The sequence below is a fragment of the Streptomyces sp. NPDC087440 genome (assembly GCF_044744005.1).
GTDB lineage: Bacteria > Actinomycetota > Actinomycetes > Streptomycetales > Streptomycetaceae > Streptomyces.
Genome location: NZ_JBIUXN010000033.1, coordinates 1 through 57,671, shown reverse-complemented (window position 1 = coordinate 57,671; position 57,671 = coordinate 1). Strand labels below are relative to the sequence as shown.

General features: G+C 69.3%; 48 protein-coding genes, 1 pseudogene and 1 CRISPR repeat array. Of the genes and pseudogenes, 25 read left to right on the top strand and 24 right to left on the bottom strand.

Annotated elements, in window-relative coordinates:
* Positions 1-1,492: 1,492 nt before the first annotated feature.
* Positions 1,493-2,248: a hypothetical protein gene (locus ACIO3O_RS40100; RefSeq protein WP_401755059.1), complete on the bottom strand. Its 756-nt coding sequence runs from the start codon at positions 2,246-2,248 to the stop codon at positions 1,493-1,495.
* A 486-nt stretch (positions 2,249-2,734) separates the two neighbouring features.
* Here ACIO3O_RS40100 and ACIO3O_RS40095 point away from each other — a divergent pair, with 486 nt between their 5' ends.
* The 3 genes from ACIO3O_RS40095 to ACIO3O_RS40085 all read left to right on the top strand — a co-directional run bounded on the left by ACIO3O_RS40095 (position 2,735) and on the right by ACIO3O_RS40085 (position 4,698).
* A complete protein-coding gene (locus ACIO3O_RS40095) occupies positions 2,735-3,685 on the top strand; it encodes a hypothetical protein (protein ID WP_401755056.1) in 951 nt (316 codons plus the stop codon).
* A 453-nt stretch (positions 3,686-4,138) separates the two neighbouring features.
* Complete coding sequence (locus ACIO3O_RS40090) at positions 4,139-4,435, top strand: hypothetical protein (RefSeq protein WP_401755054.1); 297 nt, start codon at positions 4,139-4,141, stop codon at positions 4,433-4,435.
* Positions 4,432-4,698, top strand: a complete 267-nt coding sequence (locus ACIO3O_RS40085; RefSeq protein WP_401755051.1) for a hypothetical protein — start codon at positions 4,432-4,434, stop codon at positions 4,696-4,698. Before ACIO3O_RS40090 ends, ACIO3O_RS40085 begins: the two co-directional genes overlap by 4 nt.
* A 3-nt stretch (positions 4,699-4,701) precedes the next feature.
* On the opposite strand, the gene ACIO3O_RS40080 is transcribed toward ACIO3O_RS40085, so the two are convergent.
* Complete coding sequence (locus ACIO3O_RS40080) at positions 4,702-5,241, bottom strand: hypothetical protein (RefSeq protein ID WP_401755048.1); 540 nt, start codon at positions 5,239-5,241, stop codon at positions 4,702-4,704.
* An 8-nt stretch (positions 5,242-5,249) separates the two neighbouring features.
* Positions 5,250-5,780: a hypothetical protein gene (locus ACIO3O_RS40075; RefSeq protein ID WP_401755045.1), complete on the bottom strand. Its 531-nt coding sequence runs from the start codon at positions 5,778-5,780 to the stop codon at positions 5,250-5,252.
* A 180-nt stretch (positions 5,781-5,960) separates the two neighbouring features.
* Here ACIO3O_RS40075 and ACIO3O_RS40070 point away from each other — a divergent pair, with 180 nt between their 5' ends.
* The 4 genes from ACIO3O_RS40070 to ACIO3O_RS40055 all read left to right on the top strand — a co-directional run bounded on the left by ACIO3O_RS40070 (position 5,961) and on the right by ACIO3O_RS40055 (position 8,326).
* Positions 5,961-6,635 (top strand): hypothetical protein, encoded by a 675-nt coding sequence (locus ACIO3O_RS40070; protein WP_401755042.1) that lies wholly within the window; start codon positions 5,961-5,963, stop codon positions 6,633-6,635.
* Complete coding sequence (locus ACIO3O_RS40065) at positions 6,632-6,841, top strand: hypothetical protein (protein WP_401755039.1); 210 nt, start codon at positions 6,632-6,634, stop codon at positions 6,839-6,841. Before ACIO3O_RS40070 ends, ACIO3O_RS40065 begins: the two co-directional genes overlap by 4 nt.
* 370 nt (positions 6,842-7,211) lie before the next feature.
* Positions 7,212-7,916, top strand: a complete 705-nt coding sequence (locus ACIO3O_RS40060) for a hypothetical protein (RefSeq protein WP_401755037.1) — start codon at positions 7,212-7,214, stop codon at positions 7,914-7,916.
* Positions 7,917-8,053: 137 nt separating this feature from the next.
* Positions 8,054-8,326, top strand: a complete 273-nt coding sequence (locus tag ACIO3O_RS40055) for a hypothetical protein (RefSeq protein WP_401755034.1) — start codon at positions 8,054-8,056, stop codon at positions 8,324-8,326.
* Positions 8,327-8,715: 389 nt separating this feature from the next.
* Here the strand turns inward: ACIO3O_RS40055 and ACIO3O_RS40050 are convergent, their stop codons facing one another.
* From ACIO3O_RS40050 to lexA, 3 genes are all read right to left on the bottom strand, one after another.
* Positions 8,716-8,901: a hypothetical protein gene (locus ACIO3O_RS40050; RefSeq protein WP_401755031.1), complete on the bottom strand. Its 186-nt coding sequence runs from the start codon at positions 8,899-8,901 to the stop codon at positions 8,716-8,718.
* A gap of 570 nt (positions 8,902-9,471) precedes the next feature.
* Complete coding sequence (locus ACIO3O_RS40045; protein ID WP_401755029.1) at positions 9,472-10,065, bottom strand: hypothetical protein; 594 nt, start codon at positions 10,063-10,065, stop codon at positions 9,472-9,474.
* Between the two features lie 306 nt (positions 10,066-10,371).
* Positions 10,372-11,055 (bottom strand): transcriptional repressor LexA, encoded by a 684-nt coding sequence (gene lexA, locus ACIO3O_RS40040; RefSeq protein WP_401755026.1) that lies wholly within the window; start codon positions 11,053-11,055, stop codon positions 10,372-10,374.
* A 233-nt stretch (positions 11,056-11,288) separates the two neighbouring features.
* Between lexA and ACIO3O_RS40035 the strand changes: the two genes are divergently transcribed.
* The 7 genes and pseudogenes from ACIO3O_RS40035 to ACIO3O_RS40005 form a co-directional block, all read left to right on the top strand.
* Positions 11,289-14,738 (top strand): DNA polymerase III subunit alpha, encoded by a 3,450-nt coding sequence (locus ACIO3O_RS40035; protein WP_401755023.1) that lies wholly within the window; start codon positions 11,289-11,291, stop codon positions 14,736-14,738.
* A complete protein-coding gene (locus ACIO3O_RS40030) occupies positions 14,735-15,364 on the top strand; it encodes a DNA polymerase thumb domain-containing protein (RefSeq protein ID WP_401755021.1) in 630 nt (209 codons plus the stop codon). The genes ACIO3O_RS40035 and ACIO3O_RS40030 overlap by 4 nt, the downstream gene beginning before the upstream one ends.
* 22 nt (positions 15,365-15,386) lie before the next feature.
* Entirely contained in the window at positions 15,387-16,775 is a 1,389-nt protein-coding gene (locus ACIO3O_RS40025; RefSeq protein ID WP_401755018.1) for a site-specific integrase, read from the top strand.
* A 56-nt stretch (positions 16,776-16,831) separates the two neighbouring features.
* A complete protein-coding gene (locus ACIO3O_RS40020) occupies positions 16,832-18,667 on the top strand; it encodes a hypothetical protein (RefSeq protein ID WP_401755015.1) in 1,836 nt (611 codons plus the stop codon).
* A 95-nt stretch (positions 18,668-18,762) separates the two neighbouring features.
* Positions 18,763-20,826 carry a hypothetical protein gene (locus ACIO3O_RS40015; protein ID WP_401755013.1) on the top strand — a complete coding sequence of 688 codons (2,064 nt, stop codon included), beginning with the start codon at positions 18,763-18,765 and terminating at the stop codon, positions 20,824-20,826.
* Positions 20,823-21,254: a hypothetical protein gene (locus ACIO3O_RS40010; RefSeq protein ID WP_401755010.1), complete on the top strand. Its 432-nt coding sequence runs from the start codon at positions 20,823-20,825 to the stop codon at positions 21,252-21,254. Before ACIO3O_RS40015 ends, ACIO3O_RS40010 begins: the two co-directional genes overlap by 4 nt.
* An 848-nt stretch (positions 21,255-22,102) precedes the next feature.
* Positions 22,103-22,629: pseudogene (locus tag ACIO3O_RS40005) on the top strand (ISKra4 family transposase); the annotation flags it as partial.
* Positions 22,630-23,112: 483 nt separating this feature from the next.
* Here ACIO3O_RS40005 and ACIO3O_RS40000 read toward each other — a convergent pair.
* The 4 genes from ACIO3O_RS40000 to ACIO3O_RS39985 all read right to left on the bottom strand — a co-directional run bounded on the left by ACIO3O_RS40000 (position 23,113) and on the right by ACIO3O_RS39985 (position 26,476).
* Positions 23,113-23,517: an acyl-CoA thioesterase gene (locus tag ACIO3O_RS40000; protein ID WP_401755007.1), complete on the bottom strand. Its 405-nt coding sequence runs from the start codon at positions 23,515-23,517 to the stop codon at positions 23,113-23,115.
* Between the two features lie 132 nt (positions 23,518-23,649).
* A complete protein-coding gene (locus ACIO3O_RS39995; RefSeq protein WP_401755004.1) occupies positions 23,650-24,879 on the bottom strand; it encodes a beta-ketoacyl-[acyl-carrier-protein] synthase family protein in 1,230 nt (409 codons plus the stop codon).
* A 138-nt stretch (positions 24,880-25,017) separates the two neighbouring features.
* Positions 25,018-25,293, bottom strand: a complete 276-nt coding sequence (locus tag ACIO3O_RS39990) for an acyl carrier protein (protein ID WP_401755001.1) — start codon at positions 25,291-25,293, stop codon at positions 25,018-25,020.
* A gap of 220 nt (positions 25,294-25,513) precedes the next feature.
* Entirely contained in the window at positions 25,514-26,476 is a 963-nt protein-coding gene (locus tag ACIO3O_RS39985) for an acyl-ACP desaturase (protein ID WP_401754998.1), read from the bottom strand.
* Positions 26,477-26,747: 271 nt separating this feature from the next.
* On the opposite strand from ACIO3O_RS39985, the gene ACIO3O_RS39980 reads away from it, so the two are divergent.
* The gene (locus ACIO3O_RS39980; RefSeq protein WP_401754995.1) at positions 26,748-27,857 is read left to right on the top strand and encodes an SDR family oxidoreductase; all 1,110 of its coding nucleotides are present in this window, start codon (positions 26,748-26,750) and stop codon (positions 27,855-27,857) included.
* Between the two features lie 244 nt (positions 27,858-28,101).
* On the opposite strand, the gene ACIO3O_RS39975 is transcribed toward ACIO3O_RS39980, so the two are convergent.
* Positions 28,102-29,076 (bottom strand): LnmK family bifunctional acyltransferase/decarboxylase, encoded by a 975-nt coding sequence (locus ACIO3O_RS39975; protein WP_401754992.1) that lies wholly within the window; start codon positions 29,074-29,076, stop codon positions 28,102-28,104.
* Positions 29,077-29,892: 816 nt separating this feature from the next.
* Here ACIO3O_RS39975 and ACIO3O_RS39970 point away from each other — a divergent pair.
* A complete protein-coding gene (locus tag ACIO3O_RS39970) occupies positions 29,893-30,651 on the top strand; it encodes a hypothetical protein (RefSeq protein ID WP_401754990.1) in 759 nt (252 codons plus the stop codon).
* A 74-nt stretch (positions 30,652-30,725) separates the two neighbouring features.
* Here the strand turns inward: ACIO3O_RS39970 and ACIO3O_RS39965 are convergent, their stop codons facing one another.
* The 3 genes from ACIO3O_RS39965 to ACIO3O_RS39955 form a co-directional block, all read right to left on the bottom strand.
* Positions 30,726-30,941: a hypothetical protein gene (locus ACIO3O_RS39965; protein WP_401754987.1), complete on the bottom strand. Its 216-nt coding sequence runs from the start codon at positions 30,939-30,941 to the stop codon at positions 30,726-30,728.
* Between the two features lie 303 nt (positions 30,942-31,244).
* Entirely contained in the window at positions 31,245-31,832 is a 588-nt protein-coding gene (locus ACIO3O_RS39960) for a hypothetical protein (RefSeq protein ID WP_401754985.1), read from the bottom strand.
* Between the two features lie 428 nt (positions 31,833-32,260).
* Positions 32,261-33,142 carry a hypothetical protein gene (locus ACIO3O_RS39955; protein ID WP_401754982.1) on the bottom strand — a complete coding sequence of 294 codons (882 nt, stop codon included), beginning with the start codon at positions 33,140-33,142 and terminating at the stop codon, positions 32,261-32,263.
* A gap of 449 nt (positions 33,143-33,591) precedes the next feature.
* Between ACIO3O_RS39955 and ACIO3O_RS39950 the strand changes: the two genes are divergently transcribed.
* The 5 genes from ACIO3O_RS39950 (at position 33,592) to ACIO3O_RS39930 (ending at position 38,448) form a co-directional block, all read left to right on the top strand.
* A complete protein-coding gene (locus tag ACIO3O_RS39950; RefSeq protein ID WP_401754979.1) occupies positions 33,592-34,206 on the top strand; it encodes a hypothetical protein in 615 nt (204 codons plus the stop codon).
* Complete coding sequence (locus ACIO3O_RS39945; RefSeq protein ID WP_401754976.1) at positions 34,203-34,424, top strand: hypothetical protein; 222 nt, start codon at positions 34,203-34,205, stop codon at positions 34,422-34,424. Before ACIO3O_RS39950 ends, ACIO3O_RS39945 begins: the two co-directional genes overlap by 4 nt.
* The gene (locus ACIO3O_RS39940; protein WP_401754973.1) at positions 34,421-34,624 is read left to right on the top strand and encodes a hypothetical protein; all 204 of its coding nucleotides are present in this window, start codon (positions 34,421-34,423) and stop codon (positions 34,622-34,624) included. The genes ACIO3O_RS39945 and ACIO3O_RS39940 overlap by 4 nt, the downstream gene beginning before the upstream one ends.
* Positions 34,625-35,142: 518 nt before the next feature.
* Positions 35,143-38,103 carry a GDSL-type esterase/lipase family protein gene (locus ACIO3O_RS39935; protein ID WP_401754970.1) on the top strand — a complete coding sequence of 987 codons (2,961 nt, stop codon included), beginning with the start codon at positions 35,143-35,145 and terminating at the stop codon, positions 38,101-38,103.
* A gap of 219 nt (positions 38,104-38,322) precedes the next feature.
* Positions 38,323-38,448, top strand: a complete 126-nt coding sequence (locus ACIO3O_RS39930) for a hypothetical protein (RefSeq protein ID WP_401754967.1) — start codon at positions 38,323-38,325, stop codon at positions 38,446-38,448.
* A gap of 10 nt (positions 38,449-38,458) precedes the next feature.
* On the opposite strand, the gene ACIO3O_RS39925 is transcribed toward ACIO3O_RS39930, so the two are convergent.
* Positions 38,459-38,761, bottom strand: coding sequence for a hypothetical protein (locus tag ACIO3O_RS39925; RefSeq protein ID WP_401755147.1), 303 nt, complete (start codon positions 38,759-38,761; stop codon positions 38,459-38,461).
* Between the two features lie 198 nt (positions 38,762-38,959).
* Between ACIO3O_RS39925 and ACIO3O_RS39920 the strand changes: the two genes are divergently transcribed.
* Together ACIO3O_RS39920 and ACIO3O_RS39915 are read left to right on the top strand one after the other, a co-directional pair.
* A complete protein-coding gene (locus ACIO3O_RS39920) occupies positions 38,960-39,583 on the top strand; it encodes a hypothetical protein (RefSeq protein ID WP_401754964.1) in 624 nt (207 codons plus the stop codon).
* 106 nt (positions 39,584-39,689) lie between these two features.
* A complete protein-coding gene (locus ACIO3O_RS39915; protein ID WP_401754961.1) occupies positions 39,690-40,616 on the top strand; it encodes a Ku protein in 927 nt (308 codons plus the stop codon).
* Positions 40,617-40,628: 12 nt separating this feature from the next.
* On the opposite strand, the gene ACIO3O_RS39910 is transcribed toward ACIO3O_RS39915, so the two are convergent.
* The 9 genes from ACIO3O_RS39910 to ACIO3O_RS39870 form a co-directional block, all read right to left on the bottom strand.
* Entirely contained in the window at positions 40,629-41,501 is an 873-nt protein-coding gene (locus ACIO3O_RS39910) for a hypothetical protein (RefSeq protein WP_401754959.1), read from the bottom strand.
* 184 nt (positions 41,502-41,685) lie between these two features.
* Entirely contained in the window at positions 41,686-44,418 is a 2,733-nt protein-coding gene (gene cas3, locus ACIO3O_RS39905) for a CRISPR-associated helicase Cas3' (RefSeq protein WP_401755145.1), read from the bottom strand.
* Between the two features lie 929 nt (positions 44,419-45,347).
* Positions 45,348-47,357: a CRISPR direct-repeat array (repeat unit 29 nt; unit sequence CGTCGTACTCCCGCGTGGGCGGGCTGGAC).
* Positions 47,358-47,441: 84 nt separating this feature from the next.
* Positions 47,442-48,128 carry a type I-E CRISPR-associated protein Cas6/Cse3/CasE gene (cas6e, locus tag ACIO3O_RS39900; RefSeq protein ID WP_401754956.1) on the bottom strand — a complete coding sequence of 229 codons (687 nt, stop codon included), beginning with the start codon at positions 48,126-48,128 and terminating at the stop codon, positions 47,442-47,444.
* 40 nt (positions 48,129-48,168) lie between these two features.
* Entirely contained in the window at positions 48,169-48,894 is a 726-nt protein-coding gene (cas5e, locus tag ACIO3O_RS39895; protein ID WP_401754954.1) for a type I-E CRISPR-associated protein Cas5/CasD, read from the bottom strand.
* A complete protein-coding gene (cas7e, locus tag ACIO3O_RS39890; protein WP_401754951.1) occupies positions 48,891-50,099 on the bottom strand; it encodes a type I-E CRISPR-associated protein Cas7/Cse4/CasC in 1,209 nt (402 codons plus the stop codon). Before cas7e ends, cas5e begins: the two co-directional genes overlap by 4 nt.
* Positions 50,096-50,716, bottom strand: coding sequence for a type I-E CRISPR-associated protein Cse2/CasB (casB, locus tag ACIO3O_RS39885; protein WP_401754948.1), 621 nt, complete (start codon positions 50,714-50,716; stop codon positions 50,096-50,098). The genes cas7e and casB overlap by 4 nt, the downstream gene beginning before the upstream one ends.
* Positions 50,717-50,754: 38 nt before the next feature.
* Positions 50,755-52,320, bottom strand: a complete 1,566-nt coding sequence (gene casA, locus ACIO3O_RS39880; protein WP_401754944.1) for a type I-E CRISPR-associated protein Cse1/CasA — start codon at positions 52,318-52,320, stop codon at positions 50,755-50,757.
* 1,434 nt (positions 52,321-53,754) lie between these two features.
* Complete coding sequence (locus ACIO3O_RS39875) at positions 53,755-54,159, bottom strand: DUF6009 family protein (protein WP_401754941.1); 405 nt, start codon at positions 54,157-54,159, stop codon at positions 53,755-53,757.
* A complete protein-coding gene (locus tag ACIO3O_RS39870) occupies positions 54,156-55,595 on the bottom strand; it encodes a phage/plasmid primase, P4 family (RefSeq protein WP_401755142.1) in 1,440 nt (479 codons plus the stop codon). Before ACIO3O_RS39870 ends, ACIO3O_RS39875 begins: the two co-directional genes overlap by 4 nt.
* 1,369 nt (positions 55,596-56,964) lie before the next feature.
* On the opposite strand from ACIO3O_RS39870, the gene ACIO3O_RS39865 reads away from it, so the two are divergent.
* Positions 56,965-57,195 carry a hypothetical protein gene (locus ACIO3O_RS39865; protein WP_401754939.1) on the top strand — a complete coding sequence of 77 codons (231 nt, stop codon included), beginning with the start codon at positions 56,965-56,967 and terminating at the stop codon, positions 57,193-57,195.
* Positions 57,192-57,617 (top strand): hypothetical protein, encoded by a 426-nt coding sequence (locus tag ACIO3O_RS39860; RefSeq protein ID WP_401754936.1) that lies wholly within the window; start codon positions 57,192-57,194, stop codon positions 57,615-57,617. Before ACIO3O_RS39865 ends, ACIO3O_RS39860 begins: the two co-directional genes overlap by 4 nt.
* Positions 57,618-57,671 lie beyond the last annotated feature (54 nt).

Below are 57,671 nucleotides of genomic sequence, written 5' to 3'. Positions count from 1 at the left end.
AGGCGGCGGGTGACGGCTACGGGGCCTGTGCATGGGTCTTGCCCGACATGGGTGGGTGGGGTCCGGGTGCGGGTGGCGGCTGGCGGTACGGAGCACGGCGTGCTGGTCCTGCGGATGTCCCCGGGCGGTGTGGACTGGGCGGTGTGGACTGGGCCTGTGGCTGGTGGCTCGGGCTGTCTGTGCGCCGGGTTGGCCGTTGGCGGCAGTGCGGGCTCTTGCCGCGGGCCGACGAGTCCTTCTCGGGTGGAGCCTGGCCAGGAACCGCACGATGGCGAAGAGCACAGCCGGGGACGGGCCGTGGCTCTGCAGACGGGGTGCTGCCAGATAGACCAGCACGAGGAGCCCGACGGCGACCAGCAGGCAATACCGGGTGGGTGGCAGACGGGTCGGGAGCACAGGACCTTCCTTCTCCATGGGCTGGGTGAGGACGGACGGGACTTCGTCCGCAAGGTGGGCTTGGTGCCTGGGTGTGCTGAAGGGGAAGCGGGAGCCGGTGCAGGGGCGGCCAGGTGTCGCGTTCTCGCGAAGATCGCCCGGCCTGGGCGCGCTCGGCGCTGAAGACCTGGCGGCTGCGCGACTTCACAGGGCTTGACGGACGACAGGACGTACACGGCGAAGGCACCGACAGGCGCGGCCTCGCCGGTTCTGGGGGACGAGGTGACTGTGCAGGAGGCGGGTGCAAGGCGCGCAAGTCCTGGGTGGCCAGGGGAGATGGGCGGCGGTATTCCCGCTGCGAGCTGGGGCATGACGCTGCCCCGCACGTACGGCGGTGCGGGGCAGCGGAGACTGGAACGCCTCGCTCCCCGGCGGCGGGGGCGAGGCGTCAAGGAAGAGGTGTGTGAGCGTGGGGGAGTGATGTGCGGAAGAGCGTGGTGTCTGGGTGCGAGGAGGACTGTACGCGGAGAGGCGGAAAGCGGCACGCCCGCTCCGGCCCTTCGTGCTCCGTCCTGGGCATAGAGCAGCTCAGACCGACTGAAATACAGTCAAAACCCCTCTCTGTGCACCGAGTTGCAGAAGTTGTGGGGCGGTCCGCGGTGCCGGTAAAGCCTCGCGCTGCACGGACAGCGGGCCCTAGGATCTTGATGTTGCCGCCGATCCGGGCGGCGCTAGGGGAGGGAGCTCATCATGGGCAAGGACACCAACTGGGACGTAGCCGACATCAAGTGGCGTCGCCAGCGCGCGGACATCGACTGGGGCTACGCAGACCCCAACTGGAAGTAGCGCGCGCCGGGGCGCGGGACACCGCGCGCCTGCAACGAAGCCGGTGCCACCCCGTGGCACCGGCTTCGCCGTTCGCCGTGTCTGCACACCGCGACAACGGGGAGGTTCGACGGTCCACCGAGCGCCAGCGGCTGTGACTGAGCGCCGTAGTTGGCCCCGATGGACAACTAGAACGCTAAAGCACGGACACCGTTGACCTGCGGAAATGCCACAGAGGGGTGATACGGGCGGCCCGTGCTCAGGAAGGCGACGACGGAGGCGCCGCCACCGGTCAGGGCGTCGGGGAGGCCTCCGTGAGTGACATCCAGTCTCGGACCGTCTCCTGGTGCGAACCGTTCACCGTGCTCGCGGCCACTGCCTCGGCTTGCTCGGTGGAGCATGGCGCTCCTGCGCGGGTGAGCAGGACCAATGGCCAGCCGGGTCCCGTGCTGACTGGCTCGCCATCGAAGGGCGTCCACTCCCAGGGGCCTTCGAACCGCCATGCCCGGCCAGTGGCGTCGGCGACCTCGTCACCCAGGTCGAGGTGGGCGTACGGCCGCATCAACAGTTCAAAGCCGAAGGGGATCCCGTCGTCGGGATGAATGGTGTATCCCGAGCCGTCGAGATGGCTCCCATCCGGAAACTCGCGGTAAGACACGCCGCGGCGCAGCACCGCCACCGTCTGTCGCGGGCGGGGCAACCAGCCCGTCTCAAGGGGCGGGTCATGGTGATCGACGGCCGTCACGTGGACCACGGTCGGTGGCACTCCAACCCGACAGATGTCTCCTGCCTTCAGATGTTGGGGCGGCGGTTCGGTACGGAACAGTTCCGCCTGCATGTCAGGTGCGACGTACTCGCCAGAGTGCACGCCCAGGGCAACGACGCCGTTCCAGTGGATGAAGTCGCTGTCGCTGTCGATTTCCCACCAGGGCCAGCGCACAGACATGGTGCCCCAGGTCACGCCCTGCTCGACCCTGGCCGGCGTGAAGGGACAGGCGATCGACAACACGTCGCCGACCCGGAAGTCACGCGCATCAGCATCCATCATCGGGCCAGGGTAGAGGGGGCCTCTTCGCGTCCCGGCGGGGCCTACCCGCCGGGAGACCCGGGCGTGGGGCCAAGCACGATGCGCACCGGGGCCAACAAGAACGCTCAGGGGCCAACCACAGCGCTAAGTCACAGCGGCCCGGCCCCGCCCCCGCAGGCAGCTTCACCGCATCGATCCAGACGCAAAAACGCCTGAGCGGCCCGCTGGAGGCCTTTCGTAGCCCGTCAGGACCGATCACCCCGGGGGTGACGAGAACGGGTGCAGGAGGCCCCATTCTGGGGGCCGGATTTTCTTCGGATTCACGAAATTTGGTTCACCTGGGCCGTTTTGGGCAGTTGCACGCGCCCCGCTCTCCACCAACTGCGACAGTGAGGTGCGGTTGGGGCGGCGTGTCGGTGGCCAGGTTCCAGACGACCGTTCCGCACAGGACGCCCAGCGCCGAGCGCAAGGCACGAGCAAGCCACCGAGCCGCAGGAGACCTGAATCGTGTACGACCCGCAGGATGCCGAGAGCCCTGTACTGGACCCCGATCTCGACAAGAAGACGCGGACCTTGCTGCTGAGGTCCTGGGAGCGTCCCTTTCTCTACGGGGGAGGGACGCTCCGGCCGGCAGCCGTCATGTTCCAGGGAGCAGGACCGACTGCCTGTGCCACGGCGGGCGCCGGGGCGCTGTCCGTCTACCTGGACGGCACTGCCGCAACCCTCAACTCGCATACGGCCAACGGGTTCCTCCTCGGCAAGCTCGCCGAAGTGGCCCCCATCCTGCAAACGGGCGCGCTCATGGGCGTGGCTTACATCGGGCTCCTCGGCTACTTCCAGTGGCACTCAGCCCGCCGGTACAACGTGGAGCGGGACGCCGAACGAGCCGCCCGGGAGCACATGGTGATCCCCTCGGAACTCACGGCCGAGGCGCAGGTGCTGCTGACGCGGGCCCGCACCGCACTGACCGCCGTGCTCACCTCCACCGTCCACCATCAGAACCTGCTGGACCGCCAGCGCAACGACCTGTTGCTCCCGGCGCACCTGTGGGAGATCGCCGAGGGTCTGCGGGACTACAGCCGTCTCGCCGCCCAGGAACCGGATCAGCCGGAAGGCGAGCGCGTTCGCCGTCTGCTGGCGGGCCGCCGCCAGGCTCTCGCCCAGAGCCTGGCCGGGGCCGAGCACCGGGTAACGGCCCTGGAGGCGTACGCCGCCGAAGCCGCACGCGCCGACTCCCGGTACACCGAACTTCACCAGATCCAGCACCTCACCGACACCCATTCCAACGTGTTGGACCTGCTCGCGCGGACTGCCCGCGATGACCTCGCAGCAACCGAACTGGACGGTATGACGGGCGAGGCGTCCCTGGCCGTCCACGCCTTCGCCCAGGCACTCGATGCCGCACAGCAGGCGGCGGACTCCGTCCCCGCGCCGTATGCGGTAGCCAAGTCGGCCTGACCAACACCCCTTCCCCTACAGGTGCCTGAAGCTGACCGCGGCCGCTTAGCCGCCGCAGAACTCGAACGTGATGGCCGCCAGGACCAGCAGCGACCGGTCGGCGCGGCCCTGGCCCTGTTCCAGCTCCTGACCACTACCCGGAGGGTCCTCGCGCGGGCGGCGAGGGTTTGTTCGCGGAGCAGGACCAGACCTGGACGTGGCCGGGCTGACTGCGCTGGAAGAGGTTGCCCCGCGCCGTCGTGATGAACGCGGGACGGGTGTAGTGACGCTTGTGCCCGAGGACATGGACTTGGCCGAGGTCGTCATGCGGGCCGCGCTCACGAACCGGTACGCGACGGTGCCCGTTCCTTGCGCTCCATCTACGGCTGCGGCGAACGCCCGTTGATGCAGTGGAGTACGTGCGGAGCGGGCCGTGCCCCGAGTAGCGTCGAAGACGACGACCAGGAGGCGACCGTGACCGCACAACCCGACCACCACGCACCCATCCCGGCCCCGCCCATGACCACCGTCCGCGAGCTCCGGCTGGCCCTGCGCACGTACGGCACATCCACCGAGGTGGACGAGTTCGAGGAGAAGCTGGCCGACACCGATCTCGACGACCTCACGCAGGCCCGCCGCTTGATCCAGACGTACCGGCACCGGGTGCTGCTGCGGCTCGACCCCGAGGGCGCCGCCGCCCTGGCCCGCACGGACGAGGACGTCGCCGATGAACTCCGCCGCAAGCTCGACACGAAGGCCAATGGCCGGTGACCCACGCGTTCTACTCCGACGCCGCCGAGAAGGCACGCGCCGATCTCAGCCCACGTGAACGGGCCGCCGTCGAGGACATCCGGATCTCCCTCGAATCCGACCCCGGACGGGGCGAGGAGGTCCCCGACTCCGGGCCGGGATCGTCGTCGTACGTCGTCGAGCTGCTGCCCGAGGAGACCGGCGGCCGCGGGATCAGCATCCTGTACCGGTACGACCGTGCGCTCGACGCAGCCCTGATCACGTACCTGGTCGCCGGACCCTGAGCGTTACCGCGGAGGAAGTCCGCACGGCCCGCGGTGGCCGGTGAACTGCGGGCAGGCCCGGCCGACCCGGTCGATCCACAACGAGCAGGCCGAGCTGAACATCCGGTCGGCAGGGATGTGCCAGAGCGCATCGTCCTGTTCCCGCTCGTGCTCGGACGGCTGCTCGACGACGCCGGTGATCTCGTCCTCGGCGAGGCTCAGCTCGATGCCGGTGTCGAAGCGGACGCTGTACGGGAACGGGGTGACGTACTGCCGCACCCGCAGCACCCGGCCCAACGTCCTGGCCGGGACGTCGTAGGCCACGCTGTAGTCCGCGGAGTCCGCGCTCGCCCCTTCCTCCGCTTCCAGGCCCTCGTGCGGGTAGGACCCCCGCAACCGTCGGCGGGCCTCCACCCGGTCCCCCTCCCGCAGGACCAGGGCGCCGACCCGCACCCGGCGGACCAGCTCCAGCTTGTCCTCCAAGGTGAGTTGGTCGAGGAGGACGTCGAGCACCCGGCCCCGCTGGGACAAAGGTGCGGGAGGCGATTCGTCGAACTGGGTCATCCTGTCCTCTACTCCGCGTCGCGTTCCGGGCGGGACTTTCCGTATCGCTCCCAAGCTGCTTGCTTGGAGATGCCGAGGGCTTCGCCGATCTGCGACCAGGAGTGGTCGAGGTAGCTTGCGCGCAGGGCCGCGTCGCGGGCCTGGCGGGCGAAGTAGCCGCCCGAGAGGCGGACCGCGGCCAGGGCGGCCATCGGTTTGTCGGCCCGGATCAGCTCGTCGAGCTGGCTGCCGACGGATCGGATCTGGTCCGCGAGGCCGGCCGGGACGGAGGTGTCGACGAGGGGGTCGATGTGCTCGTCCAGCCACTCGTTCTCGGCGGACTGTTCGGCCTTGGCCTCGCCCTCTGGTTGCGTGACCGGGTGGGCGTCGGGGTGCGGGATTCCGCTCTTCCCCTCCATTCCGGGGAGACCGTCGGCACCGCGCCACCCGCAGCTGCAGGTGGCCACCATGCCCACGAGATCCTCAATCCCGTCCGGGCCGGAGGTGGCCCATAGGGGCGCGGGCCTGAAGGTGTGGCCGTCCAGCTGATATGTCGTCATGGCCGTAAAGATCTCATTACGGTTGATGGCTAGTCAAGATGGATCGTCAGGTTTTCATTACGCAGCCCTTGACTCCGGATAAGCCCACAGTTCCGGGGTCCAGAACGACACCCAGAACTGTCATATGCCAATTGACACCTTTGGATGTCAACGCAGGTAGCGACATCCTAGGCTGTCCATATGAACCCGACACCGCGCAAGGACGACCCCGACTTCTGGACCGACGTCCTGTCCCCCCGCACCCCGGCCTGGCGCGAGCCCGGCGAGGACGACCTCATCACCCTGGCCGACGACGTCCACGACGCCGCCGACCGGCTCGCCCGCGCGATCTCCACCCGCGCCGCCGACTACCACGAGGCCGGAAGTGACTTCCCCCTCGAAGCCAGCGCCGCCCCCGACTACCAGCTCGCCCTCCTGCACGCGCTGTGGCAGATCACCCGCTCCGCCGAATCCCGTGCCGCCACCGCCGCCAAGGTGGCCGGACACTGCGGCGCCGGATACCCCGACCTGGGCACCGCGTGGGGAGGAATCACCCGCCAGTCCGCCCGCAAGAAGTGGCCCGACGCCGTCCGCAGGCCCGGCACCCCCGACCCCATCACGCTGGAGCTGGCCGGCGGCCGCGCCGTCCTCACCGAACTGCCCGACGACATCGGACACATCTGGGAGGCCACCGGCGAAGACGGGGAACAGGGCGAGGCGGACGAACCACTGAACAGCCAGGCTGAGGCCGCCGCCCACGCCGGAGCCTGGCTTCAGCAGCACGAATACGGCCCCGACGAGGCGCACGCCGACGGCCTCACCCTCCGACTGGGCACCGACGGCGACCCCGTCGACTACGACGGGAACCCGGTGTGAGCACGCCGGAGTTCACCACCGAGTCCCAAGAGGCGGAGTTCTGGATCTCCATGGGCATGAGCAGCCTCGACGACACCGAGGCCCAAGACCTCATGACCCGGGTCCGCCACGAGGTCACGTGGGACCTGGTCAAACTCCTGCGCGCCCACGGGCACGAGAGCGCCGCCCGCCTCCTCGACAGCACCCTCCCGCCGCCGCCCGAGTAGGTCAGCGCCCAACCGACTAGGACGAGTCGGGAGTTGCGGGCAGTGTCCTCGGCCGTACGGGCAGTGTCCTTGACGAGCACCGGCTGCGTGCTGCTCCGTGGAGCCGACGGGCCCGTGGTCTTCGGGTCGGCTGGTCATTACTGCCTGAATGTGAGCCGACGAGGGTTCGTGCAGGACCCAGTAGGCTCGAACCTACGCACGGTTCAGAAGGGGCCCCGTCTCTCGCACGTGTAGTTTCACCACCTCGGAATGGTCAAGTTCTTGACTGGTCAATACTTTGACTGCCACGGTGAAGTCTCACCAGCGAGAAGGAGCTCTCCCCGTGCGCGGATTCCAATGGCCCCGACCTGCCGTGAAGTTCCCTTCCCGGATGGCCCGCACGTTCGAGGGACTGCTGGCGGCCCTCCATGAGGAGGGGCTGACTTGGCTGACCGTGGACGACGTGATCGACAACCTCGGTGCCGTGGCCAGATGGCACCAGCAGTCCAGCAGGCCAGTCGAACGGTGGTACCACGACCCGGAATCCGGGCAGGCCTCGGGCCCGCACATCGAGGAGCGCTCGATGGGCGATGCCCGGCTCGACCTTCAGGATCTGTGCGTCAGAGCCGGATGGCCGCTGCCACTGGACGGCGGCGGCCGGGACCACACGACGCCGGCCGCGCTGGCAGTCCAGGAGGCCAAGCGGCTGCTCGCCGAGGCGATGGTCGCCGACAGCACCGAGCAGGGTGCCAGCGCGAACATGATTGCCGACCGTGCCCGCAACGCCCAGAGTCGGCCCACCACGCTCAAGCTCCTGTCCACCGAGGTGCTGCGCCACGACACGGTCCAGGCCTTGGGCGCCCTCATGGATGCGGACGTGCCGTTGTTCGTGGACGGGACACTGGCCCGCGAGGTGACGGTGGTGGCCGCATGGGACGACGAGCCCCAGGCGGTACGCCGTCAACACCTCACCGAAGCCCAAAGGGCGTTGGAAGGGGCACGTCTGGAGCTGTGCGACGAGAGCGGGCAGCGTCTCGACATCACCGTCCTGGCCGCCGACGGCGCCCCGTCGGCGACGGTCCGCCGCATCGCGTAGTGCCACGCCGTGGCGTCGCCCGGATGGCAAGGATGCAGAGCCCCAACTCAGGACGCGCCCGCCGAGGACACGGTGGCCACGTCAGGGACAGTCCCAGCGTAAGCAGCACCTGCACTTCTCCGAAGGCGAGACCTGACATGACGTCGACCCGAACTCCCCGGCACGTCCGCACGTTTGTCGGTGGCATGGCCCTGACCCTGGCACTGGAGCTGCTGAGCGCCCTGTGCGCGTGGTGGCTTCGACGAGGGCCCGTCGAGAACCCCGTGCTCGACGGCCCTGCAAAGGTCGTCGAGCAGGTCGCCGACGTGGCCGCGGCACCCCTGGCAGTCGCCGGTGTCTTCGTGGCCGCGATCACGGTCTACGTGGCCGTGGTCCAGTCCCGTACCGCCGACCAGGAACCACGCACCTAGCAAGGTCCGTACCCGGCCGTGCCCGCCGACGACACCGACGCGGAAGACGACTTCGAGTAGGAACTCCACCGTGAGCAGCTGGAGTTCGCTCCTGGCCGCAGTTCTCGATGGGCGACCTGGGGGACCGTCATCATGAGCAGCTTCATCGAAGCCCGCCGGTGCTGGTCGCGGCACCTGCCCCGACCAGCAGGACGCGTGCGGCGGCCACTGGCCACAAGGCCTATGACGAGTCCGGGTACGAACTATCGCAGCGGCCACCGGGTGCGTGGGTGGCCACCAGGGACCGGTCCTGGGCACGGAAGCGGCGCGGGACGGTGGCCACCGTGCCGACCGGAGCAGCCCCTCCTTCAGGAGCGCCCGGCCGTGCACGGTGGCCATTCCAACGGTGGCTACAGGTCGTCGGTCTGCTCGGCGATGTAGGTCCCGTCGTGCCGCAGTGTGTCGGTCAACCGAAAGCGCAGCGGGCGGCTGTCCACGACGAAGACCACGCAGGCCCCCGGCGGCTGGGCGCTGACGCGCTGGTGGGAACCCCAGGCGGGACCGTTAGCCGAGTAGAGGGTGTAGAGGCGCAACACGGGCAGCCCTTCTGGAAGGGGAGTGGCCACCGCCTCGGCGGCCCGAGGGTGGCGTGAACGCAGTCGGCGGACTGCTGTGCGGCCCCGGTGCAGTAACCCGAGGATCAGGAGGGCAGCGAGTGCGCCCACCGTTTCGGTCAGTGCGTCGGTAAGCAGTGGGAGCAGGGACATGAGGACCTCGCGGGATTCGGAGCGGCCTGCCGGATGGACGGGCCGCGCCGACTATCGGGGAGGCGGTACTTAGGCACGCAAGTCCCGTCTCGCCGCTCCTACTTGTCCGGAATGTTCACGAAAGAAGAGGGCTCCGGCCGGGCGAAATCGACTGTATGATGTTCTGCGGCCCTCTCAGGGCCTGACAGGCCAGATCACCCACAGGTAGGCGCGCTCGGCGCTCCTAGGGGGTATTTTGTGGGTTGGATTTTGCCCTGTATCAGAAGAATGCCGTTTCTAAGCCGTATCGGCATGGGGGAGGCAGTCACGAGCCTGACGGTTGGCAGACGGCAAAACTCTCCGAGGCAGCCAAGAAGGCACCTATGGCGGAGCGCCAGTGCCCTGCCAGGTCGGTGGTAGTCACCGTGTCGTCTGTACGGGCGGAGGCGGAGGGTGTACGCCTTGGGTGTGCTCCATGTAGGCGTCGAGCACACCCAACGCGCGGGCGGCGGGGGCCAGTAGTTGTCGGGCGGTGGGGTCCAGTGTGCCGAAGGCAGTCATCAGGTTCTGGATAGCCACCCACGCGTAGCGGTATGACTCGTCTGTCCACGCCGGGATGCGCCGCAGCTCGGCTGTTGCCGTCGCCGCATTCAGTGCGGCGCGCGTATAGCGGCAGCCGGATGGTGGGCGGGGAGCGGCTCCGCCGCCCATCTCGACCCATTCCTTGGCTGCCATGATGTAGGGCTTTTGCGCATCGCAAGCCTCGGCGTGCAGCTTTGTCTCCGCCCGCAGAGGTGCGTATGCCTTCCCCTCGGCCTTCCACCCGCAGTATCGGCAGCGAGCCATGTAGCCGACGCGCCCGGGGCAGCGCGGGTCCAGTGGTTGCTGCCGGTGTTTTCCCTTGCCCGTACGGGTACAGCGGGAGCCGTCTGCGTGTTCGGCCCAGATCTGCCCGTCGAAGATGAGGACTTCCTCAACGGTTCCGTCTCCCTTGGAGAGGTGGGCCGTTGGCATCGCGGCCGGTCCTTTCGCGCGTGGTGTCGTTTGGCGTTCCACCGACACAACGGCCTCGCTCGGCCGACGGTCACGTAGGACAGCGTCGGGTGGAGCCCACTGGTGCCTCTGGCCTGTATCACGGTGCGTCAGATTCGGCATGGCGGCGAGAGTGAGGTGCGTGCAGGCGCCAACAAGCGGCCGGGCCGAGAACAAGTGTGCCCGACGGCAGCATCGGCTTCGGGATGGGCACCGCCGGGCACTGCTCAGAATGACATTGCGCTGGGACATCGCTCGCAGAGGGGGCAGTGTGTTGCCCGAGCCTGCCTAGAGTCTGCGCAGGACGGCGGTGACTTTGCCGAGGATGGTGGCCTCGTTGCCCCAGATAGGTTCGTACCCGGGATTCTCCGGGAGGAGCCAGACCTGGTCACCGTCGCGCTTGAAGCGCTTGACGGTGGCTTCGCCGTCGATCATCGCGGCGACGATGTCCCCGTTCTGCGCCTCGCTCTGGGCGCGGATGACGACCTGGTCGCCGTCCGCGATGTGGGCGTTGATCATCGATGAGCCGACAACGTCCAGGACGAACAGGTCGCCTTCGCCCACCAGGCGGCGGGGGAGCGGCAGCACGTCTTCGACGTGCTGCTCGGCGAGCACCGGAGTGCCGGCCGCGATCCGGCCGACCAGCGGCACGTGCGCGGTCCGCTGCCCGTCGTCCTCCTGCTGCTGCCCGGCCAGGGCGGCGAAGCGGTCGGCGCGGATGCGGTAGGCACGCGGGCGCTGGGGGTCGCGCTCCAAGACGCCGTGCCGCTCCAGGGCGCCGAGCTGGTGGGCAACGGAGGAGGTCGAGGCGAGTCCGACCGCCGCGCCGATCTCGCGCATTGAAGGCGGGTACCCGTGGACGCGGATGTGGTCGCGCACGGCCTCCACAATGGCGCTCTGGCGTGCGGTGGGGCCGTCGGGACCGGGGCGGATTCCCCTGGGGCGGCCGGGGCCGGGACGGGTGGGGGGCATGGCTCTCCCGGTTGTGATCGTTTCGTGCACGCTACCCCGCCCTGCACCCACATGCGAACACGCAAGCGAAAACTTTGAGTGGCCTCACCCCTTGGGGCGACTGGCCGTGACCCCCTTCCCCGCCTCCGTGAAACCCGTCGCGCCATGCAGGCCCGGGTGGCGCGCGCTACTGTATTCGCACAGGGGTTCTATTTCATTCGTGGGGAGGGTGAGCAGATGAGAGGCGGCAGGTCATGGCCGGTTTTACCCATCTGCACACCGCATCCGGGTTCTCCGCCCGCTACGGCGCCTCCCACCCCCAAGCCCTTGTCCGGGCAGCCGCAGACCGGGGCATGGGCGCGCTCGCGCTGACCGACCGCGACACCGTCACCGGCGCCGTGCGCTTCCTCAAAGCCGCCGAGACAGCCGGAGTGCGCCCGATCCTCGGGGTCGACATCGCGGTCGAGCCCCACGCCCCTTCCGCCGCATCGGCGCCACGTCGCCGTACCCCGGTACGCGGCGGTGCCCACGTCACCGAGGCCCCTCTGCGGATCACCCTGTTCGCCCAGGGCCGGGCCGGTTGGGCGCGCTTGTGCCGTCTGGTCTCCTCCGCCCACGCCCTCCCCGACGGCCCGCCGGTCGTTACGCATGAGGCGCTCGCGGAGTACGGCGCCGACGGCCTGGCCGCCCTGCTCGGCCCGGCCTCGGAGCCGGTACGGGCGCTGTCCGCCGGCCGCCCCGACCGCGCCGAGCACCTGCTCGCACCCTGGCGTGCCCTCTTCGGCGACCGCCTGTACCTGGAGGCCCTGTCGTACGGAACCCCCGGCACCGGTCCCGGCTCCACCCGGCTGGCTGCCCGTACCCTCCAGTTCGCCGACCAGTGCCGCATCCCCGCAGTGCTCACCAACGCTGTCCGCTACGCCGACCCGCATCAGCACAGGCTGGCCGACGTCCTGGACGCGGCCCGTCTGCTGCGTCCGATCGACCGCCGCCGCCTGGACTCAGGCCAGCGCTGGCTGAAGGGGCCCGCCGACATGGCCGCCGTCGCTGCCCGGATCTGTGAGGCCGCAGGTGAGGGGCCCGAGCGGGCTACCCGCCTCCTGGCGCAGACCGCCGAGACCGCACAGTCCTGCCTCCTGGACCCCGTCGCCGATCTGGGCCTGGGACACCCGCACTTCCCCGAGCCGGAGGTCGTCGGCGCCGGACCCGGTCCGAACGCGGCCGCGGCGCTGCTGCGCACCCGGGCCGAGGCCGGTCTTATACGACGCGGCCTGCACCACGCCCCCGCCGCGGTGGAGCGGATGGAAGAGGAGCTGCGGGTCATCACGAAGCTGGGATTCGAGGCGTACTTCCTGGCGGTCGGCCAGGTCGTCGCGGACGTCCGCGAGATGGGCATCCGCGTTGCTGCCCGCGGGTCAGGGGCCGGGTCGATGGTCGCGCACGCTCTGCACATCGCCACGGCGAACCCGCTGGAGCACAACCTGCTCTTCGAGCGGTTCCTCTCCGAGCGGCGTACGTCGCTGCCCGACATCGACATCGACGTGGAGTCCGCCCGCCGCCTTCAGGTCTACGACCGCATCTTCGATCGCTTCGGCCCGGAGCGGGTCGCGGTGACCGGCATGCCCGAGACCTACCGCGCCCGCCACGCCCTGCGCGACACCGGACTCGCCCTCGGCATTGCACCCCAGCAAGTCGATCGGATCGCGAAGTCCTTCCCACATATCCGGGCCTGCGACATCTCCTCCGCGCTGGCCGAGCTCCCCGAGCTCCGTCAGCTGTCCGAGGAGGCGGCGTCGGGCCGGTTCGGGCCGCTCTTCGAGCTGGCCACCGGCCTCGACAAGCTGCCGCGGGGAATGGCGATGCACCCGTGCGGCGTCATCATCACCGACAACACCCTGCTGGACCGGCTGCCGGTGCAGCCGACGCCGGGCGGCAACTACCCGATGGTCCAGGCCGACAAGCACGACGTCGAAGACCTCGGCCTCATCAAGCTCGACGTCCTCGGCGTGCGCATGCAGTCCTCCATGGCCCACGCCGTGAATGAGATCGCCCGCACCAACGGCCAGCCCCGCATCGACCTCGACGACCCCGCCCAGGTGCCGTTGGACGACTTCTTCGCGTTCAAGATGATCCAGGCCTCCGACACGGTCGGCATGTTCCAGTTGGAGTCGCCCGGTCAGCAGGACCTGCTGGGCCGGTTGCAGCCGCGCGATCCGCAGGACGTCATCGCCGACATCAGCCTCTTCCGTCCCGGCCCGGTGTCCGGGGGCATGCCCGCCCAGTACATCGCCGCCCGCCACGGCGCCGCTCCCGCCTACCCGCACCCTGACCTGGAGCCCGTCCTCGCTGATACGTATGGCGTGACGATCTGGCACGAACAAATTATCGACATGTTCGCCGTCCTGACCGGCTGCGACCGTGCCATGGGTGATGTCGCTCGACGCGCCCTCGCCGACAAGCAGCGCCTGCCCAATGTCCGCGCCTGGTTCCTCGACGAAGCCGGAGCCCGCGGGTACGACCACGACACCCTGCTGAAAATCTGGGAGGTGATCGAGGGGTTCGGGGCCTACGGATTCTGCCGCGCCCACGCGGTCGCCTTCGCCGTCCCCGCCCTCCAGAGTGCGTGGCTCAAGGCGCACCACCCGGCCGCCCTGTACGCGGGCCTGCTGGAGCACGACCCGGGCATGTGGCCGATGCGGGTGATCATCTCCGATGCCCGCCGCCACGGTGTGCCGGTCCTGCCCGTCGACATCAACGCCTCCACGGCCGCCTACCAGTTGGAGCAGGTGCCGGACGGGACATGGGGGGTGCGGATGTCGCTCTCCGGCGTCAAGGGCATCCAGGAGGACGACGTCCGCCGGATCGTCGCCGGCCAACCGTATGCCGGGCTGGCGGATCTGTGGGAGCGGGCGCACCCTTCCCGCCCGACCGTGGAACGGCTGGTGGAGATCGGTGCCTTGGACAGAGTGCGCGGTACGCAGAGCCGCCGCGATCTCCTGCTCCAGGTCCACGAGCTGCACCGGCATTCCCGCCAGCGACAGGCCGAGGGACAGCTCCCGCTGGACGGGCTCACCGCGGCGTCCGGCCCGTCCGGGCTGCCCGAGATGACCGCCCGCGAGGCCCTCGGCGCCGAACTGGAGGTCCTCAAGGCGGATGTATCCCAGCACCTGATGGACCACCACCACCGGATGCTCCGCGAGGTCGGCGCGACTGACGCCGCCCATCTGAAGTCGATGCGCGCCGGACAGCAGGTGTTGGTCGCCGGGGTCCGCGCCTCCACCCAGACGCCGCCCATCCCCTCCGGGAAGCGCATTATCTTCGTCACCCTCGAAGACGGCTCCGGCCTGGTGGACCTCGCGTTTTTCGAGGACTCCCATGAGGCCTGCGCGCACACCGTCTTCCACTCCGGGCTCCTCCTGGTCCGCGGCACCGTCGAAGAACGCGGACCCCGGCGCACCGTGGTCGGGCAGATGGTCTGGGACCTGGACGCGCTCGCCGAGGCCCGCCGCGACGGCGGCCCCGAAGCCGTCCTCGCTCTGCTCGGGCGCTCCCGCACCAGCCCCACCCCGGCCCAGCCACAGCGCATCCTGCCCAACGGCACGGCAGGATCGCGGCTGCACGCCTGGGCCGACCTCCAGCCCGCGGGCACCCGCTCCGCCGACCTCACCGCATACGGCCATCGCAGTCCCGGGAGTCCAGGATGATCACCCCCATCACCGCCGGTGGCGTGCGTGAACGGCACATCCTGCGCGTTCACTTCCACCTCCCGTGCGACGACCCCGGCCTCTACGACGAACTGCTGCGCCTGCTGGCCACGGTGACGCCGTTGGTGCAACCACTGCCGCCGCTGGCGGCCGAGCTCGACGTCACCGGCTCACTCCGGCTGTTCGACCGGAATGTCGAAGCGCTGGGACGCCTGCTGCAGATCCGCGTCAAGGCCCTGTACGACATCGACACCAGCGTCGGCGCCGGTCCCAACCGCACGCTCGCCACCATGGCCGCCGACACCACCCCGCCCGGCGGCCTCACCCTCGTACCCAACACTCCCGACCTGGTCGCACACTTCCTGCGCCCGCGCCCCGTCGCCGCCCTCCCGGGTGTTGGTCCGGCCACCGCCCGCACGCTCACCCGCAACGGCCTGCACCAGATCGGCACCCTCGCCGACACCCCGCTGCTCACCCTCCAACGCCTGCTCGGCACCGCGACCGGCCGCCTCCTGCACGACCGTGCCCATGTTCTGTATCCAGTGACTGTTGTTGTGCGGGCTCGTTGTAACCCACATGGCGGAGTTCGAGCCGGTGGCGCGTTGTTGGCAGCTGCACAGGAGTGACCCGAGTCGTACGGCCGATGACGTGGCCGAGTTGCTCCGGGACCTTTCGCCAGGTCTGGCGGCCCGCGTGGAGGGGCGTGTTGTGCGGGAGGGGCAGCGGTTCGTGATCGGGCCTGATGGTCTGCCTGATCTGCGGGTGAACTGGTGCCTGGGTTCTGCGAAGTGGCGCACGATGGCCCGGCGTTCACAACGGGATTACGCGTACTCGGTGCTGGTGTGGCTCAACTATCTGTTCTCGGCCGGGGTGAACTGGTGGGATGCCGACGATGACGTGGCGTCCGAGTTTCTGTTCTGGCGGGTCACCGATCCCTTGAACCCGGAGACGGTGGAGACGGGGACGTTCGCGAGGGACCTTGCAGGGCTGAGGAAGTTCTACAAGCTGGCCGCGCGTTTTGGGGTGCGCGATCCGTTCACGGACTTGGACCGGCCCCGCATCGTGCGACACGCGGACGTGAAGTGGCTCGATCCCGGCGGGTATACCCGATGGCGCGATCTGGGCATCCGCGGCCACGACCTCGCTGGACGCGCTGATCCTTGGTGGAGGGGCCGCAACGAGCAGCGCGACCGGGCATTTTGCGACGGTCTGTACGGCAACGGCCTGCGGGTGTCGGAGTGGGCCAGTGTGATGCTGCCTGAGCTGCCCGCCTACGACCGGCGGCGGGGCTTCTTCACCTGCGAGCTTGCTGACGCATGCGCGAAGGGGGGTTACGGCCACACGTACTGGACCCCGCGGGCGGCCCTGCGGGGTGTCCTTGGGTATGTGGAGGGTGCTCGGGCGGCAGCGGTCCGGCGGGCGCAGTCTGCCGGACGCTATGAGCGGGTGCGCGGCCGTCGTATGGTGCTGGCCGTTCATGGAACCCATGCGGTGACCATGACCTTCGCAGACGGCGGCACCCGCCGGGAACGGTGGAACGATGTCGGGCCGCAGACCCGGCTGCGCCTTTTCCGTCAGACTGCCCAGGGTGTGGAGCCGGTGGCCCTGTGGCTGAACGAGGACGGTCTGCCCCGCGACGGCCGGGGATGGGAGCACACCTTCGACGTGGCGAACGACCGGGTCGAGGGGCTGGGGCTGCAGAACTTCCGCTGCACCGCTCATATGCTCCGGCATTCCTTCGCCCTGAAGTGGTACGCGGTCGGCAAGCTGATCAAGTACCGGCGGCTGGGTCACCTGACGGCCGGTGAGCAGCGTGATTTCCGCGAGGAGATCGGTGACGTCTGGCATCTGGTCCAGACGATGCTCGGGCACCGCAGCGTCGAGACGACCAAAGAGGTCTATCTGGAGCCGTTTCGCACGCTGGAGGTGGAAGCGCTCCTGGCCTGCGCTGACGGCTTTCCCGTCGAGGCGTTCATGGCGGACGTCTTCGCCCGGCATCCGCGTGTTCGGACCGATCCGCTGATGGAGGCGCGGTGAGCCGGGGTCGTCGGGCGGCCCTGCCGACCGGCTCCTCCGGGACGCGGCATGGGCTGATGACCAACGAGGACGGCCGCCGGATCGTCCGGTGCTACGGCCAGGACGGCGAGGACCGCAGTGATCTCGACGTGTCGGTCCTCACCATGCCCGATGCTCTGAGGGAAGCGATGGTCGCTGCGCTGGTGGTCCGTACTGCTCCGGGAGGCGGGCTGACGTCGTGTCACTCGTTCAAGAAGTCCTTCTGGGTTTTGAGGACGTTCGACGGCTATCTCGCTGGTCTGGAGAGAGTTCCGCAGCGTGCGCTTGAGGTGGCGCCCGAGCACTTCGACGGGTTCGGCGATCACCGTCGTGGCAAGGGCATCAAGGTGGTCCGGAGCGAGCTGACAGAGCTGCGGCAGCTCCTGCTGCGCACGGAAGGCATCAGCGGCACCCTGTCCGGCCGGCTCGCCGGTTCCTTGCCTGCCCGGCCCAGGAACGAGCCCGCCCACAGTTACAGCCAGACCGAGCTCAAGAGGATCGTGCACGCCGCGAGGGCGACCTTGCGCGCAGCGGATGCCCGCATCCGAGGCAACCGTGCGCTGCTGGAGCAGTTCCGGTCCGGCGCACTCGACGTCAGCGCCGATGTCCACCTGCGACGCCGTGTGCAGATCCTCGACCATCTGGAGCGTGTGGGTGACCTCCCGCGGCGGCGGTGCCGGGGAGGTGACCTTCCGCAGCGCTGGGTCAGGGCGCGGGGGACGGTCAGGGACGTCGTCGGGTGGCTCTACCTGATGCCGGAGGAAGTCGCGGCGGCGGCGGTGTTGTTCGGCGTCATGACGGGGCAGAACACGGAGGTGATCTGCCGGATGCCGGCCGCCCACCACCGGGCGGACGGCGGCGTGGGTTTGGGCACAGCCATCGTGGGCCTGCGTAAACCGCGTCGTCAGAACCGCGCCTACATGGATCTGGCGCTGTCAGAGGTTCCCGACTGGATCAGTATCCCGGAACAGCCCGGTGAGCTGTCCGCACGGGACGCCCTGCACACGCCCTTCGGTCTTTACGTGCTGGTCCACGATCTGACGGCGCGGGCGCGGCACTTCACCGGCGGCAATCGCCTCCTGGTCGCCTACATGGTCAGCGGCCCCGGGAAAGTGGGCGAGGGTCGGGGATGGCGCCCGATTCCCACGAACGGGGCGTTAGTCAGCAAGCTCGGCAGGTCCTGGAACCTGCCCTCCGACGAGGTGAAGAAGGACGGACGGCCTGTGCCCATGCGGCCGTTGAGCCTTGAGACGCTGCGGATGACGTACGTCGAGCTCCACCAGAAGCCGGTCGCCCACACCGAGCGGACTGCGGCAACCCGGTATCTGGTCCGCAACCGCGGCAACATCAACGCCTACCGCAACGTCATCGCCGAGGCGCTGCACGCCGAGGTCGCCAAGGCTCGCACCCGTTCCAAGATCGCCACGATGACGGCCGAACAGGTGGCGCACGCCCGCGAGGATGTCGAGCAGGCCGCTGCGCAGATGGGCCTGGACCCCAAGGTGCTCGCGCGAATGCTCGCCGGCGAGCTGGACACGGTGCTGGCGGCCTGCACTGACAACCAGAACGGCCCCTACACGCCACCGGGAGAACCCTGCCGGGCCTCGTTCCTGCTCTGTCTGGACTGCGAATGCGCCCGGGCCCTGCCCCGCCACCTGCCCGTGCAGGTGGTCGTTCATGACCGGCTCGCCGACCGGCGCGAGCAGATGGACACCCTGCGCTGGGCCCAGCGCTTCGCCGGGCCGCACGCGCAACTGGCCGACCTGCTGGCCCAGCACGACGCCACTGCGGTCGAGGATGCCCGCCAGAGCGCCGGTGCGGCCGAGCACGCACTTGCCGAGCGCCTGCTGAACGGGGAGCTCGATCTCCGATGACAATTCCTGCCCCGGTCGCGCCCGATGAACCGGCCGGGCTTCCTGAAGGGTTGCCCGAGGGCACCGCTTGGCCGGGCCCGAGCACGCTGGTGCTGTTGAACCGGCAGATCAGGGCTGACGCACACCTGTCCCGGCTGTCCCGGTTCGCCGATGACCGCTGGGACCTGAACCCGGCGATCTTCGCGGAGCACGCACGCTCCGGGACGCTCAACTTCGACGTCATTGCCGAGCCGTTGCGGCAGGCCACGAAGTTCTACATCTGGCAGTTGATCAATCACCCCCAGGCCCGTCCCCTGCGGCACGCGGCGGCGGGCCGGATGGCCATCCATTCGATCCGGGGCTTCTTCTACAGTCCCCTGCAGCAGGTCCTGAAGTGGTTCGCGAGCCAGGGCATCACCGAGTTCTCGCAGGTCACCGAGGAGATGCTCTGGGACTACCTGGAGGCGCTCAACGACGACGAGGTTGCCACGCCCCAGCGCTACCGCCGCCTCACCGAGATCCGCCGGTTGTGGATGCACCGCGACATCCTGCCGCCCTGCCTGAGGCTTCCCGAGCCACCCCCCTGGGACGGCGAAGACACCCCCGACCTGCTCGAACGCCGACGCCGCGACGGAGAGAACCGGACGAAGCGGATCAGCGAACACACCATGCAGGCCCTCCTGCACTGGGCGGTGCGTTTCGTCGAGGACTTCAGCCAGGACATCCTGGCGGCCTGGGACGAACACCAGACACTGACGGGACGGCGCCCGGAGAACCACACCGGCAGCCGGCCGCCTCGCCAGCCCGGTGCTCTGCAGGCCGAGATCGCCGTCTACCTCGACGAGCTGCGCAGCCACGGCGAACGCCTTCCCGGCAAGCGCCGGCACGACGGCACCCTGGAACCAGCCTGGCGCCATATCGCTGCTCTGCTGAACTGCCCGCCCTCGTTCCGGTACAGCACGGCCGGAGATCTGATCACGGAGTCCGGGGTGCCTGTCGAGGACGACGTCTACCTCGATACCCCGATCACCGGTGAGCTGGACGGCCGGCGCTGGTATCCACGGATCCCGTTCGACCACGCCCCGCAGCTCGCCCGGCTCCTGAGCACGGCATGCTTTGTCATCGTCTCCTACCTCTCCGGCGCGCGGGTGGGGGAGATCCTCAACCTGCAGCGAGGCTGCATCACCTGCGACGCGGACACGGGCCTGTGGCTGATGGAGGGGCTCTACTTCAAGGGCGCAGAAGACGAAGACGGGAACACGATCCCGGAAGGTGCCGTCCGCGAGGAACCCTGGGTGGTCATCGAACTGGTCGCCCTCGCCGCCCACGTGATGGAACAGCTGCACGAGAGCCACCTGCTCTTCCCGAACCGGCTCAGGCCGATCACGCACGGCTCCGGCAAAGAGCCCAAACGACGCGGCGAGGCGCGCTCGGACCGCGCCGTCGCCGGGGACGTGGCCGCCTTCATCACCTGGGTCAACGACTACTGCCAGCGCGGGGGCCGCACCGACCTCATCCCCGCAGATCCTGCCGGGGCGCTCGCGCCCAGCCGCTTCCGGCGCACCCTCGCCTGGTTCATCAGGCGCAAACCACGCGGCCTGATCGCCGCGTCGATCCAGTACGGACACGCCTACACCCGGATGCTGCAGGGCTACGCGGGCTCCTACGACGCCGGATTCCTGGATGACTACGCCTTCGAGGACTGGCTCTTCCGTCTGGAAGGCATCGCCGAGGACGAACGACGCCTCCTCGCCGGTGAGCACGTCAGCGGACCGGCCGCCGACGCCTACCGATACCGCGTACAGGCCGCCCACCACGAGTTCGCCGGCCGGGTCGTGCACCGCGAACGGCAAGCACGTGATCTGCTCGGCAATCCGCTCCTGCAGATCCACCATGGCCAGGGCATGACCTGCGTCCTCAACCCCGCCACCGCAGCCTGCCAGCTCAACGGCCCGCCGGACGACCCCCTGGTCACCCCCGATACCGACGACTGCCGCCCCCGCTGCCAGAACATCGCCCGCACCGACCGCGACATCGCCCGCCTCCAGCAGCGTGCAGCCGAACTCCACGACATCGTCAACGACTCCCTCGCCCCGTCCATCCGTCATGCCCGCGAGCAGAACGAACTCACCAGGCTCCGCGGCATCATCGACGACCACGAGCGCCGAGAGGGCACATGACCAGCCTTCCGCTCGACGGCGAAACCGACCCCGTCCGCCGCAACCTCATCGCCGCCATGAACCGGCTCCTGTCCGGCACCCCACTGCGCTCCAGCGGCCGGCTGAACATCAGCCAACTGGCTGTCGAGGCCAACGTCGGACGATGGCACCTCACCCACCAGCACACCGACCTGAAAGCTCTCTTCCAGAGCGAAGCAGCACGGGAAGAAGGCAGGCGGGCCTCCGCCGCCCGCTCCGGGCCGGACCGCGAGGACCTGAAAGCTCAGCTCGCCGAACTCCGCACGTACTGCCGCGGGTTGGAACAGCGCATGGAGGTCTACGCGGCAGCCCTCCACCAGCTCGCCCTGGAGAACGCGGCGCTCTCGGGACGCGACGCCGAAGCAGCCAAGGTCAGAACGCTCCCGCGGCGACGCCAGCACCTGCCCTGACCACCACTGCGGCCAGGGGGAGCACATCCAGGAGGGTGCGGTGTCAGTCCAGTTGCTGCCACCACCAGGCGATGGCCGGGATCGGGAGCGGCGCGCGGTCGTTCGACAGCGGTGTGTGCCGCCAGTATGGCGCTTGGGCTGCCGGGCGGTCGGTGCCGGCGGCGGATCGGAAGCCCTTCGCTGGGCCCCGAGCCGTATCCGGTCTACCAGGTCAGGACGTGGCGGGGAGTTTTCACGTGGGCCGTGCTCATTCCGGGTACGTGCCCGGAGCAGCAAGGTCAGGCGTGGTGGAATCGGATGGATCCGGCCGCCAGGTTGCCTCGTGCAGCAGCCGCCTCCAGGGCAGATCTCCCTGGTTGGGCGGGCGCGGCTGGCGGGCGGCCGAGACCGAGATCGTCCCCAGCGTAGAGCACGACCACCCCCAACTTCGCTGCTGCGACTGCCCATTGGGCGGGCAGCCCAAGGGCCACAGGGTGTACGAACGGTTCGCTCATCAGGGGGCTGGTGACCATGACCGACCCTTCGGCCAGGGACACCCGCCACCCCGGGGCCGGTGGTACCGCCAAGGCGCCGCTGCGGGCCCGATGCAGACCGGCCGTGAGCGCGGCGGACACGAACGCGCAGACTCCGCCCGGCCCGGGCGAGGGCTCGTGCGCATCTTCCACCCACAGGCAGGGCACGGGGAAGACCGGATGAGCGACCACACCGCCGCCTACACGAATTGCACTGACTCGCCCCATGGGGGCAATCTTCCTCCGCCGTACCGCTGCAGCCCGGCCCGCCGCGCAGGCACAACCCCATGGTGGAGTCTCTGGAGCGCCTGTACGTTACCCGGCTGGTTTCCCGACTCCATGGGACTACGCAAGCTCACCGCGGTGGAGTCGGTGTGGGGCTCGTTCGAGCAGGTCCAGCAGGCGATGGAGCGCCGCTGCGGGAAGGCGAGGGGCGACGGCGTCTCGAACATTCCCGCCCTGTGCACCCGTGAGATGCCGCTGGTCATCCAGCACGACGGCACAGCCGTGGTCATGCGGGCCGAGGCACAGCGCGAGGCCGCCCGCAGGGCAGCTGCCAAGGCGGCGGCCAGGGTGGCCTGGTCGCTTTGCCGCGCGCGAGAAGCCCCACGGGAAGCGGATGGCGATCGTGGCCTGCGTCATCGAGACCGTTCCCGTCCCGTGCCGGCCGCACGACATCCTCCATCCGCCCGGCGGACGCACGGATACTCGGCAGGCGAGGCGGGGCCCGAAGGGCACAGTGCAAGTGGTGCACGACTTCGTGATCCGCATTCCGGAGCAGGTCGTGGCCGCTGTCTTAGACCAGGCTGAGGCGTTGCACCCCGCAGCATCTGCGGGACGGGGTCGCACTGGTCGACGGCGCCCCGCGCCCCACGGGTTCCTCCTGAGCGGCCGTGAGTGCGAAAGACCTGGATATCGCGGAAGTGAGGATGCGGGTTTCCGGGCTGCCGTGATGGCGCTGGGGTGTGGTGGGGTTACCAGCGGTGGGGGGATTTGTTCTGCCAGGAGGCAGGGGGGTGGTAGTCGGTGCAGCGTGCTGGCCAGCCTTGTTTCCAGTCGGGGCATGACGGTCGTGCTTTCCTCAGTGGGGGGCGGCAGCACAGGTAGGTGACGGCGGCGATGACGGCGGCCAGTTCGATTTCGGTGGGCTGTCCGGCTACGCACCATCTCTCAGGCGGTTTCTCCTCGGGTTCATCCACCGGAGTTCCTCCTTGCGCCAGGCGCCGTGTCGGCCGGTTGCGGAGAGGGGTGCGGCTTCGAGGGCAGCGAGGTCTCCGGCGGGGCGGTACGTGCCCGGGCGGAGGTCTGCAGGGTGGTGGGTGGTGGCGTGGGGGTGCGGGGTTGGGTCATGGGTGTGTCCATGGGGACAGGGCTTCGCGTTCGCGGGGGGTGAGTTTGCGGGGGCGGCGGGTTGTGGTGTCGATGGGGAAGAGGGTGCTGGTGGCGCGTGCGTAGATCTGGTCTGCGTCTTTGATTTCGTACGCGAGGTGCAGGGTGATGCGGGCCATGGCGGTGATCCACGTTTCGATGGTCACCGGCTGCGGCCGGTAGACGAGGGGCCGCAGGTAGGAGATTTCCTGCTGGGCGACGAGGAAGGTGTCCGGCAGGGGTTCCTCGTCGCTGTGGCTGCTGTCCTGGTGGAGCCGCACGCGGGCTTCTTCGAGGTAGCGCACGAGTTCGACGTTGTTGATGTGCTGGTTGGCGTCGGTGTCCGACCACCGGAGCGGGCAGAGGAAGACGTGTCGGGGCACGGTGGGGGCTCCTTGCCGGTTTGGCGTGACCCGCGCGCCCTCCTGCGGCACCCGACTGGCAGGGCGGGGCCAATGCTGTCCCTGACGGGAAGCGTTGGCCGCGGCGGACTCACGTGCAGTGGGGGTGTGGGGTCAGGCGGCGGAGAAGACCAGGGCGGCGTTCTGTCCGCCGAAGCCGCAGGAGGTGGAGAGGGCGTGCTCGTGGGCGAGCGTGCGGGGGGTGCGGGTGACGACGTCGAGTTCGCGTCCGCTGTCCTGCTGCTGGAGGTTCGCGGTGGGCGGCACCTGCTGGTGCTGGAGGGCCAGGATGCTCAGGGCCGCTTCGATGGCTCCTGCAGCACCGAGTGAGTGGCCCAGGATGCTCTTGGGCGCGGTCACCGGCGGCGGAGTGCCGTCGAACAGCCGCAGCACCGCCATGGCTTCGGCCTTGTCTCCCGCCGGAGTGGAGGTGCCGTGTGCGTTGTGGTGGCCGATGTGACGGGGGGAGAACCCAGCATCGGCCAGGGCCGCGCGGGCCGCTTGCTCCACGCCGGCGCCTTCGGGGTGGGGTGAGGTGGGGTGGTGTGCGTCTGCGGAGGCGCCGTAGCCGCGGAGCCAGGCACGGACACGGGCCCGGCGGGCGAGCGCGTGCTCACGGCGTTCCAGGACGAGGACGGCGGCGCCTTCGCCGAGGACGAAGCCGTTGCGTTCGGTGTCGAAGGGGCGGCTGGCGTGCTCGGGGCGGTCGGTCCAGGTGGAGAGGGCGCGCATCTGGGAGAACCCGGTGGAGGCCATGCGGGAGATCCCGGATTCGCTGCCTCCGGTCACGACGATGTCGCAGGCGCCGGAGAGCAGCAGGTCGCGGGCGGTGCCGATGGCAGTGGCACCGGAGGCGCAGGCGGTGGAGACGGTGAAGTTGGGACCCCGGGCACCGGTGTCGAGAGCGATCTCACCGGCGACCATGTTCGGGACGCTGCGGGCGAGGGCCAGGGGGGAGACCTTGGTAGGCCGGTCCTCGTGGAGGCGGCCGAACTCCCGCACGTAGTGCTCCAGGCTGTTGCACCCCACGCCCAGGACGACGGCGACGCGGTCGGCTCCGGTGAGCGGCAGGGAGAGGTCGGCGTCGGCCAGGGCGCGGCGGGCCGCGGCCAGTCCCAGGTGGGCGAAGCGGTCGAGGCGGCCGGCCAGCCGGTCCCCGAGCTCTGCTGCGGGGTCGAAGTCGGTGACCCGGCAGGAGAAGTCGACCGGCAGACCTGCGAAGGACGGGTCGGTGCTGGCCAGGGAACGGCCTGCGGACATGGTCTGGTGGAAGGTCTCAGGGTCGTTGCCGGCCGGTGTGACCAGGCCCAGTCCTGTGACGGCGACGTCGCCGCGTGATGCCATCCCTCTGCGCTCCTGTTGCGTGGTGCTGGTGCAGCACCCGGTCGGGTCTGCGTGGCGTGTGCGGCCGCGGGTGGGCGGGCCCCGGCGCTGCCGCACGCCGTCTGGACGGTGTGCGGCAGCCCGGAGCTGTCGAGGAGGTCAGGTGTTGTCGGCGACGGTGATCTTCTCGCCGGTGATGACTTCGCGGGCCTGGGCCAGGGTGCTGGCGGGCGAGAGCTCGGTGAGCTTGTCGGACAGTTCCTCGCCCGTGCGCTCCTCCAGAGCGACCAGGACCTCCATCAGCGCCAGGGAGTCCATGCCCAGCTCGTCGAAGGTCGTCTCGTCGGTCATCGACTCGCGCGGGACCTTGAACTGGGTGTGCATGACGTCGTGGAGAGTCTCTTCGGTGAGCGGCTGCTTGGCGGGAGTGGTCATGAATGCCTCCGGAAAAGTTGAATTGCCAATAGGGGAAGTGAACCGGCCGCGTGCCGAGGTCGGCATTTGGGGCAGGGCCAAATGGGGGGTGCGTGCGGGGACTGGCCGGGCCGGCTGCGGACATAGAGGAAAGGTTTCTGCGCCTGCCGCACGTCGGTCCCGCAGAAAGAGGGTGCGATTGAGAAGCCCCGCCGCGCTTCTGCGTGATCGGCGCGGAGTTCTATTCGGTACGGGCTCTTTCGTGGGCGTCGTTGCGTTCGGCTTCGCGCTGGGTGAAGCGTTGCGCCCCGCTCTCCAGCCGCCCCAGCAGGGCGGCCAGTTGGTCGCGGTGCTCTTCGCCGGACGGCCCCAGGTCGGTGCGGTCCATGACCTGCAGCGCGCGCATCAGGGGGGTGACGACGGAGTCGAGGTGGATCTGCGGGGTGTAGATGCCCGCCGAGGCCATCTTCACGGACATCGCAGCGAAGCCCGGCATCGAGTAGCCCGGCATGCGGAAGTCCCGCACGGTGAGCGCGAAGGCTTCCATCGCTTCGTCGGGGAACAGGTCGAACATGGCCGTGAAGAGATCCCGGTAGAAGATCATGTGCAGGTTCTCGTCCTGCGACATCCGGTCGAAGAGCCGCTCGCAGACGGGCTCGCCGCAGTGCTTTCCCACGTTCCTGTGTGAGACCCGGGTGGCGAGCTCCTGGACCATGACGTAGGCGAGACGCCGGGGGTCCTGGTCGGGGAAGACGTCTTCGACCGGGGTGGACATGTGCTGCATCCGGGCCCGTTCCAGGGCCACCGGGTCCACCGCCCGCGTGGCGTGCACGTAGGACTGCAGCACGGTGGAGTGCCGGTCCTCCTCGGCCGTCCAGCGGTGTGTCCATTCCGCCCAGGCGCTGCCGGTGGTGGACACCTGGGAGATCTGGTGGTGGTAGGTGGGGAGGTTCTCCTCGGTGAGGAGGCTGAGCACGATCGCCGACTGTGCGATCGGCGTCAGCTGCGACTGGGCGTCCTGCCAGGGCGTCCCGTCGAGCGGGCCGTCGAAGTCCTTGCCCTGCCCCCACGGCACGTACTGATGGGGAAACCACTCCTTGGACATCTCCAGGTGGCGGTCCATCAGCTGTGCAATGACCGGCTCCAGTTCACCGGACCAGTTGGCCGTGCGGAGGGAATCGGAGTTCCTCGGGGTGCTGCTCATGGGGGGCGAGCGTACGCGTTTGCGGAACCATTTCTGACAGACACACACAGAGAAACCATTCGAATAGTATTCCAGAAAACACATAACCATGCTGGAATGCCGCAATGGCATATTCACAACCACTGTGCGACATCATCGTCCTTGCCCCATTCAGGTCAAGGGAATTGACACCTTTTCCGGAAGGACCAAAGCATTGCTGCATGGCCGACACACCTGCTTATCCCGCCACTGCGCGGAACGAACGCACCGTGCTCCCGGGTCGGGCACGCCCATGCTGACCGCGATCACCGGTGCGACCGGATTCCTGGGTTCCTACCTGCTGTCCCGCCTCCTGGAGGACGGCGGTGAAGCCGTGGTACTGCTGCGCCACGACCAGGCCGCGGGCTGGAACCGGATCGAGTGCGCCCTGGCGGGCGTCGACCGGCCCTTGCCCGAGGACTGGAAGGACCGGGTCGAGCTGGTGCGCTGCGACGTCACCAGTGAACGCCTGGGGCTCGCCCCCCAGCAGTGGCAGCAGCTCGCGGACCGCATCGACGCCGTCTGGCACAGCGCGGGGCTCATCGGCCTCCAGGACACCCCCGAGGCGCTGGACCGGGTCAACGTCGCCGGCACCCGGCGCATCCTCGAACTGGCCGCGGCCTCCGCGCGCCGTCCCCGCGTCGTCCACGTCAGTACGGCGTTTGTCGCGGGCGAGCGCACCGGGGGCACCATCGCCGAGGACGACCTCGACGACCGGTACGGATTCCTGTCGACCTACGAGGCGTCCAAGTGCCGGGCCGAGCAGATGATCCGCCACTGGGCCCGCGAGAACGACTACCCGGTCACGGTCCTCAGGCCGAGCATCCTGCTCACCGACCGGCCCCTGCCCCCGCGCGCGCCTCGCCATCCGCACGCCGAGATCGGCGCCCGGCTCCGCATGCTCAACCGCAACCCCTCGCAGGCCCTGCCGCTCGACGCGGCCGACGCCGGCGTGGCCACCCGGTTTCCCGGTCTGCCCGGCGCGGCCACCAACCTCGTCCAGGTCGAGTACGCGGCCGACGTCATGGTGCACCTGGCCCGCCGCACCCCGGAGGCCCTGGTCGAGACCTTCCATGTCACCCATCCAAAGAACACGTCCGTGCGGCAGATCGTGGACGTCATGCTGATGGCCTGCCCCTGGCTGTCGCTGGAGCTGGACCCCGACATCACCTCGTTCGGGGAGATGGAGCGGGCGCTGAACGACGTCCTCGGCGGCATCGGCACGCTGCCCAGGGCCGACCGCCTCTACGACCGCTCGCGCACCGAGTACGCACTCAACGGCGCGGTCGCCGACCCGCCGGTCATCGACGACGCCTACCTGCGCGCCAGCTTCGGGATGCAGGAACCGGTCCCGGCCGCCTGACCGCGCCCCAGGGGGCCGCTGCCGAAGAGACGCGTCCGGCCTTCCGGTACCGACGGCATGTGCCTCGGGGCGGACCATGACGGGCTGGCGAGTCTGTGGTTCGTGGGGCGGGGGCCATCAGCTCGGGGCGGGACCACCCGCATCACGGTAGCGCGGGAGGACCCATCCGCGCAGGAGTGCGGCCGATCACAGGCCCCCCTGCGGGCGGACCGGACGATGCCACGTCCGGCTGCCCGCGGCACGGTCATACCTCTGGAACGCGCAGCCGCACGGAAGCCACCGCCACGAGGCGCCCCGACCCCGCATCGCGCAGGACCACGTCCGCGACCTCCTCCCGCGCGTCCGTGCCCGACCCCCACAGGCCCACCGTCAGATCCAGCTGGGTGCCCGGATCCGCATTCGCGAAGTAGCAGATCTGATGATCCAGCAGATGACGCCCCAGGAAAGCCTGTTCGCTCCTCCCCAGATGTGTCCACAGCTGAAGCATCGCCGTGTCGACAATCGAGAAATACGAAGCGAAGTACAAAAGCCCCGCCCCGTTCAGGTCCCGCGCCGCATCCACCCGGTAGCGGGTACGGAAGTCCGGCTCAGTGCGCCGAAAACCCGGAACCGGCGGAAAGAGCCCTTCCTGACGGACAGCCGCCACCGTGGCACGAGGCGAACAGTTCTCCGGCAGCGGAGGAAGCACGGAATGATCAAAACCGACGGGGATCGAGGTGAGCAGCTTCTGGTTGCTTCCGCCCTCTCTCCGGCTCAGCCACCGGTTGAACGTCTCGACGTAGAGGCAGCCCGGCTCCGGATGATCAAGTTCCTCGGGGCGAAGACGCTGCACCGCAGGCAGCGTGGCGCTGCGCCTGGACGGAGTAAGCCGGTGCACGGTGAGGGCCGAATCGATACCGGCACCGTAAACACAGGATTCCAGGTCCAGCTCGTCACCGAACGTCAGACCATAAGGATGAACATCCGTACTGCCGCGCGTGCGGAAATAGGAAAAAGCCAGATACGCGGGTTTCCCGTCGGCGGTGCGGGCCTGGAAGGTGTTGAGTGAGGCAGCCCGGCCCACCGCTTCCCAGGTCCAGTCACCGGCCTGCGCGAAGAACAACGGCCCCGGACCGCACATCGACGGTGAGACCGTGATGCGCCGGGCCGCGGATGCATCCGGCATGAGAGAAGATGCCGCTGCAACGGTCAACACTTCGGAAGTGAGCGGGTCGTTCATTCCGGTCTCCTCAGGTTGTCACGCACACTCCGACGGCTCACAGCAGTGCCGGGTGTGTCAGCACCACATGGGTACCAGCCGGTCCTCGTTCCCACACCGATTTGATCGCTGGCTCATTCACCGGGCACTCATTTCAACGATCCCGGAGGCCGGTTTCTGTGCCGACCGGCAGTTACTGTTCGTTCCTTCGCTGCTTCCCGCACACCGCGGCTAAGGTCGACTGTTCAGTCGTAACGAGAGGGGGATCAAGATGGGGCGCCGGTTGCAAACAGCTGCCGCAGTAACCCTGTATACCGGACTCAAAACCTGGCTGGTCGTCGGCGGGACGGTCGTAGGCGCATGGGAATACTGCCGTCAGCGCATGAGCGCACCCATGCCGAGGAACCGGCTGACCCAGAAACGGGAACGTCCTCTCCCCCGAGAGGAAAAGCAGCCTTAGCCGTGCCGAAGAGAGGTATTCGCGCGCCTATCGGCCTTCGACAGGCGCTTGCCCCGCACACCACCTGCCGTCCGTACCGGTGGTCGCGACTGTGTACCAGCCGCGTGCACGGTGAACGTCCACTGATGAGTGAGCGTCAAGTTCGCCCGCGGCCAGACCGCGAGTGGGGAGACGGGCAAGAATACCGCTCCGCCGGAGGGCCAGGCCGATGCGGACGGCTGCGCCAGCTGACGGTGAACTCTGCGTGGCCGCCCGCATATGCCTTCCCTCTTGCGGGTGATGCCGGGCTCACGGGCGCCCCTCTTACCCGCAGCCCTTTCGTGTTCACCGGGTTCCCCTCAATGCGGTGGAGCAAAAATCAGTTCTAAAATCCATGAATGCCAACACAACAGGATCTGGCGGCCGAGCTGGACTCCCTGCTACAGCAACTGGGATCAGGGGACTGGCTGCCGACCGCGCGCGAACGCGCCTGCGCTGCCTACGTACTCGCCGGCCCGGATCTTCCCACCGCCGAAACCCTGGCCACCGCAGCCCACATGTGCACGCCGCATACAGGCTGCCCGCTGTCTCCCGTCCTGGCGGGCTGCGTTGCTCTGATCCGCTCTGGGCAGCAGGATGACCAGCCCGGAGAACTCCCGCTGCAAGCCATACTCCAGTCGCTGCTGCACGCCGTGCGCGCCACCCCTGCGTCCACGGACGAAATACTGGAACTGGCCCGCGGTTGCCTCGACGAAACCTGGTACCACTACCGGGACCGTCGGCAGCCCGTACCGGATGCAGACCTGGCGGCCGCGCGGGCATCCGGTCTCGTCACACCCCCAGCCACCCCCGCAGAAACGGCCGCCGAAGACGCCGTCCTCCAGCAGGCGGAGCTGCTGGTACGTGCAGTACCGGCGCTCCGGCACGCAGCGACGCTTCCTTCCTCCGGCCCGCTACCGCTGCTGATCACGCTTGTGGCTGACCTGTGCGACGCCCTACGGGAGCAGGTCGGGCCGATGGACCAGCCGAGGAACCGGTTGTCTGAGGAAGGAGAGGCACGAGCACACCGCAGTGACCTGGTCCGCCAGCTTCAGGAAGTGAACGTCCTGTACTTCCGGCTTGCTGCCGCGCTTGGCTCGCTTCTGGCCCGCCCCTAGAAGCCCTCCCGCACCTCCTGGACCAGCCGGTGCGTGCCCTGCAGCGCCTCGAAGTCGATGCCCCGGGTGCGGAGCTAGGGGACCGGGGCGAGGATGCGCGCCGTCTCGGCGTCCACGGTGGCGAGCGCCCCCGTTACCGCCTTCGCCGTGTCGACGGCGTCTTCGACGGCAAGGGGGCCAGCCGTCGCGGCCGGCGGTTTCGGCGGCGTCGGCGAGGAGGCAGCCGAGGACGGCCTGGGCGTCGGCGAACCGGGCGACAGGGGTGCGGCCGGGGTGGTGGTGTCGTCCACAGCTCTTCAACGAGGGGCGGTGCGGGCTTGGGGTGTGCCCCTCAAGGTCGGATATCCCGAATTCTGTGAGGCTCCCCGCCGGGTCCGTCACCTCTTCGCCACTCAGTGGCGACTGCTTCTTCCCGCCGGTGGCGGCGTGGTGCCCTTCGGCAGGGTTGCCGGGCGCAGCGTGAAGGCCCCGGCCGGTTTCCCGGCCTGGGGCCTCGGAGCCACCTTCACGTGGGCAGTCTGGCCGTGTCACTTCCGGCCTCTCCCGCGTCTACGGAAGGGGGTCTGCCGCGAGTGCCTGATGGCCGGTGCGTGTCAGGAGAGGGACTGGCACACCGCGTAGATGGTCATCTTGTTGTCGATGGTCGAGCGGGCGGCCGCGTTCCAGCCCTTGGCGTCGTCCGTCGGGTTGTTGCGGTAGACCGAGTGCTGTGCGGAGAGCGAGCCGTCGGAGATGAACGCTCCTCCGCCGGTGACGGTGGTTCCGGCAGGGCAGAACGCCTTGCCCTGCGAAGCGGTGTTGGCGGGGACGTCGATCTCGTTGGTGACGATCACCGACTCCTTCGCGACGCCCTTCGCGCCCGCCGGCCCAGCAGGACCCGCCGGACCGGCCGGGCCAGCAGGGCCAGCAGGGCCGGCCGGTCCCGCGATGCCGTCCTTGCCGTCCTTGACGCCAAGGGTTTCCTTGATCTCGTTCTTGTTGTTCTTGATATACGTCTTCACGCACTTGGCACACCAGTTGTCGTCCCCGCCCTTGGGCGCGGCGGCCTTCTCGGTGACCGTGCGGGAGTTGGCGGTGGCAGGAGTCTCGGTACCCGAGTCGGTGGTCTGGGCCAGGGCCGGGCCGGAGGCGGTCGCGAGGCAGACGGCGGCAGCGGCGATGACAAGCAGGGGATTCTTCATGCCCACCACTCTTAAGGGGCAAAAGCGCCTCGACACACCGCTGCTACGGCAAACGAGGAAGCAGGCCACCCGCACGGCCCACACCCCCGGACGCGGACAGCCGTGCCGCACGGGTACACGCCCACGGCGGCCCGCCCATGCCGGAACCGTTGCGAGCCCGGTGCCGGGAACGGAAACAGCCGTACATGACTCTGCGATCACAGGGTCCTGTACGGCTGTCCCCCTTCGTGCCAGGTGGTGCGGGTCAGACCGTGTTCACGCAGATCCCGAAGGCCTGGAGCTCGGTTTCGGTGCTGGCGTTGTTGCCGCCGACCACCTGCCAGGCGCGGACTGGCGAGAAGTCCCTGTCCAGGACAGGGCACGGCCGTGCGGGGCTCTGCGATGGCAGAGCCCCGCACGGCTGCTGTTGCGGTCTGGGGTGGTGCGGGTCAGGCCTTCTTCACGCAGATCGCGTAGGCCCGGACCTCGGTGTCGGTGCTGGCGTTGTTGCCGCCGACGACATACCAGACGTTGCCGGTGGGGTAGCTGCGCACAAGGTAGGTGTTGCCGGGGTAGATGCTCTCGACCCGGCCGCCCCCTCCGGTCAGGACCGTGCCCGCCGGGCAGGAAGCGGCGGCGGACCGGGTGGTCTGAGCAGGCAGCGCCGTCACGGGGCCCTCGACGATCTGGGACTCCGGGATACCCGTGTTCGAGTCTCCCTTGTCGCCCTTGGGCCCGGCGTCGCCCTGGTCTCCCTTGTCGCCCTTGGAACCGGCCGGTCCGGTGTCACCCTTCGCGCCGTCGGCACCGGCAGGACCCTGCGGGCCAGCAGCTCCGGCGGCACCCTGCGGGCCTGCGGCCCCGGTGTTGCCCTTGTCACCCTTCGGTCCGGCCGGGCCCGCCGGGCCCATGTCGCCCTTCGCGCCCTGGGGGCCGCCCGGAGTGCCGGGGTCACCCTTCTCGCCCTTGAGCTCGGCCTTCTCCGCGTCGGTCCAGTCCTTCGGGCTCGTCGCCTTGCCCTGCGGTCCCTGCGGTCCGGCCGGTCCGGCCGGACCGGCCGGACCGGCCGGTCCGGCCGGACCCGCAAGGCCCTGCTTGCCGTCCTTGCCGCCCAGGAGCTTCTTCAGCTCCTTCTGGTGCTTGGTGATGTAGCCCTTGACGCACTTGTGGCACCAGTCGCCGTCCCCGCCCCGGGGGGCCTCGGGCGCCGACACGGCGGTGAGGGCACGCGACTGCGGCAGAACGGTAGGGGCGGACAGGGCCAGGGCGGGAGTGGCGGTGGCAGCGACAGTCGCAGCGGCCAAGACCATCCCGAACAGTGTGTTCTTCACGGGCTCAGAGTCAGGGTGACCAGCCGTCCCACCAAGCACATAACTAACAGGTCATCAGATGAGCACACGTTCGGACCAGTCGCCAGCCCATAGCGCCTGGCCGACGCGGGAACCCGCAGGAGACAAAGGAAATCCCCGCCGGGCTGTGAAGAAGACGATCTCGGGCCCGGCGGGGATACCCCACCATAAGCACCATCCCCCGGGCCTTCGGGACCAACGCGCCGCACCCTCCCCAGCACCCCACGCGGCCCCAGCCCGTAGCCAACCACCCCACGTCACAACCAACAGGGGAAGTGCCACAGCTTCTCACTAATGGCGTTCCGACGGGCCGCGTGGTTCTCGGAATCTTCGAATGCTGGATCGTGATGTCCAGGGCGGCCGGGCGGGTAACGCCTTCTCAGAGGCCATCGAACCGCATGTGGGTAGCTGTTCTCACCGCAACAACGCTGTTGCTCATCAGACCAACCCACCAGGCCTATGAACAGGGAATCCCCGTCCCATCGCGGATCAGATCACCTATATCAACTGGGGAAAGAACCCATGGACGCGACCCCCGGCCCGTCGAACCAGGCGAGCGCGCAAAGTCCACGCGTGCCACCCGCGAGTTCTCCCACGACACCCTCGACTCCACCGCCCAGCACGCGGCCCTCCTCGGACTCGCGGAGGACCTCGGGCTGCGCCTGCGCACCACCGGCCAGGTCACCAAAGCCCTGACGCTGACGGTCCGCTACGCCGACCGCACCACCACGAACCGCTCCCGCACTCTGAAGGAGGCCACCCAGCACAGCCGCGCCCTCGCCGCCGATGCGCACGCGCTCCTGGCCGTCCTCGGCCTGCAACGGGCACGCGTCCGCGCCTTCACCCTGCGCGCCGAAGGCCTGAGCCCGGCCGCCGACGCGAGCGCCCAACTGTCCTTCGAGCCCACGGACGAGCACGCCCTGGCCCTGGAAACCGTCGCCGACCGCATCCGCGCCCGCTACGGCTCCTCAGCCGTCCAGCCCGCCACCCTCGCCACACCCCACGTCCAGTCCCGCTCCGCGACACGGCAGGAAGACCGCAGATGAACTGGCAGCCCAGCCCGTACGAGCACTACCCGCACGTCTACGCGGCACTTGCCGCCACCCACCAGGGCCGACCCACAGCAACTGTCGTGGCCCTGCTGCGCCAGGCCGCCGACAGAGCGCTGCTGGAGTTCCCCGAACGAGATCTCTACGACCAGGCCCGCGCCATCACTTCCGGCTCCGCCTACCGTCTGCGCATCGCACCCTGGACGCACGCATGAGCGAGCGAACGGTCTACCATCTGACCCTCCGCTTCCGCCCCACCGGACCGGAGGTATACGGACAGTGGGAAGACGCGGCGACCGCCGACGCCAAGTTCCGCACAACCGTGGGCCTCTACGCCACCCCCGGCGTGACGATCGAACTGCATGAGCAGCACGACGGTCTGCCGGAACGCCTCCGACGACGCTGGCGCGCATAGGGTGCAGCGGGCCCCACTCCGCTGCTCGCCTGCCCCGCCGGTCCCCGGGACCGGCGGGGCAGGCCTTCGACGGGGCGGTGGTGCCCTTGCCGCATGATCTGCTGGCGCTGCTGGAGGTCGTCACGACCCGCATCGAACAGCTCGCCGGAGGCCTTCCGGTCGCGGTCGCGGGCCGCCCGCTGTCTGGCGGTCACCGCGAGCCGGGTCTGCCACGAGGCTGCGCACCGGAGGTGTGTCCTGATGGCGCCGGTCGACATGGCCGCAGAACTTGGCCCGGACGAAACGGCGGTACAGGCGGTGCTGGGTCGCCTCGGCGGCCGGTCGTCGCTTACCGAAGCCTTTGTGAGGAGTTGTGGCCGGATCCCGGGCCGTCTTCCCTCAGCCTGCACCACCTGAGCCGACCCCACCCGACGTTACAGCGCAGGCCAGGGCTGAGTGCGGTGGATGGGATCATGAGGAGGGCGGGGCCTGTCGTGGTGTCCGCATCTCCTTCTGTGTCTTCATACCGTGAGGCAAGTATGTTACGAATACCGATCTTTCGGCTGTGGGTGGCGGCCCTGCTGGGTCTTGCCCTCACGGCAGGGGGACTGGTCGCGGCAAGACCCGCCGAGGCCGCGGATCTTCCGCTCTCCCGGGCAACCGTGATCAGCAACAACCTTCAGGGCGGGACCGCCGGGGCCGACAGCAAGTGGACCACCACGGTGACTGGGCAGATCCGATTCGCCGACGTGGTCTTGCTCCAGGAGGTCGGCTCCAGCGGGCCGCCCAGCGGCAGGCCCCAGACCCCCATCATCGTCAACCCGGGGGGACGGGGGAGCGTGACCATCGAGCACTCCACCTGGATGCCCAGAGACATTCCCTACAACGTGTACTTCCTGCGGACCTCCAACGGCGGCCGGGTCAACAGCGCGATCGTGACCCGCGATGTTCCCGACGAGGTCAACGTGGTGGAGAACCCGATTCCCGATGGGCGAGCGGCACTGGGGGTCCGGTTCGGCAACCACTGGTACTTCACGTTCCACGGCCAGAGCGGAAGCGGCGGCGATTCCGGTGCCCTCCTGGGCGCTGTCAATACCCAGGTCGCGCAGTGGAGCAACGGCCGAGCGGTATGGACGGTGGGCGGTGATTTCAACGTGGAACCTGGCGTCTTGCCCAACCGGTCCGGATATCCGAGTGGTGTCGCGCGCATTCATAACTCCGGGCTGCCCACCCACCAGAGCGGCAGCGAGTTGGACTACTTCGTCACCAACGACCTAGTAACCGACACCCCCACTACGCGCCTCCCCGGTGGACAGCCCGACCACTACCCGGTGAACCTGGGCGGTCTGCGAGCCGCTGCGCTACCGCCTGTCGCACGGATCCGACCCACCGTGCCCGATATCGACAATGTGAGATCGGGCATCACGGACGTGTTCAAGGGGCTGGGCGTCGGGGTGCTGGCGTTCTTCGCGATCACTTCTCTGAAGCGTGACGTCCCCGTGGACTTTGTCGGCTCCCACCACACCTCGGACGGTGTCGCCTACGACACCTTCGACCACGCACCTGCGGATGCGGGCGGCGCCAATATCGTGCTGCTCCAGCCCAGTGCCGCCACACTCGATCTGAACGACACCGACAAAGCGATCGCGGGCATCCGCAGCCGGGTCAACGCCCTTCAGGTCAATCCCGATGTCGTCGTCATCCTGGGCGGGGTACTCCCCGCATCCGGCACCGACCCAGGACAAATCAAACGGTTCAACAGTGCCCTGCGGGACTTGTCCATCCAGATGGCCGGCAACAAACGGCGCGTTGTCCTGGCCGACACCAGCACGATCACCGCGGGCGATGTCACGGCCGACGGCTCCCTCACCGATGCGGGCAGAGCCGACCTGTCACGCGCCTACAGCGAGGCGGTCGTCTCTGCCCTCGTACTGGGCTGGGTCGAAGACATTGACGAAATCCCGGGCAAGGAGAAGGCGAAGGTCCGGCTGATGCCGGCGGGTGACTCAATCACGGCAGGCTTCCAGTCCTCGGACAACAACGGCTACCGCGGCACCCTGTACACGGACCTGGGCAAGAGCCCGCTGGTCGACGCCAGTTCGCTGGAGTTCGTCGGGTCCATGCGCTCAGGCAACATGGCCGACCCCGACCACGAAGGCCACAGCGGCTGGCTGATCGCGGAAATAGGCCAGGCCCTCCGTGACGCCGTTCCCGCGTACCGGCCGAACGTGGTGACGCTGATGGCCGGCACCAACGACACCGACCGCGACCACCAAGTGAGCACGGCACCGGAGCGGCTGGGCAGTGTGATCGACCAGATCCTCAAGGACAGCCCCGGCGTGACCGTGCTGGTGGCCACCATCCCACCCAACGCGAACCCCGCCGGCCAGGCCCGCGTAACGGCATACAACAGGGAAGTCACCACGCTGGTCTCCTCGCGGGCCGCCACCGGCGCCAAGGTGAACCTGGTCAACATGAGCATGCTCACCCCAGGGGATCTGAGCGACGGACTCCACCCCAACGACACCGGCTACCAGAAGATCGGGCACGCCTTCGCCGCCGCAGTCAACGGGGCCATCCGCGCGGGACAGATCAGCTCCCGCGACGACGGCGGACAGCAGTGCACCGACACCCCGGGACGCTGGATCGACCGGGGGCAGATCGCTTCAGGCATCGCCGCTCGTTATACCGAAGAGTATGTGTTTGCGGATCTCGACGGAGACGGGCGTGCTGATTACCTGCTTGCCGACAGAGCAACGGGTGCGGTTCGGGCCTGGATGAACAGGGGCGGCGACCAAGACGGTAGAGCTGGCTGGGAGCCGCGCGGCCAAGTCGCCTCCGGTATCGCCTCAAAGGACGAACGCCTCGTGTTCGCGGATCTCGACGGAGATCGACGCGCTGACTACCTTCTGATCAACTACGAAACGGGTGCGGTTCGGGCCTGGATGAACAGGGGCGGTGACCAAGACGGCAAACCTGGCTGGGATCCGCGCGGCCAAGTTGCCTCCGGTACCCTCACCTCTCCGCTATCAGAGTGGGTCGTCTTCGCCGATGTCAATGGCGACGGACGTGCTGATTACCTCGTGGCCGACCGCAAATCCGGCGCCGTCCAGGCCTGGATGAACATCGGTGGTGACCAGGACGGCAAACCCGGCTGGAACCCGGTCGGCCAGATAGCCGCCGGTACCGGCGGCGACGGTTATGACGTGAGCGGTCCGTATTTCGCGAACGTCGACTGTGACAAGCGGGCCGACTACCTGATCGTCCACAGCAGGTCCTGGCCCAGCCCCGTTACCGCCTGGCTGAACAGAGGCGGTGACCAAAACGGGAAATCCGGTTGGATACCCCGCGGCCAGATCGCCGCAGGTATTCCCCTGGGACACTCTGAATACAGCGTATTCGCTGACATCGACGGAGACGGCCGCGCCGACTACCTCGTGGTCGACCGAGGGACCGGAGCCGTCAAAGCCTGGATCAACAATGGCGGCGACCCTTCCTAGGCCCTGACCTGAGAGCTGCTGCTGTGCTGGGTGGGCTGACCGGGGAAGGTCTCGGGCAGTCCACCCAGACTGTTAGGCCGTGCGCGAACTCGGGGCCGACGACTGTGGTAATCCCCTTCCTCCAGGACCGCGACCAATATCGGGGGCCGGGCCCCGGATGCGCAGAAGTGGGACCGGGCAGCACGCAGGGTCACCGCCCGCTGGGAGAGCATCGGCTTCGTGCGCCTGCGCAAGGAAATCCGCCTGGACCCGGCCGCGGAAGCCACCGAACAGCACCGCGAAGCCCTGAACGAAGCCTTCGCCCACCTGTGCTGCGCCTACCAGGAAGCCATGTTCTCCGCGTAGCCCCTATCGGTCAGGTGGGCGGGTCGGCGATGTGGCGGCGGGCAGGTTCCCACACGTTCTCGAACTCCTCGCGGGTGAGGGGTTCCGGGTGGTGGCCCTCCCACTCGGACACCGGGATCTCGGCGGTGATCCCGAACCTGCCGTCGTACTGATCGAGCTGGCCCGCGTCCTGGGCCCGCTGCCACTCGGCCAGGGAAGCAGCCGCGACAGGAACCCGCTGGGGCCCCTCAAGCTCGACCTGCCGGGTCACCCACCCTGAGGCGTCCACCTCGAAGTAGAACCAGGTGTCGTCCTCGTCCCAGTAGCAGCGCATCCACGTCGTCACCCGCCCATGATGACGGCACACCCGCTGACCGCAGCCCCAGGCCCCCGTTCGGTTCCACATTCCGAGGAACGATGTGCGGATTTCCCGTCCCCAAGAGGGAGGGGTGGGTCATGGTCGTATCAGGCCCGGGAATCCCGCCCGGGACACACCAGGGGGCGGCCAGCCCGGGAAGGGTGGGGGTGCACGGTGGTGCAGGAGCGTTGGGACAGCGACGAGTTCGGGGCGTCGCACGAGGGCCGGGTCGGAGTGCTGCTGGCGGACGGCAGCGTGCCGAAACCGGTGTACTTCGACGGAGCCTCCGCCTACGGGACCACGTCGGACCTGTGGGCGTACTACGACGGAGGCCGCTTCCACGGTCCGCGCGCTGATGCGCTGCGGGCGGTGTGCTCCTGCGGCTGGGTTGGTACCGCGCGCACGCTGGACTGGCAGCAGATCGGCGAGACGCCGCTGCGCGAGGGCGGCGAGGACGTGGCGGACGCGTGTTTCGAGGACTGGGACCAGCATCTCCAGGCCGTCGAACGCGCCGCGGTCCCGCTGCCGCGGGACCTGACCGCGCTGCTGGAGGAAGTGGTCTCCCGCATCGAGACCCTTACCGCAGATCATCCGGTGGCCGGGGTGAGGGCGGCCCGCCGTCTGGAGGTCCTCGCCACCCAGCTCGGCGTCACAGCCGCCCGCGGTGCGGCAACCTCACCGCCGGACGAGGTAGCGCCCGCACTGGGCGTCAGCGTGGACGCGGCGCGCTCCCTGCTGGCCCGGCTGGGCGGCTGGAGTGTCTACAGCACGGCCTTCGAGGAGAGCGGGGTCTTCTGATCCAGCCCAACGGCAGCCCAGGGCCCGCGGGCCCTTGTCCCTGCTCCGGGTGCCGGGGCGGAGGGGTCGTTCTAGGCTGAAATGCCCTGGATGCTGGAGGCCTGTCATGCCACGCCCTGTCTGGAGCGGAGCCGTCAGTTTTGGTCTTGTGACGATCCCGATCAAGGTCTATCCGGCGACCGAGTCCCACAACATCAGCTTCCACCAGTACCACCTGGAGGACATGGGCCGGGTCCGCTACCAGAAGGTGTGCGAGCTCGACGGCGAAGTCGTCCAGCAGGACCAGATCGGCAAGGCGTACGAGGTCTCCAAGGACACCCTGATCGCGGTCACCGACGAGGAACTCGACCAGGTGCCGCTGCCGACCGCGAAGGCGATCGAGGTGATCGGGTTCGTGCCGTCGGCGTCCATCGACCCGGTACGCATCGGCGCCTCGTACTACCTGGCCGCCGACGGCCCGGTCGCCGCGAAGCCCTACACCCTGCTGCGGCGGGCCCTGGAGCGCAGCAGCAAGGTCGCCGTCGCGAAGTTCGCCTGGCACGGCCGTGAGCGCTTGGGGTTGCTGCGGGTCATGGAGGACGCCCTGGTCCTGCACGGCATGAAGTGGCCCGATGAGGTCCGCTCCGCCGATGAGCTCGCCCCGCGGAAGATCGACCTGGACGACAAGGAGGTCGACGCGGCGATCTCGCTGATGGAGGAGATGACGTCCGACGACGGCCTGGAGGGCTACCGCGACCACTACCGCGAGGCCCTGGAGGAGCTCCTCGCGGCGAAGGCCGACGGCCACCAGCCCGCCACCTCCGAGGACGCGGGCAGGCCGAAGGAGAAGGTCGTCGACCTGATGGCCGCCCTCCAGCAGTCCGTCCAGTCCGCCCGCGCCTCCCGCGGTGAGGACGCCAGCGTCCACGACCTCGCCGATCACGCCGGGAAGAAGGCGGCCCGGGCGAAGAAGGCCCCCGCACCGGTGAAGAAGACCGCGAAGGCGGCCAAGCAGGCACCGGCGAAGAAGTCCGCCCGCACGTCGACCGCCTGACCCGTGGCGGGGTCAGTCCCGTACACGGGTGACCGTGACGGTGGCGTGCCGGGTGGTGCCGGCGAGCACCTCGACCACCAGGCCCGGCGGGCACGGCGTGTACCGGTCGCCGCCGCTGGTGCGTACGGAAGCTGCGGGCTCGACGCCCGCGAGGTGTGTGCTCACCCCGGTACGGACGTCCGCGGTGATCCGCCGGGACAGCACGGTCTGCCCGTCGGGGAGCGCGACCGCGAGGAGGACGGGATAGGCGCGGGTGCCGGTGTAACCCACGACGGGGCAGTCGACGGTGTCCGCGTGCCGGTACTTCTTCCACCCCCTGCGCCCTGCCGGGTACACCCCGTCCAGCCTTTTGATCACGAGGCCTTCGATCCCGATGTCCCGCAGCCCGTCCCACCACACACGCGCGACGTCCACGTCCAGCGTCATCGGTACCGCCTGCAGGGGCGGCCCGAGCGGGGCGAGGATCTCCTCCAGCAGAGCCCGCCTCTCCCGGTACGGACGCGACACCAGGCTCCCGTGGTCCGGGTGGTGCAGGATGTCGAACGCGGCGTACGAGGCCGGGTAGCGGGCAATGAGCGCACCTGCCTTCGCGGTGCCCGCCGCCGCCCGCTGCTGAACCGCTCCGAAGTCCAGGCGGCCCTCTCGGTACACGACGGCCTCACCGTCCAGGAGCACCCCGGGCGACAGGTCCATGGCGGCGACCGCAAGGTCCATCCACGTAGACGTGACGACCCGTCCCGCCTTGCTGCGGACGATCACTCGGTCCTGGGTGCGCTGCAGCGTCATCCGATGGCCGTCGAATTTCGGCTCGTACGCGAGCTGCCCCTTGTCCACGGGAAGGGTGTCGACGGCCTGGGCGAGGGCCAGGGTGATCGGGGCGTCCATGCGTCCAGCCTGCGACTTCGTGTGGCGGAGCGCGCGCCGCGTTAGTCCGCAGCGGGGCCTTCCTCTCCGGTCGTAAACCCCTGGTGGACGTGGGTCTCTGCGCCAGGCCGAAGGCGACGATCACGTTGCGGGAGCAGCAGGGCGACCGGGCAGGGCGCCTCGTACGGTGCCGGCCTGAACAGAGCTATGGCGTGGAGCGGACCAGCCCCAGCACCGGGTCCAGATACAGCAGATGCCGTTGGGTGCGGTAGCCCTCGGTCCGGCCGTCGGAGAGCACCTGGTGGGGGAGCAACCGCAGGTCGCGGGCGAAGGGCGAGGTGTTCCACGAGGTGGGCACGGCGGTGTCCGGGGTGTCGGGGAGGTAAGTGCCGGGCGCGGTGACAGTCAGGCGGGCCAGTTCAGCGATCTGCGCGGCGGAGAGCCGTTTGTGCCCCGCAGCGGGCACGGGGAGTTCGCATTGGCACGCGGGGTCGAGGAAGAGGGCGCCGTCCACGGTGCGGTAGACGGGAAGGAGGCGGGCGGAATCGGCGCCGAGGCGGGTGGTGAGCAGGTCGGGGTCCACGTCGCGGTCGGTGATCGGGTAGAGGTCGGTCAGGGTGCGCGGGTGCGGGATGGCCGCGAGGTCGGCGGCTGCGCTCAGCGCTGCGTCCCGGCCTGCCCGGCGGACGTCGTCCAGGAGGGCTTCCTCAGCGAGGGAGTTGAGGTCCGCATACACGGACTCGATCATCGCGGTGACGTCCTCGGGGACACGAACGCTGCTGCTGGCCTTCGCGGTAAGGAGATCGCGGGTACGGCGCAGCAGGGCGGCGTCGTAGACGGTGCCCCATGCCGGGGGCGGGAGGACACCGGTGGGGGTGAGCACGACGAGGCGGGGGTCGGCTGCCCAGGACGGGCGCTGGCCGCGATCCCCGAGGGTGTGCCGGTGTCCACGTCCGGCCCGTTGCAGGAGTTGCGCGAGCGGGGCGAGGTCGGAGACGACGAGGTCGAAGTCGACGTCGAGGGACTGTTCACAGACCTGCGTAGACACCACGATCCAGGGCTCCCCGGGCCGGGACGCACGAGGGCCCAGGAGGTCGAGGAGCTGTTGAGTGTGGTCCTCGCGCTGCCACTGGGGCATGCGGGCGTGCAGCAGGAGAAGGCGGGGCGCGCGGGATCCGGGACGCGCGGCCAATGCCTGGTACGTGGCCTGGGCGTCGGGCACGGTATTGCACACGACCAGCACCGAACCCGCGTCTTGGGCGCTGTCGTACAGCGGGCGGAGCGATTCCTTCAGCTGGGCTGCTCGCCCTCCGGGCACGTCCGGGTCATGCGTGTGGTGGACCTGATACTGGGTCACGGCCAGGGCGTGGGCCCGGGTGCTGGGAATCGTCCCCGAGACCGTCAGCTTGCCGCTGGCGGCGTCGGCGAACAGCCAGCCGGGATAGGCCGGGGCAACCGGCTGCGGGCTGTCGTGCCCGGCGCCCTGGAGGTAGGCGTGCACCAGGCGCTCGGCAAGGCTCCCGGCGAGCGTCGCCGACAGCAGGACCACCGGAACGCCCAGGTGACCGAGCCACTGCAGCAGCCGGATCGTCAGCGCGTGCCCGAACGCGTCGTAGGCGTGCGCCTCATCAATGATCAGCGTCTTCCCGGACAGGCCCAGCCAGCGCAGGGTGTTGAACCGCATCGGCAGACAGGCCATCGCGCCCTGGTCCCAGGTGGCCACCGCCGCCCCCGCGACCAGCCCCAGATGCTTGCGGCGCAGAAAGTCCCCGGTCGCGGTGGACACCCCGTCATCACAGAGCTCACCGTCCGCAGCCTCCGGGGAGTATGCCTCCATGAGCCAGGCCATCCCGTGCAGCAGCGCCACCGGCGTATCCGTGACAGCGGCATCGCGGACATAGGAGCGCACCCGCTCCCACATCGCGTTCGTCGTCGCCATCGTCGGCAGCAGCACCGCCAACCCCGCATGCCCGGACGCCGCACCCAGCAACCGTGCCGCGAAGAGCCCGGTCTCGGTCTTGCCGTCCCCGGTCGGGGCCGTCACCAGCATGATGCCCGCCCCCGACACCAACCGAGGAAGCCGGGCCGCTATATCGGCCTGCAACGGATACGGCTGCGTGATCTGCGGAAACATTTCCGAGAACGCCGAAGCCGGCCCCCAGGCGGGGGCAGCGAGCTGCAACGCTTCAACAGCCGGGCCCGCCGCGGCCGCTGACCGTGCGAAGTGCGCCTGCCAGTCCTCGCTCCCGTCCTTTACCCAGGCGTCCTGCCGAGCCCGCACCCAGGACACGCCGGACGCGATCCAGTCCGCCAGGATCACCAACCCGGTCACCAGCACCGCTGCCCCCACCGGGGCCACCCGTGCGGGAGCGGCGGGCCGCCCGCACGCCTCGTGGACGACGTCCACCAGCGCGGCACGCTGCTCACGCCACCCGCTCGCTGTACCTACCCGCGGTTCCGCCTTCTCCGGATGCCGCATCGTCGCCCGATCGAGCATCGCCCCGTACACGCCGTGATGACCGCCGAGGATCTGCGCTACCTGATGCCCCACGGCCTTCCCCGGGCGGGAGGCGGCGTCATACCCGTACTCAGCAAGCACCGACGGCAGCACCAGATGCGTCACCCGCTCATGCCGCACAGATCCCTCGTTCATCCACCCCGACGGGGCGGCAAATTCTGCCCGCCGCAGGAACTCCGGCAAGGGGCCCGTCGGGGCAGCCTGGAACGAGGGACAGCACTTGCCCACATCATGCAGGCCAGCCCAGAACGCCAGCATCGAACCCGCCTGCTCCGGCGGCACGCCGAAGGACTCCGCGACGAAGCGGCGCTGCCCCGTCGTGAAGTGAACGTCCCACAGCACCCGAGCAACCGCTGCCGTGTCCAACAAATGACAGCCCAGCGGGTAGGGGACATCGAGACCCTCGAACTTCCCCCACATACAGGGGCATACATCGAACAGCACGGGCGGAACACACCTTTCTCAGATCTAGCAGAAGGTTGGGCAGGGGGAACGTCGTACTCCCGCGTGGGCGCGGGCGGGACGTCGAGGAGCGCGGTGTTGAGGCTCTGGCCGTCGTTGTACTCCCGCGTGGGCGGGCTGGACGTGCACTCGACGACGATGAGCCGCGGGCGGTGCGTCGTACTCCCGCGTGGGCAGGCTGGACACCCGCGAGCAGGTCCGCGTCCTCCTGAAGGTCGTCGTACTCCCGCGCGGGCGGGCTGGACCCGTCTGCCGAACAACTGACCGGGAGTCGAGGCGTCGTATTCCCGCGTGGGCGGGCTGGACTCGCTGAGGAGGGCCGCTACGTCTTCGGCGCGCGTTGTACTCCCGCGTGGGCGGGCTGGACGAGCGGGAGACCGGCTCCTCGGACAGGCCCGCCGTCATACTCCCGCGTGGGCGGGCTGGACGCGTCGAGGACGTCCCAGGTGGACTCGGGGAGCGTCGTACCCCCGCGTGGGCGGGCTGGACTGGGTCTCGGCGCCCAGGACGTCGCTCGGGTCCGTCGTACTCCCGCGTGGGCGGGCTGGACTTGACCTGCTCGAACTGTGGCTCCTCGTTGAACGTCGTACTCCCGCCTGGGCGGGCTGGACCCCGGGTCCCTGTGGCGGAAGCCAAAAGCTCCCGTCGTACTCCCGCGTGGGCAGGCTGGACTCGCGTTGCTTGGGTCAGAGCGAGGTGTCCGCGTTGTACTCCCGTGTGGGCGGGCTGAACTGCGGCCTCGCGGGTGCGTTCTGGGGAATCCTCGTCGTACTCCCGCGTGGGCGGGCTGGACGCTGAAGTACAGCTCACGCTCGACGCCACCGGCGTCTTCCTCTCGCGTGGGCGGGGCTGGACGGTCGCAGGCAGGCGGATCACAGGATCGCCCCCGTCGTACCACCGCTCGGGCGGGCTGGCTTGCGATGACGGGGTCTACCAAGTCGACAACGTCGGCGTACTCCCGCTTGGGCGGGCTGGACATCTTGGTCGACTCCGTTCAAGGGCGGGCGTACGTCGTACTCCCGCGTGGGCGGGCTGGACATGTTCGGCCCGATGGTCAGCGGGGCGAAGACCGTCGTACTCCCGCGTGGGCGGGCTGGACAGCTCGTTGGCGCGGACCCCCCAGGTGGGCCCCGTCGTACTCCCGCTTGGGCGGGTTGGACTTCGCGTGCCGCAGCGTCGGGTTGGACTTGCCCGCGCGCCGCCGCCCGATCTTCCGGTACGTCGTACTCCCGCGTAGGCGGGCTGGACTCCGTCCGGTTGCAGTAGGCACCCAGGAGCAGCGTCGTACTCCCGCATGGGCGGGCTGGACTACATCGGCCACTGCCTGACCCTGGCGACGATCGTCGTACTCCCGCGTGGGCGAGCTGGACAGACCCTGGACGACGTCCGCTATGACCTGTCGCGTCGTACTCCCGCGTGGGCGGGCTGGACGCCCTGGTGAACGGCTGCGGCATGATCGCCGCCGTCGTACTCCCGCGTGGGCGGGCTGGACGGGCCGGATCGAATGCCACGGCGGGCCCACTCCGTCGTACTCCCGCGTGGGCGGGCTGGACGTCTGGGGGCAACGCGGCGCACAGATCATCACCGTCGTACTCCCGCGTGGGCGGGCTGGACTTGGCGACCACCACACCGAGCGCGGCGGTCAGCGTCGTACTCCCGCGTGGGCGGGCTGGACCACACGACCGGCCTGCCGTACGAGAAGGACATCGTCGTACTCCCGCGCGGGCAGGATGGACGCCTCGGCCGCCCGGATACGGCGCATCTCGCACGGCGTACTCCCGCGCGGGCGGTGTGGGTTCGGCCACGCACGCCGCGATGGCGTCGCAGTCCGTCGTACTCCCGCGATGGCGGGCTGGGCGTGTGGCGGACGGCCTTCAGATTTCCCGGTGCCCGTCGTACTCCCGCGTGGGCGGGCTGAACTGCGGCCTCGCGGATGCGTTCTGGGAAATCCTCGTCGTACTCCCGCGCGGGCGGGCTGGACCGGCCCTGCGCCACGATCGCGTCCTCGGGGTCCGTCGTACTCCCGCGTGGGCGGGCTGGACTCCGCCTGATGGCCCGGCGGGGGTGGCCGGAGCGTCGTACTCCCGCGGGGGCGGGCTGGACGAGTCGGCCCGGATCATGGCGGGGATGGGCGTCGTCGTACTCCCGCGTGGGCGGGCTGGACCTTGCGGGCCTCCTCCTGGGCCGCCGCCTCTGCCGTCGTACTCCCGCGTGGGCGGGCTGGACGATCTGCGGCGCAAGGGCGGCAAGGGCCGCGTCGTCGTACTCCCGCGTGGGCGGGCTGGACCGCAGCCCGAACAGGACGCTGTCCTCGTTCTCCGTCGTACTCCCGCGTGGGCGGGCTGGACGGGTCGCCGTCGGCCCAGGACGCTACCCGCGTCGTCGTACTCCCGCGTGGGCGGGCTGGACGAGCACCTCCGCACCTGGCTCACCGATTCCGACGTCGTACTCCAGCGTGGGCGGGCTGGACAACATGCGCGGAGAGACCTCCTACCGGTCCGTCGTCGTACTCCCGCGTGGGCGGGCTGGACACATCTGGGACCCGGAGAAGCGCGCCAAGCAGCGTCGTACTCCCGCGTGGGCGGGCTGGACCCGTGATCGGCGTTGTACGCCTCTCCGATCGACGTCGTACTCCCGCGTGGGCGGGCTAGACACAGGACAACACCCCTCCACCCGAACTCGACCCGTCGTACTCCCGCGTGGGCGGGCTGGACACCCACCTCCACGGTGACGCGCTGGCGCAGGGCGTCGTACTCCCGCGTGGGCGGGCTGGACATCAACCTGTGGGCCTACCAGGCGCATCACCTCGTCGTACTCCCGCGTGGGCGGGCTGGACCCGAAGCAGCCAGCAGCCCCGGCGGCAAAGGGCGTCGTACTCCCGCGTGGGCGGGCTGGACACTTTCTGACCTGGTGTTTCTTGAGGGCTTTGCAATTCTTTTATCAAGGTGCGGGGTTGTTTGGTGGGGGGGATGTGGTGCTGGCTATGCGGGGTGGGGGGCTATGGAGAGGAGGCCGGTGCCGAAGGCGCGGCCGCGGCCGATGCCGGTGGTGAGGGCGGTGGTGAGGGTGGTGGGGTCGGTGATGGTGGCGGTGCCTTCGAAGCGGGTGACGTTGCCGCGGATGCGGATGCGTTTGCCGGTGGGGTTCTTCTTCCAGCCGGCGATGTCGGGTTGTGCGGTGGTGCGCGTGGTGTCGTGGTGGGGGTTGAGGCCGGAGGCTTGGGCTCGTTCGTGCCACCAGGTGGTGGCGTCGGTGTCGTAGAGGGGGGTGAGGCGGCCTCGGTTGAGGCTGCCTTTGTTGTCGCGTCCGGGGTTGGCGGGGCGGGTGCAGCGTGTGGGCTGGGCGTCGATGCGGTAGCGGAGGGTTGCGCCGGTCTGGAGCCAGGCGAGGAGGGGGGTGAGGTCGCGTTCGTCGGTGGTGGTGGCGTAGCCGTGGGGGAGGGCGTTGAGGTGGAGGGGGTGGCGGGACTGGATGAGGAGGGTGTGTCCGCGGGGGTGTTGTTCGAGGCGGAAGAGGATGCCTGCGGCTTGGCGGGGGGTGTCGCCGAGGTTGTGGGGGGCGAGGGAGAGGACGGTGCGGTGGAGGGCGTGGGCGTCGCGGAGGTCGTGGGCGGTGTGGTGGGAGGTGGGGTTGAGCTGGATGCGGGTGAGGTGTGCGCTGGGGGGCATCGGGGGCTCCGGTGGTTCCCGCGGGGGCGGGTAGGGGTGGTCAGGTGCGGTGCTGGGTGAGTGCGTTGAGGTAGCCGGTGCCGTGTCCGTGGCAGAGGGATGCGGGGAGGTGGCGGGTGGTTTCCCAGATCGGCCGGGTGGTGAAGGTGCGGCCGGGGCGGGGGGCGTCGTCGAGGATGCGGGTGGGCGGGGCACCGGGGGCGGGCGGGTGTTCGTGGAGGTAGGTGACGGGGACGGTGTCGCCGGTGCGGGGCGGGGTGCGGTGCAGGGGAAGTTGGTCGAGTGCGGAGAGCGCGTCGTGGACGGGGGTGGGGGTGAGGAGGAGGGGGGTGTCGGGGCGGCAGGACCGGCGTCCGAGGTGGGGTGGGTAGACCGGCTTCTGGAGTGCCTGGGTGAGGTCCTCGATGAGTGGGGCTGGTCCGGTGAGCGCGACGGTGAAGGCTGCGTCGTGGAGGTACCAGTCCTTGTAGATGAGGGCGTTGCCGCGGTGGCCGCCTGCGGCGGTGGCAGCGGTGAGGTGTTTGGGGTATCCGCCGCCGACGGTGTGGAAGTCCAGGAGGAGCTGGCCCGGGCGGTCGACGCGGAGGGTGTGGGTGAGTGTGTCGAGGTCGGTGAGGTCGCTGCCCCGGGGGCGTCCTTGGGCGGCGGCGAGGAGGCCGGTGATGCCGCTGCGGGTGGGGTGGGGGTGGCTGGTGCGGGTGTTGCCGCCCTGGGGGCCGCCCCAGAACTGGAGGCCGGAGAGGTGGAGGAGGAGGCCGGGGCTCACTTCGTGCCCGCCTGGGGGAACGCGGCGTCCACCATGGCCGTCACGAGGTCGTCGAGGCGGGGGATGTGGGTGCCCAGTGCGGTGACCGCGGTGAGGTCGGCGGTGCCGGAGTGGGCGGCGGCCAGGAGGTGTTCATCGCCGAGGAAGTTGCTCACCGCCGCGGCGTGCTGGTCGAGAGCGGTGATGCTGGGGGCAATCCAGCCGGAGGTGTCGTCGGCGGTGACCGCGGCTTCGAACGCGCCGGAGAGGTTGATGGGCTGGTCGGTGCGGACGGTGATGTAGACCAGGGCCGGCGGGGTGAAGGGGGCGGTGCTGTTCTTCTTCGCGGCCGGGACGTTGAGGGCGAAGCCGGTGAGGAAGCCCTGGACGAGTTCGCGGGCCATCGCCAGGTCGCCGTCGAGGTTGTTCACGAGCTCGTCGACGGTGATGGTGGCGTACTGGTAGAAGGTGCCGGAGGAGAAGGCGTGCTGTCCCATGTGGGCGGAGCCGTTGTCGGATCCGGTGATGTCATCGACCGCGGTGAAGAAGTCCGGCTGCTCTTCTCCTGCATGCGTGGTGAGGGCGTGCGCGACGGCGATGGCCCCGTCGACGGTGGCGTCGGGGGTGTTGGCGAGCATCCGGCCGAACGCGGCGATGGAGCCGTTGCGGCGGCACAGCAGCTCGTGGACCGTCTTCTGGAGCTGTTCGATGCGGGCCTTGGTGTCCTTGTCCAGGGCCGGAGCCTTGGACTTGGTCTTCGCGGTGGATTTGGTCTTCTTCTCGGCGGCGGCCTCGGCCTTGGCGCGGGCCTGTTCGGCGGCGGCGGCCAGCAGGTTGCGGTGGGCTATCGCGAGATCGGCGAGATCGGCGACCACCGACTCGGGCACGAACAGCATCAGGTTGGTGGTCGCGGCATCGTCGAGCTTCATTCCGGAGACCTGTCCGGACAGGGTGATGGCCTGCCCGGCTTCCCGGGCCTCGTCTTCCGGCCAGCCCTGGGCCACCAGTGCGGCAGCGATCTTCGACGGCAGCCGCCGGGTGCGCAGCGCCTTGTCGCCGAGCACGGTTTCGGTGCTGATGCGCACGCCGCGCTTCTGGCAGGCGGACGAGATCCTGGTGCGTTCGGTGCCGCCCAGGAGTGCGACCTTGGGAGACCCGAACTCGTCCCTGTTCAAGTTGGACAGCGGGTAGGCGTGCAGGACGTGGATGTCGACGTACAGGCTCATGCGGAGGTCTCCTCGGTCAGGGGGGTGGGGCTGTAGTAGCTCTGCATCCAGGCATCGGCGATGCGGACGCGGTATCGGGGCCAGCTGTTGACGTCGCGCAGCAGCCGGGGCCAGGACAGCGGGACACCGGCAGCGGTCAACCGGGCGACGGGCCGGTGCAGCAGCGCGAGGGCGGGCTGGAGCCGCCGCTGGCGGGCCAGGCGCTCCAGGAGGTCGGCGGTGCTGTCCTCACGCAGAACCTCCTGGCCGACGGCGCGTTCCAGGGACCAGCCGAGGTCACCGTGCTCGGGGTCGTACAGCACGGGAGCGGTGGTGTCGGTGGAGGGGTTGGGTGCCTGGTGGGCGTAGAGACCGGCCACGGCCAGGTGCGCGAGGGTGGCGTCGGGACCCCAGCGGGGGATGCGGGTGCGCAGGTGGCGCATCATGCGCCAGGACTCTTCCAGTTTGCGGAGGTTGAGCCCGTCGCGCAGATCGCGGCGGCCCTGCGGGGTGGAGCAGACGTCGGCGACGTACTGCATGAACGCGGTCTCCCGGGCCAGCCAGGCGGGCGGCTGCACGGGCTGCAGGCCCGGGGCCGGGGGAGCGTCGGGGGTCTGATCGGCGGGTGTTCGGGGCATGGGGGTGCGGTCCTCATTTCCGGGGAATGGCGCAGGGGTCAGGCCGGGGTGCGGGGCGCGCGGCCCGGCGTGCGGGCGGGGCGGGGCCGGGTCAGCTGGGCACGGGACTGGGCGATGGCGCGCCGCCCGTGACCGGTCGCCTTCAGCGACGTCGTGCTGGCGTCGAAGGCCTCCACCGCCAGGGACCGGAACGCCGGAGGCCGTCCGAGATCGGACAGCACGGCCCAGAACTCTGCCTCGGCCGCCGCCCAGTACCGGGCGCGCCCCTGGTTCACGAAGCCGTCCTTCTCCTTGGACTCGCGCTTCGGGTACGCCCCGTCCCACGCGTTGGCCAATGCCCCGTACAGGGCGCGCGAGACCCCCTCGGCACTGTCGCGGGCAGCGGCGATGGCGGCCGCCCCGTCGGGGTCCGCCTCGGCGAGATGATGCAGGACGGGCGGGGTGGTGGCGCTGTACCAGGCGAAGTTGCGGTCCCGGCCTTCCTGTTCCCAGCCCAGTGCGCGCACACCGAGCCGGGCCAGCAGGTCCGGGTCGAGTTCGGCAAGATGGTCGAAGACCGTGGGGCGGCGCCAGGTGGCCTTGTCGCCCGCCCGCTGATGGAGCAGCAGGGCGTCCAGGTCGCGCCAGAGGTGGCGACCGCGATCGGCGCGCACCGGCCCCCCGGTGTCGCGTTCGATGACGTACGGGTCGGTGGCGGGCGGCAGATCCGTGAGGGTTGCCCAGGTGGCCCGGCACCCCACGGTGCGGTTCTCCCCGTCACCGCACAGCAGCACGGCATGGGCGGTCCGGCCCGCGAGCAAGGAGACAGGCCCAGCGGGCGGCCGCACTGCCAACGGGTCGGGCAGCTGGGCGGTTTCCCACGGAGCGAGGTCCGGACCGGGGCACTGGGGCCAGGCGCTGGGCGCGGGCACGGACAGTACGAGGCTCGCGAACAGACTGCCCGGGAGGTGGGGGAAGTACGAGATCAGGGACCTGTAGGGGCCCGCCTTGGTGATGTGCGTACTGCGCCCGCCGTGCCTGCGGGTGTTGTTGGTACCGGACGGCCCGAACCCGTACCAGCCCAGCAGCCAGGCCACCGACTCGGCCGCGCCGACCGGAACATCCTGCGGAGTGCCGTCCGACCACAGGGCGTTCGCCCCCGACGCCCGGGACATCACCAGGCGGCCGGGCGCCGCAGGGTCACCGCCCTCCTCGTCCAGACGCGGGTCCTGGAGAAACGGACGCGGCCCACCGAACAGCCACCAGCGCTCCGGTGACGGATCGAAGTACGCGCCCACCGCGTCCGGATCGAAGCGTCCGCGCTCCAGCAGGTCCTCGCGGGCGTCGAGCCACACCTCCCCGTCACGCGTATCGAGGCGGCCGACGCGCACCGTCATCGCGGCCAGCAGGCGACGCCACATCGCCTCAACGGGCGGCTGCGCCACCAGGAGATCGGCGAACAGGTGCGCACCGCCGAACAGCTCCCGCAGCCCGACCACGGCCATACCGCCTGGGACCGCACCCGGTACGAGGACAGCCAGCTCACCGGCTTCTTCGGGGGTGAGGACCTCACGTATGCGGACCTCGACGCAGGGGTCACGGTCAACCCGAAACGGATGCACCACGCCGCTGTCTCCTCTCGCTCTCGGTACCACCGTCTGCGAAGCCGCAGGCCAGGCGGTGAGTGAGCGATATAGAAGCAAGCCGCCAACCGATGGCGCAAAACAGCCTTCATGGCTTGAACATGACGATCCGTTGAATTGTCAGAGGGCACGGATAGAGTCCGCGCCTCGGCGCTGCGCACCCTGCCGGAACGCCCTCCAGGCTTCCCGGCAACCACAGCTCGTTACGTGGAACCATGAGCAACTAGAGCAGGATGAAACGGACTTGACGCACCGGGGCGCGCCTGTCCGGCCACCAGGGTCAAAGCCTTCCCGTTGCCCTTCGTGCCGGGCTGCCCGTCACGCACCCGGGCCCAAGACCACTGGCCTGTGAGATGTCGCACAGGCTGTGGCGACCCGGCAGCGGCGGCCCGCACCCGGCGCAAGGTGAAGGGAACCTGCGGGAAGCGATGTGTTGACTGCCCCGAAGGGAGGGCGCAGCCGGGAGGCCGCGCGCGGGGGCGGCGCGTGAGGTCAGCCGAAGTCAAGGCGGGAGAGCAACTGGTGGTCGGACGATACCGGGGTGTCCACGTGGCGGGCGCAGGGCCCTCCGCTTGTCGCGACGGAGCAGAAGGAACCGTCGGCCTTCTGTGCGCGGCACTGCACGTCGGGGCCGTGCACGGGGCACAGCCCCGGCGGCCGTGCCCCGATCGGGCACGCCTTGCCAGCCCGGGTGCGTTCCCGGCACTGCGCAGGCCAGGACTTGGTGTCCGGGCCCGAGCGGGAGACGCTGCTGGAGCGCTGTTTCGGCTTTTCCGGGACCGCCCAGAAAGCCCCCCGAGCGGAGAGACCGGGGGGCTTCTGATGGAGGTAGTGCTCAGGCGCTGCACTCTTCAACGACGCATCCCGTACCCGGGTCACGGCCCGCTCGTACGAGCTGGTCGGTTCAGCTTTCGGGCGGAATCCGAGTGTGGAGCTGGTGGGCGAACCAGCCAGCCTCCTCAGCGAGTTCGTCGTCCTCTTCTGCGACAAGCCGGAGCAGTCGCAGAAGATCCTGGGCCTCGGTGAGGCTGAGCAGAGGCAGGAGGCCGGAATCCTGGGCAGGGTTGCCGGGCGCCGGGGGCGAGGTCTCAGAGAGCGTCACGCTCCGTCCAACGCGCCCCGACCGCATGGGATACCCATGCCCGGTGAGTTGCGCTCTTATGGCCCCGTAGGGGTACTGGTTGTCTTCGCCTGTCACGTACCCGCACAGGGTGGCCCCTGGTCCCAACTGCCCCTGCACTGTGCCTGGCGCGGGCAGGGCAGCGTCCCGCTGATGCGTGCAGCGACGGGGTACGGATGTTGAGTCGCTTCAGTCGCTGTGAGGCATGGGCGGGCGCTCTGAACTGGGCTTTCCTTGTTTCCGGTCGCAGCGACTGGATGGGGACGCCGCATTGTGCGCACGAGGGGACCTGCGGTTTACGACTGGGGGAGTGTTATGCCGAGTTCCTGCATGGCGGGGGAGGCGGGGCCGCCCTGGCTGCGTTCGGTCTTGTGCCCGGTCTCGCGGGGGGCGAGGGTGCGGGGGTCGACTGCCTCTCCTGGGGCTCCGGTTTCGTAGTATCCGTTCGGCTGGCTGTCGCGGTCGTGCGGGGCGAGCCAGAACACGCGGCGAAGAAAGGTTCCCGAGGCTCGGGAAGCGCGCGCAGTGTCGGCGAGGAGTGCGTAACCGACCATGCGTCCATCACGGTGGAACGACGGGCGCTTCATCCGCCAAGGGACCCGGTCCAGGTGCTGGCGTACGTAGTCGAGGGGTTCGATGTCTTCCAGCCAGACGAGTTCGCTCTCGTGGGCGATCTCGGAGGGCTCGATCAGGGAACTCATGCGTCGTCTCCTGCTTCCTGTACGAGCCCGATGCCCGGATAGAACTTCTTCTGGTTGGAGAGCACCATGTCCTTGGGGCTGGCGAGCCCCGCGGTCTCGCGGACGCGGGCGGCGAAGGCGCGGTTGGAGAGCGGGGTGGCGCCTTCCATCTCACACCAGGAACGGTAGCTGGTGTAGAGGGAGCGCTGTTCGGCGCGCATGGCGGGGTCGAGGAGGCAGCACTCGCTGAGGAAGCGTCCGGTGTGGTCTTCGGTCTCCGCGTAGGAGGTGGTGGCGGTCTGCACCTGCTGGGGGCCGGTGAGGTCGCGGGGGCCGGTGAGGTAGCGGGTGGCGCCGGTGATCAGCCAGTGCAGGATGCCGGGACCTTCTTCGGCGACGAGGACGTCGGCCAGGTTGTCGATCTTGAGGTGGTCGGCGACGACCCGCTCGAAGGGCAGCAGGCGGATGCGCCGCCAGAAGGCGTAGCCGCCGGTGCCGACCTCGGGGCGGTGGTTGCCCAGCAGCCACAGCTTGTGGGTAGGCGCGAAGGAGAAGAAGTCCTGCCGCATCCGGCGGGCCTTGATCCGGTCACCGCCGGTCAGCAGTTTCACCCGTGCTTCGTCGAAGCGGTCGCCGGCCTTGAGTTCGGAGCACACGATGATGCGCCGCCCGTGCAGTTCGGCGAGGTCGGTGGGGTGGCCTTCGAAGGGGCGGGCCATCAGGAAGCCGGGCGGGGCGGCGTCCGCGTAGTCGCCCAGCAGTTTGACCACGACGTCCAGGAGGACGGACTTGCCGTTCTTGCCCCGGCCGAAGAGGAACGGCATCACCTGCGCGCCGACGTCTCCGGTGATGGAGTAGCCGAGCAGCTGGTGCAGGAAGGCGATCATCTCGATGCCCTCGGGGTGGCTGCCGAAGGTGTCTTCGAGGAACTTGTCCCAGCGAGGGGTGTCCATCGCGACCGGTGCCAGGCTGGTGGCGCGGGAGTGGTGGTGCTTTTCGGGATCCGCCGGCGCGGTGAGCCCGGTCGTCAGGTCTACGATGCCCGCCGGGGTGCAGAGTGCGTACGGATCGGCGTCCAGGAGGGCTGCGTTGAGGACCATGCCGGGCGAGGTCCGGGCCTGCGTCAGCATGGCCTTGAGCCCCGATGTCGACAGGGCGCGGCGTCTGAAGGCCCGCACTTCCCGGTCGGTGTAGGTGCCGCTGGGGTCGCTGTCGGCGAGGCCTTCGGCCATGTCGCCCGCCGCCCAGACGACGCTGTCGTCCTCGTCCAGCTCCCACCGGTAGCCGCCCCACCGGTACCAGCCGATCCCGGGCACATGGCGGAACTCCCGGCCGTGCCTCTGTACGAACAGCTTGGCGCTGCCCCGGTCGGAGAGCGAGCCGGGCAGATACCCGCACACCTCCGGGCGCGGCCCGGCTGCGGGGACAGGGTTTCCCTGGGCGGGGAAGTTCAGCATCTGCGCGGCAGCGGCGGCCGGGTCGAAGAGCGCCTCCTGGTCGGGGGTGTCAGTCACGTACGGTCTCCCGGTCCACGGGCGGTGCGGTACTCCCAGCAGGCTCGGTCGCTGAACGACAGCCTGAGTCACTGGGGGAAAACCCCAGGTCACATGGCATGTGCGTCTCCTGTAAGCGACTCAAGCGACTCAAGTTCTGTATCGGTGTCAGCACAGGCTAGCCGAGTCCCCCGGTCCATCCCCGCACAACCCCGCACGCACGCGGGGGAACTGTGGCCCCCAGCACCCCGGCACCGGCCACCGCCGCACGCACACAGCGACCGGCGACTGACGCAGCGACCGGGAATCCGTTCAGTCGCTGCACAGCTCGAACAGGAAACCCCAGGTCAGAGACCTGTATGCAACGGATCAGCGACTGAAGCGACTCAAGGTCTCCATCTATGAACGCACCAGGAACTCGCACCTACCTCATGTGCGCGCGCATACCCACGCGGGCGCGTTGCTCTGATAGATACAGAACTTGAGTCGCTTCAGTCGCTACTGCAATGGTGACACCTGCTCTGAACTGCTGGTTTCGTTGCACCTGTGGTGCAGCGACTGAAGGAGATGAGTCGCTTCGGGTTCAGTCGCTTCAGCATCGCGGCCGCCTGGACAGGACGCCGAGCACCGCGGGGACATGGGTGCACTCTCAGGAGGTCGGTTGAGAGAGCAGGCGGGCCGCTTCTGTGTGCTGCCAATGCTGCGGCCCTGTGCGCGGCCGACCGGGCACCCCGCTCGTCTGCCGCTGCCTCACTGCTGCGATGGGGCAGGCCGTTGCCGGGCGTAGGGGCCCGTGCGCGCAGCACGGCAGGTGTTCCCCAGGCTGGCGTGGGGTGACGGGTTGTCAGTGGGGTGCGCTAGGTTCATCGCGCCCTGCGGGGCGCCGTTCCCGCCCGGTTCCTACGTCGGGCCGGGCGGGAACGGACTGGACCACGCCCCCCGGGGTGTTTCTTGGCACGGGAGCGTGCCTCTTCCGGATGGAAGACCGACACCGAGGTGTCTCGTTCCCATACGACGGCGTCCGGGCGTGGATTGCAAGGAAAACCGGGAACTTTGCCCACACCGTGGCCATGGTGTGCATGCCGCGCCGCGGGCCCGCCGTCACCGGCGGACGGGAAAGGGTCCCGCCGGGGTGTCTCCGCTGCCCCGGCGGCGGCCTGGTGCTGGTCCGCGAGGGCGGGCATTGTTCCGCGATTCCTTGATCACGTCGCGTTGTGGCCGTGGTGCGGTCCATGCTGTTGCTCCTCAACGGCGGCGTGGCACCCGCCAGTTGGGACACCTCCTTTGGCATGGGGTGCATTCCGGATGGCAACGACTCGCACTGAGGACAGTGATGAAACGCAGGCAGATAGCGGCGGCAATGGCGCTGGCGCTGATCACCGTGATGGTGTTCGGCTGGAGCATGGCCATGGCCGCGATGGGACACGCGGCGCTGATCGCGACCGTGGCACCGATCCTGGGCCTGACGGTGCAGCAGGTCTACCGCTCCTACCGGGCGCGCACCACACCGGCCCCCGCCCCGATACGCGGCAGCACGGGACGGAAGGGCGGCCCCGACCAGTGAACGACTCCGACTCCGCCGCAGACCCGGCCCCGGGCCGCCCCGGGCGCAAACTCGGCCCGATCGCCGGCCACGTCTCCACCTCCCACCGGGCCTGGCTGGAACCGACCCGCACCAGCTACCTCACCAGCGGCCTCACCCTCGCCGACCTCTCGGCCACCGTCCTGCTGGCGAAATCGAAACTCTCCGAGCTCCTGCGCGGGGTGGGCCACTACCCCCGCTGGGAAGTCATCCACCGCCTCTCCGCCGAGCTGAACATCCCCAACTGGCCCCTGCACCGCCTGTGGGCGCAGGCCGCCATGGACCTCGGCAAGACCCGCGACTGGGTGGAGCGCTCCACCGACGGCACCACCACCGTGGCCACCGCCCGCCTCGGCCCACCCGTGTCGGCGTACTCGCGTATGTGCAGAGGCTGGTACGGATGAACGTGCAGAGCAAGTAGCCGTCGGCTGGTGTCCATTGCCGTGCGAGATGATGTA

Coding starts and splice junctions, on each gene's coding strand:
- ACIO3O_RS40080 (WP_401755048.1), bottom strand. CDS start 5,241: ATGACCCAGTTCGACGAATCGCCTCCCGCACCTTTGTCCCAGCGGGGC.
- ACIO3O_RS39935 (WP_401754970.1), top strand. CDS start 35,143: ATGTTACGAATACCGATCTTTCGGCTGTGGGTGGCGGCCCTGCTGGGT.
- ACIO3O_RS39975 (WP_401754992.1), bottom strand. CDS start 29,076: ATGAACGACCCGCTCACTTCCGAAGTGTTGACCGTTGCAGCGGCATCT.
- ACIO3O_RS39925 (WP_401755147.1), bottom strand. CDS start 38,761: ATGCGCTGCTACTGGGACGAGGACGACACCTGGTTCTACTTCGAGGTG.
- ACIO3O_RS39985 (WP_401754998.1), bottom strand. CDS start 26,476: ATGAGCAGCACCCCGAGGAACTCCGATTCCCTCCGCACGGCCAACTGG.
- ACIO3O_RS40070 (WP_401755042.1), top strand. CDS start 5,961: ATGAACCCGACACCGCGCAAGGACGACCCCGACTTCTGGACCGACGTC.
- ACIO3O_RS39915 (WP_401754961.1), top strand. CDS start 39,690: ATGCCACGCCCTGTCTGGAGCGGAGCCGTCAGTTTTGGTCTTGTGACG.
- ACIO3O_RS39970 (WP_401754990.1), top strand. CDS start 29,893: ATGCCAACACAACAGGATCTGGCGGCCGAGCTGGACTCCCTGCTACAG.
- ACIO3O_RS40075 (WP_401755045.1), bottom strand. CDS start 5,780: ATGACGACATATCAGCTGGACGGCCACACCTTCAGGCCCGCGCCCCTA.
- ACIO3O_RS39865 (WP_401754939.1), top strand. CDS start 56,965: ATGAAACGCAGGCAGATAGCGGCGGCAATGGCGCTGGCGCTGATCACC.
- ACIO3O_RS40020 (WP_401755015.1), top strand. CDS start 16,832: ATGACCAACGAGGACGGCCGCCGGATCGTCCGGTGCTACGGCCAGGAC.
- cas6e (WP_401754956.1), bottom strand. CDS start 48,128: ATGCCCCCCAGCGCACACCTCACCCGCATCCAGCTCAACCCCACCTCC.
- cas7e (WP_401754951.1), bottom strand. CDS start 50,099: ATGAGCCTGTACGTCGACATCCACGTCCTGCACGCCTACCCGCTGTCC.
- ACIO3O_RS39960 (WP_401754985.1), bottom strand. CDS start 31,832: ATGAAGAATCCCCTGCTTGTCATCGCCGCTGCCGCCGTCTGCCTCGCG.
- ACIO3O_RS39940 (WP_401754973.1), top strand. CDS start 34,421: ATGAGCGAGCGAACGGTCTACCATCTGACCCTCCGCTTCCGCCCCACC.
- ACIO3O_RS39910 (WP_401754959.1), bottom strand. CDS start 41,501: ATGGACGCCCCGATCACCCTGGCCCTCGCCCAGGCCGTCGACACCCTT.
- ACIO3O_RS40060 (WP_401755037.1), top strand. CDS start 7,212: ATGGCCCGCACGTTCGAGGGACTGCTGGCGGCCCTCCATGAGGAGGGG.
- ACIO3O_RS40045 (WP_401755029.1), bottom strand. CDS start 10,065: ATGCCAACGGCCCACCTCTCCAAGGGAGACGGAACCGTTGAGGAAGTC.
- casB (WP_401754948.1), bottom strand. CDS start 50,716: ATGCCCCGAACACCCGCCGATCAGACCCCCGACGCTCCCCCGGCCCCG.
- ACIO3O_RS39875 (WP_401754941.1), bottom strand. CDS start 54,159: ATGAGTTCCCTGATCGAGCCCTCCGAGATCGCCCACGAGAGCGAACTC.
- lexA (WP_401755026.1), bottom strand. CDS start 11,055: ATGCCCCCCACCCGTCCCGGCCCCGGCCGCCCCAGGGGAATCCGCCCC.
- ACIO3O_RS40100 (WP_401755059.1), bottom strand. CDS start 2,248: ATGATGGATGCTGATGCGCGTGACTTCCGGGTCGGCGACGTGTTGTCG.
- ACIO3O_RS40035 (WP_401755023.1), top strand. CDS start 11,289: ATGGCCGGTTTTACCCATCTGCACACCGCATCCGGGTTCTCCGCCCGC.
- ACIO3O_RS39870 (WP_401755142.1), bottom strand. CDS start 55,595: ATGCTGAACTTCCCCGCCCAGGGAAACCCTGTCCCCGCAGCCGGGCCG.
- ACIO3O_RS39995 (WP_401755004.1), bottom strand. CDS start 24,879: ATGGCATCACGCGGCGACGTCGCCGTCACAGGACTGGGCCTGGTCACA.
- ACIO3O_RS40055 (WP_401755034.1), top strand. CDS start 8,054: ATGACGTCGACCCGAACTCCCCGGCACGTCCGCACGTTTGTCGGTGGC.
- cas3 (WP_401755145.1), bottom strand. CDS start 44,418: ATGTGGGGGAAGTTCGAGGGTCTCGATGTCCCCTACCCGCTGGGCTGT.
- ACIO3O_RS39980 (WP_401754995.1), top strand. CDS start 26,748: ATGCTGACCGCGATCACCGGTGCGACCGGATTCCTGGGTTCCTACCTG.
- ACIO3O_RS39945 (WP_401754976.1), top strand. CDS start 34,203: ATGAACTGGCAGCCCAGCCCGTACGAGCACTACCCGCACGTCTACGCG.
- ACIO3O_RS40030 (WP_401755021.1), top strand. CDS start 14,735: ATGATCACCCCCATCACCGCCGGTGGCGTGCGTGAACGGCACATCCTG.
- ACIO3O_RS40010 (WP_401755010.1), top strand. CDS start 20,823: ATGACCAGCCTTCCGCTCGACGGCGAAACCGACCCCGTCCGCCGCAAC.
- ACIO3O_RS39990 (WP_401755001.1), bottom strand. CDS start 25,293: ATGACCACTCCCGCCAAGCAGCCGCTCACCGAAGAGACTCTCCACGAC.